This window comes from Gilvimarinus sp. 2_MG-2023 (assembly GCF_030547685.1).
Taxonomy (GTDB): domain Bacteria; phylum Pseudomonadota; class Gammaproteobacteria; order Pseudomonadales; family Cellvibrionaceae; genus Gilvimarinus.
The window spans coordinates 5,986-63,656 of record NZ_JAUOQM010000035.1 but is presented as its reverse complement, the minus strand read 5'-3'; the positions used below and the strand labels follow the sequence as shown (position 1 = coordinate 63,656).

At 52.1% G+C, this 57,671-nt stretch carries 53 protein-coding genes and 1 tRNA gene (1 of these 54 running past the window's edge); 32 read left to right on the top strand and 22 right to left on the bottom strand.

Annotation, left to right across the window (positions count from 1 at the left end; all coding sequences use genetic code 11):
- The 4 genes in view from Q4526_RS07825 to Q4526_RS07810 are tightly spaced (at most 25 nt apart) and all read left to right on the top strand, a layout consistent with a single transcriptional unit that may run on beyond the window.
- Positions 1 to 734, top strand: partial view of a BLUF domain-containing protein gene (locus Q4526_RS07825; protein WP_215976477.1) — the 3' portion only. The gene continues 82 nt to the left of window position 1, outside the view; the window shows 734 of its 816 coding nt (coding positions 83-816); its start codon lies beyond the left edge, outside the window; its stop codon occupies positions 732 to 734.
- Positions 731 to 1,306, top strand: a complete 576-nt coding sequence (locus Q4526_RS07820; RefSeq protein WP_215976476.1) for an ATP/GTP-binding protein — start codon at positions 731 to 733, stop codon at positions 1,304 to 1,306. Before Q4526_RS07825 ends, Q4526_RS07820 begins: the two co-directional genes overlap by 4 nt.
- Positions 1,296 to 1,709 (top strand): hypothetical protein, encoded by a 414-nt coding sequence (locus Q4526_RS07815; protein ID WP_215976475.1) that lies wholly within the window; start codon positions 1,296 to 1,298, stop codon positions 1,707 to 1,709. The genes Q4526_RS07820 and Q4526_RS07815 overlap by 11 nt, the downstream gene beginning before the upstream one ends.
- A gap of 25 nt (positions 1,710 to 1,734) precedes the next feature.
- A complete protein-coding gene (locus Q4526_RS07810) occupies positions 1,735 to 2,097 on the top strand; it encodes a hypothetical protein (RefSeq protein WP_215976474.1) in 363 nt (120 codons plus the stop codon).
- A 158-nt stretch (positions 2,098 to 2,255) separates the two neighbouring features.
- Here Q4526_RS07810 and Q4526_RS07805 read toward each other — a convergent pair whose 3' ends face one another.
- Positions 2,256 to 4,862 (bottom strand): RND family transporter, encoded by a 2,607-nt coding sequence (locus Q4526_RS07805; RefSeq protein ID WP_215976473.1) that lies wholly within the window; start codon positions 4,860 to 4,862, stop codon positions 2,256 to 2,258.
- 66 nt (positions 4,863 to 4,928) lie between these two features.
- The gene (locus Q4526_RS07800) at positions 4,929 to 5,234 is read right to left on the bottom strand and encodes a SelT/SelW/SelH family protein (RefSeq protein ID WP_215976472.1); all 306 of its coding nucleotides are present in this window, start codon (positions 5,232 to 5,234) and stop codon (positions 4,929 to 4,931) included.
- Positions 5,235 to 5,364: 130 nt separating this feature from the next.
- Here Q4526_RS07800 and Q4526_RS07795 point away from each other — a divergent pair, with 130 nt between their 5' ends.
- On the top strand, positions 5,365 to 6,198 hold the full coding sequence (locus Q4526_RS07795) for an FHA domain-containing protein (RefSeq protein WP_215976471.1): 834 nt from the start codon (positions 5,365 to 5,367) through the stop codon (positions 6,196 to 6,198).
- A 103-nt stretch (positions 6,199 to 6,301) separates the two neighbouring features.
- Positions 6,302 to 6,832, top strand: a complete 531-nt coding sequence (gene ppa, locus Q4526_RS07790; protein WP_215976470.1) for an inorganic diphosphatase — start codon at positions 6,302 to 6,304, stop codon at positions 6,830 to 6,832.
- Between the two features lie 68 nt (positions 6,833 to 6,900).
- Here ppa and Q4526_RS07785 read toward each other — a convergent pair whose 3' ends face one another.
- The gene (locus Q4526_RS07785) at positions 6,901 to 7,626 is read right to left on the bottom strand and encodes a hypothetical protein (protein ID WP_215976469.1); all 726 of its coding nucleotides are present in this window, start codon (positions 7,624 to 7,626) and stop codon (positions 6,901 to 6,903) included.
- A gap of 239 nt (positions 7,627 to 7,865) precedes the next feature.
- Here Q4526_RS07785 and Q4526_RS07780 point away from each other — a divergent pair, with 239 nt between their 5' ends.
- Positions 7,866 to 8,093, top strand: coding sequence for a hypothetical protein (locus Q4526_RS07780; RefSeq protein WP_215976468.1), 228 nt, complete (start codon positions 7,866 to 7,868; stop codon positions 8,091 to 8,093).
- 27 nt (positions 8,094 to 8,120) lie between these two features.
- Here Q4526_RS07780 and cysE read toward each other — a convergent pair whose 3' ends face one another.
- Genes cysE through Q4526_RS07760 form a run of 4 tightly spaced genes read right to left on the bottom strand, consistent with a single transcriptional unit; the run spans position 8,121 to position 11,695 of the window.
- Positions 8,121 to 8,915, bottom strand: coding sequence for a serine O-acetyltransferase (gene cysE / locus Q4526_RS07775; protein ID WP_215976467.1), 795 nt, complete (start codon positions 8,913 to 8,915; stop codon positions 8,121 to 8,123).
- Between the two features lie 45 nt (positions 8,916 to 8,960).
- Complete coding sequence (locus Q4526_RS07770; protein WP_215976466.1) at positions 8,961 to 9,644, bottom strand: HAD family phosphatase; 684 nt, start codon at positions 9,642 to 9,644, stop codon at positions 8,961 to 8,963.
- Positions 9,645 to 9,655: 11 nt separating this feature from the next.
- Positions 9,656 to 11,014 (bottom strand): MFS transporter, encoded by a 1,359-nt coding sequence (locus Q4526_RS07765; protein ID WP_215976465.1) that lies wholly within the window; start codon positions 11,012 to 11,014, stop codon positions 9,656 to 9,658.
- On the bottom strand, positions 11,015 to 11,695 hold the full coding sequence (locus tag Q4526_RS07760; RefSeq protein WP_215976464.1) for a M15 family metallopeptidase: 681 nt from the start codon (positions 11,693 to 11,695) through the stop codon (positions 11,015 to 11,017).
- 163 nt (positions 11,696 to 11,858) lie between these two features.
- Between Q4526_RS07760 and Q4526_RS07755 the strand changes: the two genes are divergently transcribed.
- From Q4526_RS07755 to Q4526_RS07735, 5 genes are all read left to right on the top strand, one after another.
- Positions 11,859 to 12,143 carry a TfoX/Sxy family protein gene (locus tag Q4526_RS07755; RefSeq protein WP_215976463.1) on the top strand — a complete coding sequence of 95 codons (285 nt, stop codon included), beginning with the start codon at positions 11,859 to 11,861 and terminating at the stop codon, positions 12,141 to 12,143.
- Positions 12,144 to 12,212: 69 nt separating this feature from the next.
- Positions 12,213 to 13,001: a Crp/Fnr family transcriptional regulator gene (locus Q4526_RS07750; protein ID WP_215976462.1), complete on the top strand. Its 789-nt coding sequence runs from the start codon at positions 12,213 to 12,215 to the stop codon at positions 12,999 to 13,001.
- A 330-nt stretch (positions 13,002 to 13,331) separates the two neighbouring features.
- Complete coding sequence (gene htpX, locus Q4526_RS07745) at positions 13,332 to 14,225, top strand: protease HtpX (RefSeq protein WP_215976461.1); 894 nt, start codon at positions 13,332 to 13,334, stop codon at positions 14,223 to 14,225.
- Positions 14,203 to 15,297, top strand: a complete 1,095-nt coding sequence (locus tag Q4526_RS07740; protein WP_303604071.1) for a S1C family serine protease — start codon at positions 14,203 to 14,205, stop codon at positions 15,295 to 15,297. The genes htpX and Q4526_RS07740 overlap by 23 nt, the downstream gene beginning before the upstream one ends.
- Positions 15,298 to 15,300: 3 nt before the next feature.
- Positions 15,301 to 15,648, top strand: a complete 348-nt coding sequence (locus tag Q4526_RS07735) for a Rieske (2Fe-2S) protein (protein ID WP_215976460.1) — start codon at positions 15,301 to 15,303, stop codon at positions 15,646 to 15,648.
- Between the two features lie 59 nt (positions 15,649 to 15,707).
- Here the strand turns inward: Q4526_RS07735 and sfsA are convergent, their stop codons facing one another.
- Positions 15,708 to 16,415: a DNA/RNA nuclease SfsA gene (gene sfsA / locus Q4526_RS07730; protein WP_215976459.1), complete on the bottom strand. Its 708-nt coding sequence runs from the start codon at positions 16,413 to 16,415 to the stop codon at positions 15,708 to 15,710.
- 246 nt (positions 16,416 to 16,661) lie between these two features.
- On the opposite strand from sfsA, the gene dksA reads away from it, so the two are divergent.
- The 9 genes from dksA to panB all read left to right on the top strand — a co-directional run bounded on the left by dksA (position 16,662) and on the right by panB (position 26,973).
- Positions 16,662 to 17,105, top strand: coding sequence for an RNA polymerase-binding protein DksA (gene dksA, locus Q4526_RS07725; RefSeq protein WP_215976458.1), 444 nt, complete (start codon positions 16,662 to 16,664; stop codon positions 17,103 to 17,105).
- 39 nt (positions 17,106 to 17,144) lie between these two features.
- Positions 17,145 to 18,068 carry a tRNA glutamyl-Q(34) synthetase GluQRS gene (gene gluQRS / locus Q4526_RS07720; RefSeq protein ID WP_215976457.1) on the top strand — a complete coding sequence of 308 codons (924 nt, stop codon included), beginning with the start codon at positions 17,145 to 17,147 and terminating at the stop codon, positions 18,066 to 18,068.
- Positions 18,065 to 18,235, top strand: coding sequence for a hypothetical protein (locus Q4526_RS07715; RefSeq protein ID WP_215976456.1), 171 nt, complete (start codon positions 18,065 to 18,067; stop codon positions 18,233 to 18,235). Before gluQRS ends, Q4526_RS07715 begins: the two co-directional genes overlap by 4 nt.
- Positions 18,232 to 21,258 (top strand): ATP-binding protein, encoded by a 3,027-nt coding sequence (locus Q4526_RS07710; RefSeq protein ID WP_215976455.1) that lies wholly within the window; start codon positions 18,232 to 18,234, stop codon positions 21,256 to 21,258. The genes Q4526_RS07715 and Q4526_RS07710 overlap by 4 nt, the downstream gene beginning before the upstream one ends.
- A gap of 32 nt (positions 21,259 to 21,290) precedes the next feature.
- The gene (locus Q4526_RS07705) at positions 21,291 to 22,694 is read left to right on the top strand and encodes a sigma-54 dependent transcriptional regulator (protein ID WP_215976454.1); all 1,404 of its coding nucleotides are present in this window, start codon (positions 21,291 to 21,293) and stop codon (positions 22,692 to 22,694) included.
- Positions 22,695 to 23,586: 892 nt separating this feature from the next.
- Positions 23,587 to 24,903 carry a polynucleotide adenylyltransferase PcnB gene (pcnB, locus tag Q4526_RS07700; RefSeq protein ID WP_215976453.1) on the top strand — a complete coding sequence of 439 codons (1,317 nt, stop codon included), beginning with the start codon at positions 23,587 to 23,589 and terminating at the stop codon, positions 24,901 to 24,903.
- Positions 24,900 to 25,424, top strand: a complete 525-nt coding sequence (gene folK, locus Q4526_RS07695; protein WP_215976452.1) for a 2-amino-4-hydroxy-6-hydroxymethyldihydropteridine diphosphokinase — start codon at positions 24,900 to 24,902, stop codon at positions 25,422 to 25,424. Before pcnB ends, folK begins: the two co-directional genes overlap by 4 nt.
- A gap of 24 nt (positions 25,425 to 25,448) precedes the next feature.
- Entirely contained in the window at positions 25,449 to 26,132 is a 684-nt protein-coding gene (locus tag Q4526_RS07690; protein WP_215976451.1) for a deoxynucleoside kinase, read from the top strand.
- A gap of 16 nt (positions 26,133 to 26,148) precedes the next feature.
- The gene (panB, locus tag Q4526_RS07685) at positions 26,149 to 26,973 is read left to right on the top strand and encodes a 3-methyl-2-oxobutanoate hydroxymethyltransferase (protein WP_215976450.1); all 825 of its coding nucleotides are present in this window, start codon (positions 26,149 to 26,151) and stop codon (positions 26,971 to 26,973) included.
- Between the two features lie 27 nt (positions 26,974 to 27,000).
- On the opposite strand, the gene Q4526_RS07680 is transcribed toward panB, so the two are convergent.
- Positions 27,001 to 28,416, bottom strand: a complete 1,416-nt coding sequence (locus tag Q4526_RS07680) for a hypothetical protein (RefSeq protein WP_215976449.1) — start codon at positions 28,414 to 28,416, stop codon at positions 27,001 to 27,003.
- A gap of 602 nt (positions 28,417 to 29,018) precedes the next feature.
- Positions 29,019 to 30,221, bottom strand: a complete 1,203-nt coding sequence (locus tag Q4526_RS07675) for an endonuclease/exonuclease/phosphatase family protein (protein WP_215976448.1) — start codon at positions 30,219 to 30,221, stop codon at positions 29,019 to 29,021.
- Between the two features lie 272 nt (positions 30,222 to 30,493).
- Between Q4526_RS07675 and Q4526_RS07670 the strand changes: the two genes are divergently transcribed.
- The 3 genes from Q4526_RS07670 (at position 30,494) to Q4526_RS07660 (ending at position 34,431) form a co-directional block, all read left to right on the top strand.
- A complete protein-coding gene (locus Q4526_RS07670; RefSeq protein WP_215976447.1) occupies positions 30,494 to 33,640 on the top strand; it encodes a TonB-dependent receptor in 3,147 nt (1,048 codons plus the stop codon).
- Between the two features lie 228 nt (positions 33,641 to 33,868).
- Complete coding sequence (locus Q4526_RS07665; RefSeq protein ID WP_215976446.1) at positions 33,869 to 34,114, top strand: type II toxin-antitoxin system CcdA family antitoxin; 246 nt, start codon at positions 33,869 to 33,871, stop codon at positions 34,112 to 34,114.
- Positions 34,114 to 34,431 carry a CcdB family protein gene (locus Q4526_RS07660; protein ID WP_215976445.1) on the top strand — a complete coding sequence of 106 codons (318 nt, stop codon included), beginning with the start codon at positions 34,114 to 34,116 and terminating at the stop codon, positions 34,429 to 34,431. Before Q4526_RS07665 ends, Q4526_RS07660 begins: the two co-directional genes overlap by 1 nt.
- A gap of 100 nt (positions 34,432 to 34,531) precedes the next feature.
- Here the strand turns inward: Q4526_RS07660 and Q4526_RS07655 are convergent, their stop codons facing one another.
- From Q4526_RS07655 to mrcB, 6 genes are all read right to left on the bottom strand, one after another.
- Positions 34,532 to 35,200, bottom strand: a complete 669-nt coding sequence (locus Q4526_RS07655) for a hypothetical protein (protein ID WP_215976444.1) — start codon at positions 35,198 to 35,200, stop codon at positions 34,532 to 34,534.
- Between the two features lie 764 nt (positions 35,201 to 35,964).
- Entirely contained in the window at positions 35,965 to 39,084 is a 3,120-nt protein-coding gene (locus Q4526_RS07650; protein WP_215976443.1) for an efflux RND transporter permease subunit, read from the bottom strand.
- A complete protein-coding gene (locus Q4526_RS07645) occupies positions 39,081 to 40,454 on the bottom strand; it encodes an efflux RND transporter periplasmic adaptor subunit (protein WP_303609582.1) in 1,374 nt (457 codons plus the stop codon). The genes Q4526_RS07650 and Q4526_RS07645 overlap by 4 nt, the downstream gene beginning before the upstream one ends.
- Before the next feature lie 100 nt (positions 40,455 to 40,554).
- Entirely contained in the window at positions 40,555 to 40,938 is a 384-nt protein-coding gene (locus Q4526_RS07640; RefSeq protein ID WP_303609581.1) for a hypothetical protein, read from the bottom strand.
- A 17-nt stretch (positions 40,939 to 40,955) separates the two neighbouring features.
- Positions 40,956 to 41,456, bottom strand: a complete 501-nt coding sequence (locus tag Q4526_RS07635) for a tetratricopeptide repeat protein (RefSeq protein WP_215976441.1) — start codon at positions 41,454 to 41,456, stop codon at positions 40,956 to 40,958.
- Positions 41,457 to 41,513: 57 nt separating this feature from the next.
- On the bottom strand, positions 41,514 to 43,901 hold the full coding sequence (mrcB, locus tag Q4526_RS07630) for a penicillin-binding protein 1B (RefSeq protein WP_303609580.1): 2,388 nt from the start codon (positions 43,899 to 43,901) through the stop codon (positions 41,514 to 41,516).
- Between the two features lie 115 nt (positions 43,902 to 44,016).
- Between mrcB and Q4526_RS07625 the strand changes: the two genes are divergently transcribed.
- The gene (locus Q4526_RS07625; protein ID WP_215976440.1) at positions 44,017 to 45,018 is read left to right on the top strand and encodes an adenosine kinase; all 1,002 of its coding nucleotides are present in this window, start codon (positions 44,017 to 44,019) and stop codon (positions 45,016 to 45,018) included.
- Between the two features lie 86 nt (positions 45,019 to 45,104).
- Here the strand turns inward: Q4526_RS07625 and Q4526_RS07620 are convergent, their stop codons facing one another.
- The 6 genes from Q4526_RS07620 to hemA all read right to left on the bottom strand — a co-directional run bounded on the left by Q4526_RS07620 (position 45,105) and on the right by hemA (position 51,625).
- Positions 45,105 to 46,226 carry a M48 family metallopeptidase gene (locus Q4526_RS07620; RefSeq protein ID WP_215976439.1) on the bottom strand — a complete coding sequence of 374 codons (1,122 nt, stop codon included), beginning with the start codon at positions 46,224 to 46,226 and terminating at the stop codon, positions 45,105 to 45,107.
- 12 nt (positions 46,227 to 46,238) lie between these two features.
- The gene (locus Q4526_RS07615) at positions 46,239 to 47,567 is read right to left on the bottom strand and encodes a YjgN family protein (RefSeq protein ID WP_215976438.1); all 1,329 of its coding nucleotides are present in this window, start codon (positions 47,565 to 47,567) and stop codon (positions 46,239 to 46,241) included.
- Between the two features lie 94 nt (positions 47,568 to 47,661).
- Positions 47,662 to 48,426, bottom strand: coding sequence for a molybdopterin-synthase adenylyltransferase MoeB (locus tag Q4526_RS07610; protein ID WP_215976437.1), 765 nt, complete (start codon positions 48,424 to 48,426; stop codon positions 47,662 to 47,664).
- Entirely contained in the window at positions 48,423 to 49,265 is an 843-nt protein-coding gene (prmC, locus tag Q4526_RS07605; RefSeq protein WP_215976436.1) for a peptide chain release factor N(5)-glutamine methyltransferase, read from the bottom strand. The genes Q4526_RS07610 and prmC overlap by 4 nt, the downstream gene beginning before the upstream one ends.
- A 3-nt stretch (positions 49,266 to 49,268) precedes the next feature.
- Positions 49,269 to 50,351, bottom strand: a complete 1,083-nt coding sequence (prfA, locus tag Q4526_RS07600) for a peptide chain release factor 1 (protein ID WP_215976435.1) — start codon at positions 50,349 to 50,351, stop codon at positions 49,269 to 49,271.
- A complete protein-coding gene (hemA, locus tag Q4526_RS07595; RefSeq protein WP_215976434.1) occupies positions 50,348 to 51,625 on the bottom strand; it encodes a glutamyl-tRNA reductase in 1,278 nt (425 codons plus the stop codon). Before hemA ends, prfA begins: the two co-directional genes overlap by 4 nt.
- A 130-nt stretch (positions 51,626 to 51,755) precedes the next feature.
- Between hemA and Q4526_RS07590 the strand changes: the two genes are divergently transcribed.
- The 7 genes from Q4526_RS07590 (at position 51,756) to pth (ending at position 57,653) form a co-directional block, all read left to right on the top strand.
- Entirely contained in the window at positions 51,756 to 53,507 is a 1,752-nt protein-coding gene (locus tag Q4526_RS07590; RefSeq protein WP_215976433.1) for a tetratricopeptide repeat protein, read from the top strand.
- A 7-nt stretch (positions 53,508 to 53,514) separates the two neighbouring features.
- The gene (gene lolB, locus Q4526_RS07585; RefSeq protein WP_215976432.1) at positions 53,515 to 54,198 is read left to right on the top strand and encodes a lipoprotein insertase outer membrane protein LolB; all 684 of its coding nucleotides are present in this window, start codon (positions 53,515 to 53,517) and stop codon (positions 54,196 to 54,198) included.
- The gene (ispE, locus tag Q4526_RS07580) at positions 54,194 to 55,054 is read left to right on the top strand and encodes a 4-(cytidine 5'-diphospho)-2-C-methyl-D-erythritol kinase (RefSeq protein WP_215976511.1); all 861 of its coding nucleotides are present in this window, start codon (positions 54,194 to 54,196) and stop codon (positions 55,052 to 55,054) included. The genes lolB and ispE overlap by 5 nt, the downstream gene beginning before the upstream one ends.
- Before the next feature lie 7 nt (positions 55,055 to 55,061).
- A tRNA-Gln gene (locus Q4526_RS07575) sits at positions 55,062 to 55,136 on the top strand.
- Between the two features lie 229 nt (positions 55,137 to 55,365).
- Positions 55,366 to 56,295 carry a ribose-phosphate pyrophosphokinase gene (locus Q4526_RS07570; protein WP_303604147.1) on the top strand — a complete coding sequence of 310 codons (930 nt, stop codon included), beginning with the start codon at positions 55,366 to 55,368 and terminating at the stop codon, positions 56,293 to 56,295.
- Positions 56,296 to 56,397: 102 nt separating this feature from the next.
- The gene (locus Q4526_RS07565; protein WP_215976430.1) at positions 56,398 to 57,039 is read left to right on the top strand and encodes a 50S ribosomal protein L25/general stress protein Ctc; all 642 of its coding nucleotides are present in this window, start codon (positions 56,398 to 56,400) and stop codon (positions 57,037 to 57,039) included.
- A 32-nt stretch (positions 57,040 to 57,071) separates the two neighbouring features.
- Complete coding sequence (gene pth, locus Q4526_RS07560) at positions 57,072 to 57,653, top strand: aminoacyl-tRNA hydrolase (protein ID WP_215976429.1); 582 nt, start codon at positions 57,072 to 57,074, stop codon at positions 57,651 to 57,653.
- Positions 57,654 to 57,671: the final 18 nt, after the last annotated feature.

Below are 57,671 nucleotides of genomic sequence, written 5' to 3'. Positions count from 1 at the left end.
ATTCGGCGAGAAAATTCAATAAAGAACAAAATATAGTTGGCACATTTTTAGTTCTTAATAATGTGCTACTACAAATTTTAGAAGGCGAGCCGTCGGGTTTGGCTAACGTAGTATATCGTGTCAACAGAGATCCTAGAATTTCCAATGTCGCTGTTATTCTTAACACCGCAATCGAAACCCCTAGCTTTACTCGCTGGAGCATTAAGTTGCTCAGCGAACAATGTGCTGCCCACCGTACATACTTACAAAAAATTCATTCTTTGATAAACGAAAAATCTTTATTAAAAACAAATGAAGACCGAATTCGCTACAACAAAATATTCCAATCAATCTTAAGTGAAAATATAAAACAGAACCAAACCCCAGAGGAAGACTCCTACACATCGACTTCATTTAACAACACCCTACTAGGGATGAGCTCTTGGCCACGCCCCACTCAATTGCGAGTCAACGCCGGCCTTATGAAAATATGTCCGCTTTTAATTGGTCACACTATAGAGTACAAAAAGCTACTAGAACTGGAGTTGTTTAATTCCGCTCAAGAATTAAATTCCTACCTGCAACAACTCAGAGAAGCCAAAGCATTAACTATTATTCAAACTCAAGACCCCTCCAACCTTCATTCTTTTGAGGCGCACCAAAACAAAAACCAACAAACACCTCGCCCAGGCCGGTTTAGCCAAGCGTTGAAAAACTTTATCAGCGGACAAGGAATGAGGGCCAGCAAACCATGAGCAATATTTACAAGAAACTTGCTGTAGTTGGAGAGGTTGGCTCTGGCAAGACTCAACTTATTAAAACCATCAGTGAAATATCTCCTTTTGCCACTGAAGCCAAGTCCAGTGTTGATATTGGCAAAGAGTACACAACCGTTGGCATAGATTATGGCCGCTTATCGCTCAGCGAAGATATTGCTTTAGGTCTTTACGGCCTGCCCGGGCAAAAACGCTTCCAGCTACTATGGGATATGGTTCGAAATGGGTTATGGGGGCTTTTGGTTCTGACAAAATTCAATGATGAGCTTAACGTTAAATCGTTGGACAACATTCTTGAACACTTTGACCCTATTAACAACCAAATCCCACTAGTGATCGGTCTAACCCATATCGACACCGCAGAAAATGACCAAGAAATAGATCTGTTTATCGATATTATTAGCTACGCTCTCGAACAGCACGGCATTAACGCCCCTATCGTTCCGGTAGACCCACGTGACATAGAGTCATCACTGATGATTTTACAGTTGCTTGATGCACTTGAGCAATCCTCAGCAATAAATATGGAGGCAACGCAAAATGTCGTTTAACCCCGCCCTTCTGATACCGCTTCAAATTTTGTTTGAAAGTTATGCACAAAACGATGCATTAGAAGTAATCTCATTGGCCACTACGGATGGCTTTCCCGTACACACATTTACTTCTACCAATCACGGCCTTGAGGAGGATAGCCTCAGCGCAGCTGCCAGCACTTTACACTCAGTGAGCAACGCTGTCTCCCAGCAAATACTGCGCAAGAATTTCAAAGTGGCATTTATTGAAGCTCAACAAGGTAACGTTGCTTTTGTCGACTTATCCATTGATGGCAGTAGTTATGTGCTAGTGATGTCCGCCAATGAAACACTCAACATTGCCAGCTTGCGGCTATTGATTACACGCCTGGCCGCTGAAGTCGTAAGATTATCACCAACAACCGCTGCTGCCTCGGCTTAGGCAGTTTTTTTCCAGGAGAGGAATTATGAGCAATCTTAACGAAGTAAAAGTGGGTTTAATGGAAGTAGACGGTGCTTTAGGTTGCGCCATTGTCGATTACACTACTGGCATGCTGCTCGCTTCCGAAGGCGCCGGTGTAGATTTAGAATTAGCCGCCGCGGGCAACAGTGAAGTGGTTAAGGCCAAACTCAAAACCATGAAAAGCTTAGGTATCGAGGGAGGCATTGAAGATATTCTAATTTCACTCGACACACAAATACATATCATTCGCCCCAGCACATCCAATGACGGGCTGTTTATTTACCTTGTATTAGACAAAGCTAAAGGAAACTTGGCGTTAGCACGTCGTAAAACGGCTGATTTAGAGAAAAGCATGAAGCGTGTATGATCATATTCACTACCACGCGAACCTCGCCTATCGGTTCGTGTGGTAGTGATTTAATTACACAGACAAAACAGCCACCGGCTCTGAAAATCTCAGTAAAGCAAGCCTCATTCTCTCAAGCGACAAATGTCGAGCGAGAGCTATAGCGACTTTAACCGTAATTACGGCTCACTCGAGCGAGCACTATCAATCTTACCAAATGGTTTTGTGATCAACACCAACTTGGGCAATAGGGTAAGCGAGCCCAAAATAGCAGCGAACATAGCCAGCGCTGTAAGCGCACCAAAATAAATTGATGGAATAAACTCCGACAAGGTCAGTATTAAAAAGCCGACGATAATAATTACCGCCGTGTAATACATCGCTCGGCCGATAGACGCGTGAGACTTATGCATGGCCTCTACATAACTGCTGCTATTTGCCAATTCAGAGCGAAAGCGATACAGGTAGTGAATGGCGTGGTCCACCCCAACCCCAACCGTGATGGCGGCGATAGTAATCGTCATCATATCCAGCGGGATCCCGTAAAGCCCCATGCCGCCCAGCACAACCGATGCTGCCAGTAGGTTAGGCAAGAGTGAAATGATCGCAATGGTGATGGAGCGAAACAGCACCAAAAACATAAACATAATACCGAGAAATACCGCGCCCAAGGTTACAATCTGGGAGGTAAACAAACTCTGCAGCATATTATTGTATAGTACTAGCATACCGGTAAATTGCACCTGCTCCGGCGCTAAGCCGGCCTCTTGCACAATATAGGTACGGATTTTTTCGACCAACTCGGCGCGCTTTAAATCAGGGCTGGTTTCTTTTACCCGCAGGGTAATACGTGTTTGTCCAGCCTCATCGGATAAGTAAGGATCAACCAAAAAGTTACGGATATCATCCGACAGCATGTTTCGCACCACCGTCAACTCAAAGTTATTGAGCTTGCCGCCGTTAATATCTTTTGTCACCTCTCCTATGGTATGCAGGGATTGAACCTTACCAACCTCAGGCAAAGACTCTAGGTAGCGATGAATTTGCCCCACGGTTTGCAACCCCACGGGGTTAAACCAAGCACTGTCTTTGTGCGCAGCATTGTGCTCTTGAGAGTCCTCAGCAAATGGATCGCCGCCAAAAGGGTCATCAAAGGCGTCGCTTTCATCTGCGGTGTTTGTCTCGGCAAACGGCTCATCAAAACCAAATTCGTCGTCATCGCTAGCCACATCCTGCGCTGCCTTCTCACTCGCCTCACTGGCAACTGGTGTTACCTCTTTGGCATTCAAGACAATATCCAGACTAACAGTGCCGCCCAACTGGCGGTCGATAACGCTCATACCTTGATAGATTTCAGTGTCTTCGTGGAAGTAATCAATAAACCGATTTTCAACCTCGAGCTGCGTAATGCCATAACCACTAACAGCCGCCGCGATCAATGCCACCACAATCACACTGGCACCGTGCTTTTCAGCGACACGGGAGAAACGCAAAGTCGTTGCCGCAGACTGGTCGCCTTTATCTCGCGGCGTGCCTTTAGGCAAAACCATAAGAGCCGCCGGCAATAATAAAAAAGCCAATACGAGTGCGTAAGACAAGCCAATAGTCATCATCCAGCCAAAATCGATAACCGGACGAATGTCACTGACCACCAGTGACACAAAAGCCACGATGGTGGTTAGAGCGGTGTACAGACACGGCTTTATCATTTGTCCGGCAGTAGACATTACCAGCTGCTCTTGACTCCAATCGGGATGCCGCGCATGCAGCTCCCTGTAGCGCACCACCAGATGAATGGTAATGGCCAAGGTCATAATCAACAGCAGTGCCACAAAGTTGGAAGAAATTACCGTAAGGCGCCAATCCACCCAGCTCAACAAGCCCAGTACCGACACCACCGCCATAACGCATACAGCTAAAGGAAGAATAACAAAGCGCCACTGACGGAAAATAAGCGCTAACATTAAAATAATAAATACAATGATGGCGGCACCAAAAACCACCAAATCACTGCGGATAAACTCGATCATATCCGCGGTAATCATGCTCACGCCACCTAAAAAGAGTTCGGCTTCGGATTGATATCCCACCAAAATCTGTCGAATTGCCTCCACCCGCTGATGTGCCTGCGCGGTCACCTGAGTGCGGTAGGCGAGAAATTCAGCGCTAATCGCTTCGAGCTGTGTTTCCTCTGCGGGACTGAGCGCTTGCTCAGCCTGCTTGGCTCGCAGCGCATCTCGCTCACGCACCATTTCTATATAACGATTATCCACGGCAAGATTTAGCTGTATTGCCGTGGTTTTACCATCGTCTGACAATAAAGTATCGCGATAGATCGGACTGGTTAGAAATTCTTCACGTGCCTGAGACTTGTCTACCCCGGGGGTAAGTAAGGTGCGAGTAGACTCTTGCTGCTCCGCCAATGAGCGCATAGGGCTGTAGAGCAAAGGTACCGACAAGATAGAGTTAATGCTGCTCACGCCCTGCACATTAGCCAACTCACCCTGCAGTTGTTCGAGGGTTGCGAGTGATTGCTCCGAGAACATCGGCGCATTAGGTGTATAGGTGACTACCAAAAAGTCGCCCGATTGATAGCGCTGATTCACTTCCCGAAAGTAATCCAACGAATTATCGCTCTCTAGGGTTAAAGAGTCGGCCGAGGCATCCAGTTTAAAATTAGGCAAACCTAAGGCAGTAACTGCTGTCAGTAAAACTAAGCCTACTAATACCCACATAGAGCGACGCGTAATCAAATAGCGATAGAGGGACTGCAACGAAGATAACATGTCTGGAACCGACTCCTTGTAGGTGGACCTTAATTAGGGCGCCTATTATGGAATAATTTAACTCAATTAGCGATCTGTATGGCCCAAATCACGATCGGGGGCAAGTATATCTCGCAGACGCTGTTTAAGCTCTTTGGCCTCGGGAAAACCGCCGTCACGCTGGCGCTCCCAAATCAATTGATCATTGAGCCATACCGCAAATACACCGCCATCGCCTGGATGCAAACACACCTCGTCAACCTCATCAGCAAAAGTACTGAGCACTTCCTGCCCTAGCCATGCCGCCCGAAGCATCCAGCGACAGAGGTTACAGTAGTGAATCACAACGCGCGCCTGCGCCTTCGGCGGCGCAGAAAAATCGTTAAAAGGCATACCCACCCCGGTAAAATAGAAATATGAGACTGTCTGACAGCGGATAAATTCCGTTTGTTCACTCTGTGCGCAAACGGTCGCAATAGTGTTACTATGACGATGGTATTTTATTGGGGACAGTCAAGGAAACATGTTAAAACTGCGACGCCAAGACAAGCCTCAGGAACCGGCACTGATTGTTGAAAAACTCTACAGCATAGGCAGTGCTCGCGATAATAACCTGGTGCTAACCGAACCGTATATTGACCCACTACATGCGCGTCTGGTCACCACCGATGGCCGCGTCACCCTCAAGGACAATACCAGCTCCAGTGGTTGCTTTGTCAATGGTCAGCGCATCACTCAAAAATTACTTCAAACAGGCGATGTTATCAGATTTGGCCAGGCGGAATTCGAAGTATTGCCCCTTAACCAAACAAGCCCGCAGGAGCATGGCGCGAATAACTGGCAGCTAGTGGCCGACGGTAGCTGGCTAACTGGTCAGACATTTGAAATACCTGCAGACAAACGCTGTGTGATTGGCCGTGCCAGCGAGTGCGACATCACTATCGCTGGCTCTCACTTATCGCGCCGCCATGTGGAAGTTTCAGTCGTCGGCAGCTCACTTAGGGTTCGCGACCTGGATTCCGCCAACGGTACCTTCGTCAATGAAAAACCAGTTAAAGACGATTTAGTCCACAACGGTGATCGCTTACGGGTTGATGTTTATACCTTTCTCGTCGTCGACCCCAATGTGAACATCGACAAAACCCAAGTTCGCAGTCCGCTGCCCGCCGAGTTCACCAAAACCATTGAGCGCAAAGCTGCCAGCACCGAACCTAAACGCTGGAAGACCCGCCCCACGTCACCGGGCAACCGCATCGAACCGACCTACCCAACCCCCTCCAGGCTGAGCGTCTGGCCGTGGGTGAGCCTTGGGGCAGCGGCACTTCTGGCCGTTCTGTTGTGGATACTACTGATCTGACCGAACCTGTCCTAGGTTATCAAGCGACCGAATATGGCCGGTTGTGGTAGAATCGCGCCGGTTTTATCCTTAATCCTGTGAAAATTACCTTCGGAAGGCAACTATGAGCTTTGACAAAGTTCCCGCAGGCAAAAGCCTGCCAGACGATATGAACGTCATTATTGAAATTCCCATGAATGGCGAGCCCATTAAATACGAAGTCGACAAAGACAGCGATGCGGTGTTTGTCGATCGCATTCTGGGCACCTCTATGCACTACCCTTGCAACTACGGCTACGTGCCTCACACACTGTGTGGTGATGGCGATCCGGTAGACGTTCTGGTTTTGCTACCACATGCCTTGATGCCAGGCTCAGTGGTGCGTTGCCGCCCCGTTGGCGTGTTGAAAATGACGGATGAGTCGGGTGAAGACGCCAAAGTACTGGCCGTTCCCGTCGAGAAAATCACCCCGCTGTACAACAAAGTGCAATCGGTTGCCGACGTACCCGAAATCACCTTGAAATCCATCGAGCATTTCTTTGAGCACTACAAAGACCTAGAAGATGGCAAATGGGTCAAAATTGATGGTTGGGCCGATGTCGACGCCGCCCGAGCTGAAATTCAGGATTCAGTTGAGCGCTACCAGAAAGCGTAACAACCGTATCCGTTAGCGCCCTCTTCAAGGAGGGCGCATCCATCACCCCCGCCCCAAGCATTACAATCTTAAGAGTCTTGCAGCTTTAACTTACTTATATCCGGGGCCACCGGAGTTATGTCGGTTTTTTCTTGCCCCATATCACTCCCCACTGGCGCCAAATCCACTTCTAGCGTTTTAATCTCGGCCACAGCGACTTGTGTTACCTCTTCGGGCTTGAGCAAATCGGCCCCAACGTCAGCTAACCCCCAATCCTCCGGCTCCACAATCGGCAAGGGAATAGTGTTGCGCTCACCCTCACTTAGCAGTTGCGCGCCGGTATCAGCAAGATCTAGATCCGGTATCTCCACCACTGGCGTCGGTTCTGCACTTGCTTCACTGGCATCCAACAAAGGGCCATTATTAGGACGCAGTGTTAAGCCGGTGATATCGACGGGGGTATTAACAGTGGCTTTGCGCTCACTCAGCTTGAGCAGGTTCACCCCGACCGGCGCCAAGGTTAATTGGCGCCGGCCTGTAGCAGGGCGAGGCGCCTTGGGCGCTGCGGTATTTCCACCGGCAGGCTTAACACTGACCTCTGCTCCAGCTTTTTGCAATACGGCATGATATTTACGCGCCGTGGCCTCATCGAGATTGCGCTTTAACGGCACTGGACGACCGTTAAACAAGGCATCAATTTTAGCCGCATCGGCTTTAAACAATTGCTGTAATCGCAGCTTAACGTCTTCCAGGGAGTGCCCCATGACAATATCGCCGCGAAAAACAATATCAAAGCTGGCTTGTTCTTGTTCCATCACACACCTCAATGTCGCCTAAATCTTGATCTAGTAAGATTCTTAAACACTACTACTCTAATCCTAGCACGATCCTCTCAGGCCGTGACCGCCTGCCAGAGTGCATCAATACTGACTCATGCAAAAAGCTGTCTTCGGGGTAGTGTTTATGTGAAAAATTGTTCTGGACACCAACTGGAGAGAGCCTGTTTAAAGGGTCATACTGAACGAACCTCGAAAACAGGACGACGGGGATCCACATGCACAAAACAGCCAATTATTTATACGACCATAGCGCCAAGCACTCGGTAAAAAGCCGGGTTGAGCGTGATATTGACAGCATACAACGCAAAATTGCGACCTTGGAGGGAGAACCGAGGCGCAACGATCCTCTGCTGGCCGCTTACCGCTTAATGCTACAAACTCGCACCGAAGTACTTGCGTGCCTCACCGACACTCTGGAAAACGAACAGACCTATATGCATTAAAACGACAAGCTCTGAGCAGGTCGCGCACTATTGGTCAAACGTATGATTCATATCTTGAGCGGGACTTTCCGAGCTGGGGCGACCCACTATTTTAGCCGGCACTCCCACCGCAGTGGTGTGTGCCGGCACGGCCTCTAGCACTACACTACCCGCACCAATTTTAGCCCCCTCTCCCACCGTAATATTGCCCAGAATTTTCGCTCCAGCGGCGATCAAAACGCCGCGGCCAATAGTGGGGTGTCGATGCCCCTTGTCGTTACCGCTGCCACCTAATGTAACCGCGTGCAACATAGATACATCGTCACCCACCACTGCCGTCTCACCGATCACCACCCCGGTGGCATGATCAATCATAATGCCGCTGCCCAGTTGCGCGGCCGGATGTATGTCCACCCCAAAGGCCTGTGAGATTCGATTTTGCAAATACAACGCCAAACAGTGGCGATCCTGGCCCCACAACCAATGAGAAAAACGATAAGCCAGCAACGCGTGAAAGCCTTTAAAGTACAGCAGCGGCATCAAAAATTGATCGCAGGCCGGGTCGCGTTCACAATAGGCCTCAATATCGCGACACAAAGCAAGCTCAATCCGTGAATCAGCTCCCAGTGCTTGGGAAAACACTTCGCGCAGAGAAATGGATGGCAAGGCTTGGCTATCGAGCAAGTTCGCCATATGAAAACTGACCGTATCGGCAAGAGTCGTATGATTGAGAATAGAGGCGTGATAAAAGCTCGCCAACGCAGGCTCAACGTCAGCCAGCTGGTGAGCTTCTGAGCGTATCTGCTGCCAAATAGTAGCGGGGGTCACAACAGGTTGTAGCACACGTATCTCCAGCGCGTAATCGACTTAATTTACCCAACTATGCTCTCACACCTTGGATAATACTTCACTCATATGTCGAATAATAACAGCGCCTTGCTGGCGCATCTGTTTTGCCAAATCTTCTGTCGTCCCCGCTGGGCAATACCCCAATACCGGCATGCCGGCCCGGCGCGCCGCCTCAGCCCCTGAGGGTGAATCCTCTACCACTAAACAGTGGTTGATAGAGTAGCCTAAAGTACGAGCAGCTAAAAGAAACAAATCTGGCTCTGGTTTGCCGCGCTCCACTTCGGTTGCACTGAATCGAACCGAGCGGGGAAAAAACGATATCAGCCCGGCTTGGGTTAACGACAATTGCATCTTCTCATGTCGCCCATTGGAAGCCACACAGTACGGCACTTTCTTAAGCTGCAACTGCTGCAGCAACTCGCACACCCCCGCAACAGGTTGTACACCGTCGTTAAACGCTTGCAAAGTTTCCCGATGAACGCGGCCCCAGAAGTCCGAGGCAAACGAATCTAATTTAGGCTGAGGCCAGCGTTTGTAAGGCTCGTGAGCTATCAATAATGACGCCACCAATTCCTGGCAAGTCGCAATAGACTTACCCCGAAACATTACCAATACCTCGTCGTAACTCAGACACACATCAATCGAGGCGAGACAAGCGCTCAACACCTTCGCGTGAAGCGTTTCGGTATCCACCAAAACACCATCGCAATCGAAAATAACCATCAACCCACCAATTACGATTTAAATTCACTGCAACGAATTTTTAAATGTTCTATAAACTTTGGTTCACGCCATAACAACAGGAGCAGCACAAGCAGGTGCAGCCCAACGGTCAACATAAAAAAGTGTGGAATGGACAAGCCAACAACTCCCAATGCCACCACAGCCGCCAGTGTAGAGGCAATCATAAACAATGCATTGAGCACATTATTAGCGGCGATAATCTGGCCGCGTCGTTGCGGGTTGGCGTGGTGCTGCATCAACGCTTGCAAAGGTACGGAGTACAAACCACCGGCGATCCCCAACAATAAAATATCAAACACCACCCGCCAAAATAGAAATTTACTCGCCAAATCGGTTAATGTGAACAGTTGTCCTTGTGCGGCCATATGATATTGAGCGTAAAAGCTTTGCCCGGCAATGGCGATGTCAAGGCCGAGCACAACAATTAATAGGCCACCTAAAGGCACCAACGCCGGTTCTAATTGTTTGCGACTTAATTTTTCGCACAATAAAGCCCCGCCGCAAACGCCCAACAAAAAGGCGACCAGCAAAAGAGTAACGCTGGAAGCTTCACCCAGTAAAATCGTGCGGGCAAAATTAGGCAACTGAGTTAGGTAGACCGACCCCAAAAACCAATACCAAGAAAAACCCACCACACTCCAAAATACAGTTTTGTTCTCGCGGGCATAACTCAGGGTTCGCTTAATAAGCTTCCACGGATTGTGTTCAACCGCTACGACCTCGGCGCAAGCCGGAGCCTCGGGAATATGGCGACTAAAACGCCATCCCGCCCAAGCTACCAATACCCCGCCGACCGCCACAAAGTGTTGCCCGCCGGTAACTTGCAAAATAAGCGTGCCACAGATTAAACCTACAAAAATTGCTAATGAGGTACCGCAGTGAAAAACACCATTAGCCCCAGTCAGTTGGTGAGTGCCGATGTGTTGAGGCAAAATCGCGTACTTCACCGGACTAAAACAAGCCGATTGAACCCCGGTGGCAAAAATGACGCATAATAAAAGGGCGGAACTGCCCCACCACAGCGCTAACCCGCCAAGCAGCATCACCCCCAACTCAGCCAACTTAATCGCTCTGGCGACCCGGGCTTTATCCAATCGGTCGACATATTGCCCCGCAATGGGAGCAAACAATAAAAAAGGAATAATTAATGCCGCCGCCACAATATTGTTCAGCACATCGACGCCAAGTCCCCAGTTGTCAATCGCACCATAGGTAAAAAGCATCATCAACGCACTTTTATAAAAATTATCGTTAAAAGCGCCACCAAATTGAGCCCAAAATAGGGGGTAGAATTTTTTTTCTTTAAACAGTGAAAATTGACTGGCCTGAACGGCCGGCTCAAATGACATTTAACATTCCCCCACGGCAATAAAACGCCGATAAATACTATCGATATTATCTAATATCGCGTGTTTTAATTTTATGTCTGTTTGCGCCAATTGTTGACGCAGTATATCTTTTGACAGCACCTCGGCATAGGGTTGAGCGATCGCGGCACAGCTCAAATGCCAGGGCTCGGGCGCTATACCGCCCAAGTCATGCTGATAAGGGCGAACGAAGCCCGCAGGCGCTATGGCATTGGGCAACGCTTCACACAACGCATGAAAGATGCCATCACTGGCATACTCAGACGGTACCAATTGCAAGCGATACCCCGTCGGCAGCGCCGCTGGGTCAAACACATCGATATCCGTCCCCCAATGATGACGCGATGCGCCGGGCAAGGCACTGAAGCGCAAAATCGCAAACAACACTTCACGATCGGACAAACCATTGATCTCAACCGGCCGCCCCTTATCATCCAATATCGGCCGCTCACCGGTCGCCTTGGCGTTAAATATGGTCAGCTGCTGATCAAAACTTCGATATCCACTGGCCACGGCCAGCTGGCAGCCAGTATTTTGCAACCGTCCGCTCAAATCCAACAAGGGCGCCAGCAGCTGACGATGGACTTTAACGCGATCGTCATACTCAACCAGATGAGTGTCATCTAGCCCCAATGCTTGTCGCTCTAGAAGAGTCTGGGTCATTTCTGTGGCCTTGATCAATTAATGCGCCAACTTTATCGTGTCTTTTCTACGATAGCGAGACGGTCGCTTGCAGACGGTAGATAAGTATGTAATATAACCTAGAGCTATATATGGGAATAGCGCATAAGTGGAAATATAACGACAAAAATGGAGCCCTGTAGTTATGGCAACTGAGCAAAGTGAACTGCTTAAACTGAAAAACCTAGGTATGGCGTCAGTAAACATCCTCCGCGCCATTGGCATCGCAAGCTATGAGGACCTACAAGAAGTTGGCGCCGTAAAAGCCTACCTAAAAATCAAAGAACGTGACATTAGTGTTTCAAAAGTCATGCTCTACGCCCTTCAAGGAGCCTTGATGGATATTCACTGGAACGACCTTCCCCCCGGCATGAAAAAACAACTGGTCGAAGACGCCGAAAACCAAAGTTTAGAAAACGTTGAATTTTAGTTGCCAAGGTCCTTACCCGACCTGCTATGATCAATCCTGCGAATAAGAACAGAGACAGACGGCCACACCATGCAATTACCAACACATGAACTTGAAGCCCTAACTGACCTCGGACAAAAGCTGCACAGCATCACGCGCAGCTTGATGGAAGATCTACAGCCGGCATCTACCCCAGTTGCCGTACCGGCTTCGAATCAGTTGTTTGCCAATGCCAGTCCTGCGACCGTCTATCTTATTCAAGACGGGCAAATTAATAGCGAACTGAACGGCAAGCGCGTAGTTGTCTTCGAGAAGGGCGATTTGGTCGGCTTGCACAGAATGCTAAATTTGCCGGCCGGCCAACTCACCACTACCGATACCGTGACTGTACTTCCCATTGAGCGAGAAGAACTCATCAATCACGTCAACTCCAGCGACAGTCTGCAAAAGCTCTGGAGTTATTACCTTGTCGCTCTCAGTGGCTGGTATCAACTGGCACTCAGCCAGGAAATTCGCAAAGAATTCCAACCCAGCGCCGGCTTTTTGCACTTCTCCGCCGGGGAAACAATCATCCACCAAGGCGATGAGGCCGATCTGGTTTACACCTTGCTAGAAGGTAGCGCCGACGCCTACTGCGACGGTATTAAAGTGGGGCATATTTTAAGCGATGAGATTTTCGGCGCCCTAGCAGTATTTACCGGGCAGAAACGTATTGCCAGCGTAATTGCCAGCACGGCCTGCACCGTACTGACAGTACGCAAAGAAGAGTTTATTGAACTGGTCGAACACCAGCCGCATATTTGCATCGGTCTGATTGAAGAAATGGCCGAAAAGATCAAACAGCTCAATCACCAAATCTCCAACCTGCAAGAAGCCTAACCACTTTTACAATCCCCTAGCGGCTGCCTACACAGGCAGTCTGCCGAATCAATTGCACAAAGTTGTTGACAACAGTAATGATAATGATTATCGTTACATCACTGGCGCTTAGCAAGCGTCGGTGATCGGTCAATGTTCCTGCAAGTCTATTGTCTGATCTTCTCCTCTGGTTTACCCCATTGGCGGTAAACCGATAGACACGTCTGTGTCTAGGCTAATCACGGTTGCTTGGGCCACCTACGGGTGGCCATTTTCTTCCCGCCCCCCATTGAAAATCCACAACTCGACGGCATATACCCAATAATCAACGGTTTTCGAGGAGTACTTACCGTGTTGCGAGTTGGCTTATTTTTATTAACAAATATAGGCGTACTGGTTGTTGCCAGTATCACGTTAAATCTACTGGGGGTAGGTCACATATTGGACGAGTCCGGCAGTGGGCTCAACCTTACCTCACTGCTTATTTTCTGTGCAGTCTTTGGCTTCAGCGGCTCATTTATTTCTCTGTTTCTGTCCAAATTTATCGCTAAAAAAACCACCGGCGTACAGCTGATCGATACCCCGCGCACAGCAGAACAACAGTGGCTACTCGACACCGTCACCGAGCTGGCACAAAAAGCCGGCATTGGTATGCCTGAAGTCGGTATTTTCCCCGCCCCTGAGGCGAATGCCTTTGCCACCGGCTGGAACCGTAACAATTCGCTGGTGGCCGTTAGTGCAGGTTTGCTACAGCGTTTTGATCGCGAAGAAGCTCGGGCCGTGCTAGCCCACGAAATTGGCCATGTCGCTAATGGCGATATGGTCACACTCAGCCTAATACAGGGCGTGGTCAATACGTTTGTCATGTTCTTCGCCCGCATTATTGGCCACACCGTCGATCGCGTGATCTTTAAAACCGAGCGCGGCCTCGGTATTGGTTATTACATTGTGACCTTTGTGGCGGAAATTGTGCTCGCCTTCTTGGCCTCAATGATCGTGATGGCCTTTTCCCGCTACCGCGAATTCCGCGCCGACCACGCCGGGGCAACCCTAGCCAGTCGCGCCGGTATGATTCGCGCTCTGCAACGCCTGCAGGCAGAGACACAGGCGGGAGCACAAAGCTCGATGCCCTCGAGTATGAAGGCCTTTGGCATTTCCAGTGGCTTTGGCCAAAACATGGCGAAGCTATTTGCCAGCCACCCGCCTCTGGAGGAGCGCATCCGTGCTTTGCAGCAAGGCGGCTAAACGGTCGATCGCCATGCATTACGGCCGAATCTGGCAAGTGATCGTTTGGCTGGTGGCTCTTTTTGCCGCCAGCCATGCCTGTGCTGCGCCAGAATTTGCCACCAATGATGAGCGCAATACCATTGAGATTTTCGAGTACGCCAGCCCCTCAGTGGTGTACGTCAACCGACTGCAGGTGGTGCGCGACCGTCGCTCCTACGATTTACTCTCTATTCCGCGCGGTGCTGGCACCGGTTTTATTTGGAGTGAGCAGGGTTATATCGTCACCAACTATCACGTGGTAGAAGGCGCGCAACAAGTCTCAATCACTCTGCCCGACCAGACCAGCTGGCCTGCCAAGGTGGCAGGCTTGGCGCCCGACAAGGATTTAGCCGTACTTAAAATTGATGCCCCTAAAGAGAAACTGCGAGCGCTACCGGTGGGCGACTCCAGTGAACTGGTGGTGGGCCGTAAAGTGCTTGCCATCGGTAACCCATTCGGGCTGGACGCCACTTTAACCACCGGTGTGGTCAGCGCTCTGGGGCGTGAAATTGAAGCGCCCAATCAGCGCAAAATTCGCAATGTCATTCAAACTGACGCCGCTATTAACCCCGGCAATTCGGGCGGACCACTGCTGAACTCCAAAGGCGAGTTGATCGGGGTCAACACCATGATCTACAGTCCCAGTGGTGCCTCCGCCGGTATTGGCTTTGCTATTCCGGTCAATATCGTCAAAGAAATTGTGCCGCAATTAATTGAGTTTGGGCGCTTGGTACGACCGGTATTCGGGGTGGAGTTTGCCCCGGCTTATTGGTCGCGCCAAGCCGGCGTTGAGGGCGTGGCCTTACTTCATGTCGCGCCGGGCTACCCGGCTGCCAAAGCGGGCCTGCAGGGCGCAAAACGCGGCCGCTGGGGACGAGTGGAGCTGGGGGATATTATTATTGCCCTAGACGACACCCCAACCCGCAATCAAGATGAGTTTCTGACGGTATTGGAGGCCAGCTCGCCCGGTGATAAGCTTCAAGTCCACTTCGTGCGCGATGGTCGCTTGCGGCAAACAACGCTCACTCTCGCCGAACCCCAACTGGACTGAACCATGACAGAACCCATTGCCCTGTGCCCCAGCGGCGAGATCGGCGAAAACGAAAGCCGAGGCTTTACCCCGTCGATAAACGGTTCGCCCTACCCTGTGTTTGCGGTGCGAAAAAATGGCCAGCTTATGGCCTATCGCAATCTCTGTCCGCACGCCTATATACCGCTTGAGTGGGTGCCCGATGAGTTTTTAACCTCCGACAAAAGCCTGATTCAGTGTGCCAATCACGGCGCTTTATTTACCCTCGATACGGGTGAGTGTGTGGCCGGCCCCTGCCCGGGGCAATCGCTGCAAGCGGTTGAGATTTCTGAATCTGATGGCACCGTGTATTTACAGACTGCCAACCTATAGCACGCGGGATTTTTAATGTTGCGGGTTTAACCTAGCACTGGGGGTAAACTCGAACTGGCTTAAAGGAGTACCGGCAGCGCCTTCGTTAAGGTAATACGACTTTGCTGGGGCTGAATTTCCGCCTTATAAGCCAGTAGTTCGACCCCGGCGCTCGCCGCTTGACGCAGCGCATTACCGTAAGCAGTATCAATATGATCAGCGGGCCTCACCTCGTCAATGCCGCTGTGCTGCACACAAAACAGCAAAACCGCACGATGGCCCTGCGACTTCATCTGCATCAGCTCGCGCAGATGTTTTGCGCCCCGGGTGCTAACCGCGTCAGGGAAATACCCGCTCTCGCCCTCTTTTAAAGTGACGTTTTTCACTTCCAGATAACAATCGCCGCTGACGCCCGTGAGCAAAAAATCAATCCGCGAGTTTTCCTCGCCGTATTTCACCTCGGCCCGCCACTGATCAAATTCTTGTAGTGGCGCAATAATGCCAGTCTCCAGCGCCTCGCGCACCAAATGATTAGCCCGCCCGGTATTAATGCCCGCCCAGTCCCCATCCGGGGTGGTGGCGACTTCCCAAGTATGCGGGTATTTGCGGGTTTTACTGTCCGAACGGGAGTACCAACAGTCACTGCCCTCGGCGATGCAATTGCGCATCGACCCGGTATTGGGGCAATGAATCGTGATCTGTTCGCCCTGGGGAGTTTCCACATCGGCCAGAAAACGCTTATAGCGCTTGATCAATTGCCCTTTTTCCCAGAGTTTTGTGTCTTGCATACCTATCTTACCCATCCAAACACATTATTATACGGTAAAATGGTAGTTGCTCAGAGCAGGCTTCGAGCAGCGCAAATGCAAAAAATGCTGGCGCAGTAACGGTGAATCTGGTAGCTTCGCTCTCCTTCCGCAGGACTCCCAACCTGGGAGGGTGGAAATTGGCGAAATGCCGAGTGGCACAACAAGTAACCAAGCACTGGTAGCCTTTAGGCGCACCAGCTACAGGAGATCAAGAGGCGTTGCACTATGCCCAATAATTCAGCTCAAGCAGAAAGTTACACACTGCGTACTTTTTCGCCTTACAAGGAGAAGAAAGGCGAAGAATATATGAACGAGAAGCAGTTGGAACACTTCCAAAACTTGCTTCTAGCCTGGCGCAGAGAGTTGATGGAAGAAGTCGACCGCACCATGAGCCATATGAAAGACGAAGCGGCTAACTTTCCCGACCCGGCCGATCGCGCCAGTCAGGAAGAAGAGTTCAGTCTGGAATTGCGTACCCGTGATCGCGAACGCAAATTGATTAAAAAAATCGACTCCACGTTAGAGCTTATCGAAAACGAAGACTATGGATTCTGCGACGCCTGCGGCGTAGAAATCGGTATTCGTCGTTTGGAAGCTCGCCCCACAGCGACCTTATGTGTCGACTGTAAAACTCTGGACGAGATCAAAGAAAAGCAAATAGGCGGCTAATCGCCCCCTGCGACCGGGCGCTTGCGCCCGAGATGCCCCGTGCCTGAACAGCCCACCGCTTACATCGGACGCTTTGCTCCCTCCCCGTCTGGGCCGTTACATTTCGGCTCGCTTATCGCCGCACTTGCCAGTTTTCTCGATGCCCGGCAGGCCAATGGGCACTGGCTGGTTCGCATCGACGATATTGACCCGCCCCGAGAGATGTCAGGCGCCGGCGACTTAATATTACATACCTTAGAGCAGCATGGCCTGCAGTGGGATGGCACCGCCCTGTGGCAAAGCCAGCGCCATCAAGCCTACCAGCACCTCTTACACACTCTTACTAAGCAGGGGCTTATTTATTCCTGCACCTGCACCCGGCAAGCGGTGAAAGCCATGGGTGGCGTGTACAATGGCCACTGCCGCGAGCAAACGCCCGCCTCTGCCGAGCCAAATGCCGCACTGCGACTCAAGCTCTACGATTTGCCTCCGCCTTTGCAACAATTGCCGAATGAATTGGTTTTTGTCGATCAAATTCAGGGGCATCAAAGACAAGATTTGGCGCGCGAGGTGGGTGACGCCATTGTCCAACGCAAAGATGGACTGTTCGGCTATCAATTGGCTGTGGTGGCCGATGATCTGTATCAAGGTATTACCCATGTCGTGCGCGGCGCCGATTTGCTGCCCGTCACCGCCCGCCAGATTCGCTTTTTTCAAATGCTGCAACAACCGGCCCCGCATTATGCTCATGTGCCGGTCGCCGCGTTGGATGGACGCAAACTCAGCAAACAAAACCAAGCCCCGGCGCTGGACAATTCCCGCGCGGCGGACAATATATGGCAAGCCCTGCGTTTTCTCCGGCAAGCCCCGCCGTTAGAACTGCGAGGAGAAACGGTCGAGACACTGTTACAATGGGGCTGCCAACACTGGGCGCCTGAACAACTAGAAGGCACCGGACACACTTTATCGATAGCGGAACCATGAACAATCAACGACTGGTCATACTCTTACTGCTGATCGCCTATATTTTTTCACCCACCTTATTTACGTGGATTGTGAACCCCGAAGGCGCCTGGTACCGTCCCTACATCATGTGGATTATCGTGATTATTATTGCTTACGCCGTACAGGCCCGTAAAAAGCCCTCATGACTTTTGAACTGATCCACGTCGCCCTTCTGTGCCTGTTTTACTTACTGGTCATTTTCGGTATTGCTACCCTCACCGAGCGCGACTGGATTCCACGTAAAATTACCGAGCACCCAATCACCTATGTGCTGTCGCTGGGGATATTTGCCAGCGCCTGGGCCTTTTACGGCGTAATCGATCTGGCCTTCCAGTTTGGCTATGGCGCACTGGCCTATTACTTAGGTACCGGCGCCCTATTTTTATTTGCTCCGGTGGCACTGGAGCCCATTACCGAGCTGGCTCGGCGTCACCAGGTACACTCACTGGCTGATTTATTGGTTTTTCGTTACCACAGCCACGGTATTGGCGCCTTGACGACACTGTGCATGCTGTTGGGCATTTTGCCTCTAATGGCACTGCAAATTCAGGCGACCGCCGACACCATGCATATCCTGACTGTCAGTCGCGCACCGGCCATTCCCGCCGCCGGTACCGGCCTGACCTTTAAAGACTTAATGGCCCTTACCTATTGCGGGATTTTGGCCCTGTTTACCGTTCTGTTTGGCTCCAACCGAGAGCACCATCGCGGCTTGATTACCGCGATGGCCTTTGAGTCTTTGATTAAAGTGTTCGCCTTAACAGCCATTGGTTTGTTTGCCGTTTACGGTGTATTTGACGGTTTTACCGGGCTGGATAACTGGCTGGAACGCAACCCCGAAAATCTGGCACTACTGCACTCACCCATCCGCGAGGGTGCCTCCCATACCCTACTGTTGGTATTTGTCGCCACCGCCGTCACCATGCCTCATATTTTCCATATGGGCGTGGCGGAGAACCCAATTTTGCGCAATACCCGCGCCGTTACCTGGGCTTTTCCGTTATTTCTATTGTTCTTAGCGCTGCCCATCTTTCCCATACTCTGGGCCGGCTTTGAATTATCGGTACCACTTCCTGCTCAATATTTTACCTTGGGTGTCCCGATTATGGCCGAGTCCCCCGGGCTGACCATGCTCGCTTTTATCGGTGGCTTATCCGCCGCCACAGGCGCTGTGGTGGTCATTACCCTGGCCCTGTCCACCATGGTCATGAACCACTGGATACTGCCATTTTTACGCTTGCGTCGCCGCCAAGATATCTACAGCCAGTTGGTCTGGTTGCGCCGAACGGTCATCACTTCACTGTTTATCGGTGGCTACCTGTTTTATTGGCTTCTGGACAACCAACAAAGCTTGTTTCATTTAGCCCTCGTCGCCTTTATTGAAACGCTGCAATTTCTGCCCGGAATCTTTGCCATTGTGTTCTGGGCGCGCGGCAACCGGCGCGGTGTCATCGCGGGCCTAACCGCCGGCACTATTGTCTGGGCCATTGGCATGTTAGTGCCTATGCTCAGTGGGCTGGAAGAGATTGCCGTACCTTTTGGCGATGGCACTTTAAGCGTAGGCATGAGTCACTGGAGTGAGATCACCGTCATTTCGCTGGGCCTGAACACATTAATATTTATCAGCATCTCATTGCTAACCCAGCAAACGGAAGAAGAGGCTTACAGTGCAGAATTATGCGCAGCCGATGAGCTCTCACACCCTGTGCGCCAGGCGCTGGACGCCCACAGCGCGGCGGATTTTAAAACCCGCCTCGCCAAACCGCTGGGCAAAGTAACCGCCAGTCGCGAAGTGGATATTGCCCTGCGCCAGCTGGGGCTGGCCATTTCCGAGCGCCGCCCCTACGCCCTACGTCGTCTGCGCGACCAGCTGGAAGCCAACCTCTCTGGCCTGATGGGGATTCATGTCGCCGGCGAGATTATGGACAATCAACTGCCCTACAAGCTGGCTGAGGCGCGTGATACCGTCGATATTAACCTAATTGAAAATCGGCTATCCCAATACCGCAACCACTTAACAGGTATGGCGGCTGAGCTGAACAATTTGCGTCTCTACCACCGCAAAACCCTACAAGAGCTGCCTATGGCGGTCTGCTCACTGGGGCGCGATAAAGAAATTCTGATGTGGAATCGAGCCATGGCAAATCTGACAGGCATTGCTTCGGAAGATGTTCTTGGCTCCCACCTGGACGACCTGGCTCAACCTTGGTGCGAGTTACTGGTCAATTTCAGCCAGGGGGAAGATGCCCATCTGTATCGCCACGAAATTAATCTCAGTGATCGCCCGCACTGGATTAGCCTCCACAAAGCGGCCATTGAAGGGCCCTCGACCACCCGGCGCACAGCCTCGCAATCGGGCTTTACCAAGGTCGAAGATGATCAGGTTATCTTGCTGGAAGATGTCACCGAAACTCAGCTGCTCGAGCAAGAGCTTATCCACTCCGAGCGCCTGGCCTCGGTGGGTCGTCTGGCGGCCGGGGTCGCCCATGAAATCGGCAACCCAATCACCGGTATTGCCTGCCTTTGCCAAAATTTACGCTACGACACCGACAACCCCGATGTACTGGAAACGGCGGATCAAATTCTCAGCCAAACCGACCGGGTAACCCGCATTGTGCAGTCGCTGGTAAGCTACTCCCACAGCGGACAAAATAAAAAGAGTGCCTTTGAGGCCGTGGTGCTGCGCGAATGCGCGGCTGAAGCCATTGCACTGCTGTCACTGCAAAAAGATAAGCAATATGTGCATTTTGACAATGATTTAGCGGAAAATGCCATTATTGCCGGCGATCAACAGAAGATGATTCAGGTCTTTATTAACCTGCTGGCCAACGCCCGGGATGCCAGTGAAGAGGAAGGACATGTTATCCTTGCAAGCTCTGAGGACGATGACGATATATCCATTACCGTTACAGACGACGGCGAAGGGATACCTGAAGAGCATATCGACCAAATTCTGGAACCGTTTTTCACCACCAAAGACCCCGGAGAAGGTACCGGCCTGGGGCTCGCTTTGGTTTACAGCATCGTGGAGGATCACGGTGGGACTCTGGATATCATCAGCCCGGTAAATCGCGACACCAACCGCGGGGCACAGATCCTGATCAAGCTGCCCCGACACTTAAACTCGCTGATCACAGGGGTGCAGACCATCCCCCGCAGCGAGGCCTAATACAGGCATGAGCAATAGAGTCGAGACGTACTATGACTAAGATTCTGGTAGTAGAAGACGAAGCTATTATCCGTACAGCACTGCGCAAGCTGCTGGAGCGCAATAAATACGTGGTCAGTGAAGCGCCCTCTGTGCGAGAGGCAACCTCGAAATTCAACTTAACGGATTTCGAACTGATTATTAGCGATTTGCGCCTACCCGGCGCACCGGGCACCGACCTCATCAAATTAGCCGGCGATGTGCCTGTACTCATCATGACCAGTTACGCCAGCCTGCGCTCGGCGGTAGATTCCATGCGCATGGGAGCCGTTGATTACATCGCCAAACCCTTTGACCACGACGAAATGGTCAGTGCCGTTAAGCGTGTGATTGGCAAAGCCAAGGCCAACCTCAAGGCCCACCAGGGCGCCGCGACGGGTGACAGCAAAGTCAGCGGCATGATTGGCTCTTCTGAGATCATGAAAAGCCTCTACTCACGTATCGCCAAGGTCTCCCCTACCGATGCCACCGTGTTAATCCACGGCGAAACCGGCACAGGTAAAGAGCTAGTGGCCCGCTCCCTGCACGAACAGAGCAAACGCCATAAAGAGCTCATGATTTCGGTCAACTGCGCCGCGATCCCTGAAACCTTGATTGAATCCGAGCTGTTCGGTCACGAAAAGGGCGCCTTTACCGGTGCGGCCAGCACTCGAGAAGGGCTGGTAGCCGCCGCCGATGGAGGCACTCTATTTTTGGACGAAATTGGCGAGCTGCCCCTCGAAGCACAAGCGCGCTTATTACGTGTGTTGCAAGAGGGTGAAGTACGACCACTGGGGTCCGTGGAGTCACGCAAGGTGGATGTCCGACTGGTAGCCGCCACGCACCGCGACCTGCGCGCTCTGGCCAAAGAAGGGCAGTTTCGCGAAGACCTCTACTTTAGAATCAACGTTGTACAGCTGGAAGTACCACCGCTGCGCGACCGGGGTCGGGATATTCTCAGCCTCGCCGAAGCGCTGCTGATTCGCTATTGCCAGCAATTCAACAAAAACAGCCTCAAGCTGTCGCCAGAAGCTATTCAAGCCATTACCACCTACACTTGGCCAGGCAATGTGCGTGAACTGGAAAATGCCATACAGCGGGCTGTAATCCTCTGCGAAGATGAACGAGAAATCAGCCATGAGCTGCTCGATATTGATTTGGATTTAGTTCATTTAGATGATCAGCCTGAGGGCGAAGACCCTTATGCGCTGGGCGGCAGACGTTTAACATCAGTTCCCAGACACCAAGATCCTAGCGAAGACCTGTCGCTAGAAGAGTACTTTCAACGCTTTGTCTTAGAGCACCAAGACACTATGAGCGAAACTGAGCTGGCGAAAAAGCTAGGCGTCAGTCGAAAATGCTTGTGGGAACGTCGCCAGCGCTTTGGCATTCCGCGCCAGAAATCCACCAGCAAATAGCCTTTCTTGAATCCGGTGCGGGGCTCCTCCCGCACACACTTTTCTCTCTTTTTCAACTGTACCGCTACGTCTAGTAGCAGCAAACCGACTACCTTTTCAGATTTTCAAACCACCAATGCGTGATTAGGTGCCATGTCGTTACCCCACCACCCACACTGTCACCCCAAGAATCTGTTACCCCACTCGCTGTAACGTAACAACAAGGCCGCTCGGGTGTAACCGTTAGAAATAACCAAATCGAATATAATGGTTAGAGAAAATACTATGTGATTGAAATATAAGGAGTTTTCATTATTGGCACAGCAAATGCTTTATAGGGCGAACATAACAACAACAAACAATAAAAACGTAGTCTTACTAATAACAACAACAAATAATTAAAAAAGTTCAAAACTAATAATAACAACAACAAATAATTAAAAAATTTGAAACAACATAATAATTACAATAGACAATAAGAAACGAAACACAACGACAAAAACAACAAACAATAATAAACGTAACACTACAAATAAGAATAAAGATAATAAGAAGAAGACTAAGCTTAAGACTGACTAGGCACCGAAGGATCGCAATTGAAAGGAATGGGCAGGGATGCAGGATTGTGACTAATCCATTGGCTGCCTTACCGCAGCGTAAATCGGCCGAATGCCTTGTTTATGGCAATCGGTGCACGACTGACCTCACAACAAGAAGTGCCGCCCATTCTAACGGGAAAGCTTACGCTTTCCCGTTTTGCTATCTGTACACTGAGCAACTGGCACTAACTACCGTCGTGAGGCTTGCCATGCTAGAATCTGGTTTCGATGGGTCAAATAGGTGAATTCGGCCATACCGATTCAACCTACCCCAATAACTTAATCAAAATGATTTCACCAACACAGTACCCTCCATGTTAAAACGGCTGTTTAAACTGATCTCTACACGCAACGACACTGAACGCCAACAGCCCCTTATTATCCCCCGCGATCAGCACAGCGTCTCACGCAAGCTGCTTAGTCAGGCGGCTATTAGGGTAATGAAGCAGCTCAACCAGCACGGCTACGAAGCCTATTTGGTGGGCGGTGGCGTTCGAGACCTCCTGCTAGGCGGCCACCCCAAGGATTTTGACGTTGCCACCAATGCCAAGCCCGAGCAGGTCAAAAGCCTGTTTCGCAGCGCCCGTATTATCGGTCGGCGCTTTAGAATTGTTCATGTGCGCTTCGGCCGGGAAATGATCGAAGTGACCACCTTTCGCGGCCATCACGAGGCGGCCCGCAACGAACACGGCATGGTGCTGCGCGACAATGTCTATGGCAACGTCCACTCCGACGCCGTGCGCCGCGACTTCACCGTCAACGCACTGTATTACTCGCTGGACGGCTTTGCGGTACACGATTACACCGGCGGCCTAAAAGACTTGCAAAAGCGCACTCTGCGCATGATTGGCAACCCTAAAGAACGCTACGAAGAAGACCCCGTACGCATGCTGCGCGCAGCGCGTTTTGCCGCCAAGCTCGGTTTTAATATTGAGAAGAACACAGCCGCGCCCATCAAATCCATGGCACCGCTGCTAGCCAATATTCCTCCGGCGCGATTGTTTGAAGAGATATTGAAGCTTTTTCTCAACGGTTCGGCCACCGCCACATTTGGCTTGTTGCGCGAATACGGCTTGTACGATCAGCTATTTCCCGACAGTGGTGCGCTGATCGCCGCTGGCGATGAAAAAGCACTGGCCATGGCCGAGCTTTGCATGAGCAATACCGATAAGCGCATCCGGGCCGGTAAATCCATCACCCCTGCGTTTATCTTTGCCGCCCTACTGTGGCCGTCACAACAAGCACTTATGGCTCAAAACCGGGGCATGCCAAAAGGTCAGGCCTTTGCTCAAGCCGCCTCAGATGCGGTAGGCCACCAGCTGGCTCGTATCTCAATTCCCAAGCGGTTTTTAATTCCTATGCGCGAAATTTGGGATTTACAGCACCGCTTAACACTGCGCGGCGGCGGTCGCGCCTTTAAAATGCTAGATCACCCCCGCTTTCGTGCCGCTTATGATTTTCTGCTGTTGCGCGAAGACGCCGGCGAAGATATGGATGGCTTAGGCAACTGGTGGACCCAGTTTCAAGCGGCCGATGAAACCGAACAACAGTCCATGGTAAAAGCCATTAAAGGGCCGACCAAAAAACGCAATAGCCGACGCCCACCGCGCAAGAAGCGGAGCCCGGAGTGAGTGCAGCGGTCTATGCCTACCTAGGCTTGGGCAGTAATTTAGAAGACCCGCGGCAGCAATTATCGCGCGCGATTGAAGCTCTGGCAGAGCTTCCCCAATCGCGCCTGATCAATGTATCAAGCTACTATCGCAGCAAACCTGTTGGCCCCCAAAATCAGCCAGACTTTATCAACGCGGCGGCCTGCTTAGAAACTCAGCTCGAGGCCCTCACCCTGCTCGATCATCTGCAAGCCATAGAGCAACAACACGGTCGCGAACGATTGCAGCACTGGGGGCCACGCACACTGGATCTGGACATCCTGCTCTACGGCGATGCGCATATTGATACCGAGCGCTTGCAGGTTCCCCACCCCTTTCTTACCCAGCGCAGTTTTGTCTTGCTCCCCTTGGCGGATATCGCCCCAGGCATTCAACTGCCTGACGGCCAAAACCTGCAAGCGCTGGCTGAGCAGTGTAACCGTGCAGACATCACCCCTCTCGACCCGCCAACTGGCACTGGTATCGGTGACTCGTTAAAATAAACACCCATGCAATAGGAGATCGCTGTGTCGGATGTGTTCGAGAAATTAGCGCTGGATTTAAGTGGCGTCGAATTGCCAGGCTATATTGCCGTAGAAGGGCCCATCGGTGTGGGGAAAACCACTCTTAGCCGCAATTTGGCCCAGTTATTCAATTATGACCTACTGCAAGAAGCTCCGCAGGAAAACCCGTTTCTGGAGCGGTTTTATCTAGACCCCAAATCCGTAGCCCTACAAACGCAACTGTTCTTTCTATTCCAGCGCGCCGGACAAATTCAGCAATTGCGTCAGGACGATATGTTTAGCCCGACCCGCATTGCCGATTTTATGATTGAGAAGGATCAACTGTTTGCTCAAGTGACTCTCGATGACGATGAACTGGCCATCTACCAGCAGGTGTACAATAAGTTAACCTTAGATGCGCCCCAACCGGATCTCGTGATTTATCTACAAGCCCCGCTGGATGTACTGCAGTCACGCGTGCGCCAACGCGGAGTAAAGTTTGAGCAATCCATTAGTGATGATTATTTAAAAATTCTCAACAACGCCTATACTGAGTTTTTCCACTATTACGATCAGGCGCCGCTGCTAATCGTCAACGCTCAGGATTTAAACTTGGCCGATAACCGAGAGCACTTTCAACAGCTGGTGGAATACATTGTGACGATTAAAAATGGCCGTCACTACTACAACCCCACCCCCGCGCTTTAATACAGGAAACCACACCATGCCTTACGTTCAAGCAGACAACTCAGGCGGTCTGGAGAAACAAGTCACCTTGCAAACCCTGCACAAGATGCGTGGCCAAGAAAAATTCGTCATGGTATCGCTGTACGATGCCCCCATGGCCGCTATGGCACAAAAGTGTTCGGTTGAAGTGGTACTGATTGGCGACTCACTGGGCATGACGGTGCTGGGTTACGACTCCGTGATTCCCGTCACCATGGAGCAGATGATTTACCACGTTGAGGCAGTGGCACGCGGCAACGATAAATCTCTAATCATCGGCGACTTGCCGTTTATGACCTATGCCACGCCAGAGCAAGCGCTAACCAACGCCGCTCGTATTATGCAGGCCGGTGCGCATATGGTGAAGATTGAAGGTGGTGCCTGGCTGGCCGACACCGTTCGTATGCTGTCCGACCGGGGCATTCCGGTTTGCGCCCACATAGGCCTTACCCCGCAATCAGTGCATAAATTTGGTGGTTTTCGGGTGCAAGGACGGCAAGACGCGCGCGCTCAAACGCTTTTAGAAGATACCAAAATACTCAATCAAGCCGGTGCCGATTTACTGTTGGTGGAGTGCGTCCCCTCGGCCCTAGGCACCGAGATTACCCAGCAATCGGACATTCCAGTGATCGGTATCGGCGCCGGTGATCAAACCGACGCCCAAGTACTGGTGATTAACGATATTCTAGGCCTGACGCCGCAGCCGCCGAAATTTTCCAAAAATTTCTTGCGACAAGCCGGCGATATTCCCAGCGCCCTAAAGCTCTATCGCGACCATGTCAAAAGCGGTGAATTTCCCAGCATTGAGCATCAATTCAACTGAGCAACAACTCGGCTTTGGCTTCCCACACTATAGAGAGCGGCTAAGCTTTGCTAGCGCCTTGCTCTCGGGTGCGGTGGGATAAACCTTTAACGTATAAGCTACAACAGCCTTAGCCTTAGCAGGCTCCGCCAAAGGCCCTGCCAGCGCTTGTGCCACGAGTAGATACACCGCCGCCACCTCTGGTGTAGCAGTAACACGCTTATGTAAATTAGCGGTGACTTGCACCAACAAGCGCGGCTCCTTTTTCTTAGTCAGCAATCGGGCCAGTTTTAATGCCGTCGGCGCATGACGCAAACGGTAACCTGCAAATAACGCATACACATCTTTCACCAATGCCAGTGCCTCGGTGTTTTTCTTGGCATCGAGCAAGAGCCCCAGTAAGTAATCGGTATGCTTGGCAAGTGCGTCTGGATCGTTATTCAACCGCATCAACAGACCTTGATAGCGCCGGTGCACTTCAAGGTCGTCGCGACAGACATCCAATAGGTCGCGCATCGGCTGGCGCAAACGCTCGATGTCACCCATTTTTTCAAAGACCGTCATGGCCCCCAAGAGCCGCGCTTTGCGAAATTCATCCCCTTCCAGTTTAGGCTCATTGTGGGACAAGGAAGCGCCGGCAATCGTATCGCGATATTGAAATAAGACATAACCCAGTAACGCATGTAAAACTAACGAAAAATACAGCCCAATGGCAGTCAGTACGGGCAATAACCACACCTCACTCAACTGGGGTTCGAGCCAATAACTCAGCGCCGACGACATTCCCCCGATCGCCGCAGTCATTAGCCATAGGGCAAAATAAGGGCCGATACCGACTTCCAATATCAGGGGAAACAGCCGTGCCGGATTGACCGCCGAGAACATATTTCTGTCGATGGCCAATATCATCACACAGGCCGGCAGCGCTGCGGTAATAAAAACCAAACTCGCCAACCCCAACCATACGCCCGCCAGCAGTGTTGCGGCCAAAGTGCCGGCCGAGAACAGCACATACACGCCGATCAGCTGTAGAAACAACATATGGGGGTCCGGCTTGGCAAGCTCAATCAAGCTCGGTGCCCAGCGCCGCCCCTCAGCCCGCTTGGAAATTACGGTCAGAAAGTACTTAATTGACACGATAGAAAATATAAAGCTGTAAATGTACCCGGGGGCTCCACCGCCCACCAACCAGACGCCTCCGGCGCCAATTAGCATCAATAAAAGCGCATTAAAATGCAGTGGGTATATAAACAAATAGGGAACCACTTGCCAAAAAGGCAGGTAAGCACTGGGATCATCTAAGTCTTTTAGGGGAGAGTGGCACTTAACACAGATTGGACCCTGTTTGCCCCACTGGGGGTTGTAGCCATCGGGTATGCATTGCTCACTGAAGTTTACATTGCAAAGCTCACAGTGCCATGCGGCTCTGGCCCCCTTCACATAATCACATTTTTGCTGCGCCATAGCTCTTTGCTTTAAATCCTTTTGCTGATCATTTATTGGTATATGCGGCATGCGGCGGAGAGCATTTGAACCTCCGCCCCTCATCCCGAACGAAGTACGCTGCGGAATCAGTCGGAACCCTAACAGCCTCTCAAAGAGCCGCTGGGATTATAGCTTAAGGGAAAAAACACTGTAAATGGCGCTCAAGCTGCTAGACCAAAGCTCAAATATAAAAAAACCGACGCTTTGGGGGAAGCGTCGGTAAAAAAGACCATTCTAGGAGTAACTTAAAGGAAAGATCCTGCCGAGCCACTGGGCCCACCGAAGGCGAAACAGGGAAACTTTGCAACCTTCAGTCATTTAAGTATTGACCAGATAGCGTAAACTTCCACCCAAACTCAACATTTCTATTAAACGAAATAGAGATAGCCGAAAGATTAAACAGATGATATGGCTATATATTAAGCCGCCAGTACCCAAAGCTTATACTTACCTCGTCAGGCCTCGCCACGGACTCAGTCCGTAAAATCGACAATATTGCGAATTTTCCCTGAATTTCACGCACAATGACCAACAACTTAAGTGTTTTAGTGCATAACATAAACTCTACGGCTTTCAGAACATCATTCAGGCAGTAAAAGGTCGACCCAAACCAACCGATGGTCAGAGCTCGATTGACGATCTTTCACTAAATAGTGCAACGGCTCTTCTGGCGTGGGCCAAAAAACGCCGGAGGCTTGAGCTGTGAGCGATTGCGATGGCAACACATAATCGGCCCTCATCCCCCAGGCGGCAGTATGGTATTCACTGCCGGGCTGATCAGGGCGAGCCGCACTAGCCCCGGGGCTTGCAGGTTTTGGGTCGTAAACTCTGGGATGGTTTAACAGGCGCTGCATCATAACCCGGCGGCCATCTCCCTCGGTTGCCGAGGCGTTCAGGTCCCCGACAATCACAAAATGAGCCCCCTGCGCCAAACCTCCATACGCGCCGTGATCGTCGTATAAATAATCGGCATTGCCCGCTACATAATCCAGCCAAAGTCTAATTTCATCGTGATTGCGACGGCCGTTGCGATCTTCCGGCCCATCAAACACAGGTGGGGTGGGATGGCTGGCTAGAATATGCACCTCAGTATCACCCACCTTAACCGGCACATCCCAGTGAGATTTAGACGAGAGACGCATCGCTTGCCACTGCTCTGGCTGGTAGTAGGGCTGGCCATCAATCTCAGGCGCTAAAGCGTCGGGCATATCTTGCCAGCGAAAAGTTTGAAAGGTGCGCACCGCTTGGTGAACTATCGGGTAGCGGCTGAGCAATACCATACCGTAATGACCGGGAAAATAACCAAAACCGTAGGTATCGGCGGGTTGACGGATCTCGCCGTCCCCATCTAAGTCGACGGGAAACAGTTCGCCGGTATTCACCGGCGAGGTATACACATAGGGGTAATCTACCGGTTGGTCCCCCACATTCAAAAACTGCTGTTTAAAGTGCTCAATGGTTGCATAGGGCGTTGCGCTGTAATCAAACTCATTGAGCAACACAATATCGGGCCGAACTGCTTGAATCACCTTGGCAATGTTCACAATTTGTTCAGCCCGGGCGTCAAGCGCCTGGGGCAGCACCTGATCACTTAACAGTGCGGAGTCAGATTGATAATTGCGCGCCTCCATACTCACATTAAAAGTGGCCACACGTATGGGCATAGAAACCTCTGTTGGGTTATTACTTTGACAAGCACTCATTAAAAGCATGCCCCATACAGCGACCAACGCCAAGCCTATAAACTTTACTTTCCCGCGATACTCGCCCTTAGCCGTTTTCATTATCCACTCCCCAATTCATAAGAATGGTTAGAGTAACGGCCACTAATGACATAAACATGAAAATTTCTGTCACAGTTTTGTCAAGGTATCGTCACAGTACAGTCACTGAATGTTCGCATTCGTAGGTTAGTGTCAACCAGCCAACACGCAAACAATACTAATAATTTCCCGCCATACAAACACGAATACTGATGCCAACGAAGCATCGGCGGGCTTTTATGTGCGCGCATTGGCCAAACGACCATGGAGCAACCAAACGGGATAAAACTGCCATGAAAAAAAGATTTTTAAAAAACGCATTACCAATCGCCATTGCCGCTACGATGGGTATTGCGCTACCAAGTATTGCACAGGAAACCAGCTCGGCCATTCAAGGGATTGTCACAGACGCTAACGGTCAACCAGTTAACGATGCCAAGATCACCGTTGTTCACGAGCCATCCAACAGCACCAGTAACGTACAGCTGGGCGAATCTGGCCGTTTTAATGTGCGCGGTCTGCGCGTAGGTGGCCCTTACACCGTCACCGTTGAATCTGACAACGGTACCCGTGAAGTTGAGGATCTTTACCTCACGCTGGGTGATGCCTACCAGATCGAAGTGATCGTGGGCGCTGCCATGGCAGAAGAAATGCTAGTAATGGGCAATGCCGAAGAGCAAAACTACGCCGCTGTGGGGCCAAGCTCATCGTTTAGCATACAAGACTTAGCCTCTGCCCCAGCGATCAACCGTGATATTAAAGACCTGGTAAAAATTGATCCGCGAATTTATGTGGATGAAGCTTTTGCCGATTCTATTCAGTGCGCCGGTGCCAACCCACGCTTTAACAGCCTAACCGTTGACGGCGTTCGCATGAACGACAACTTCGGTTTAAACAGTAACGGCTACCCCACCGAGCGTATGCCCTTTTCCTATGATTCCATTGATCAGGTAGCCGTTGAACTGGCACCTTTTGATGTTCAGTACGGTGGCTTTAGTGCCTGTAACATCAACGCGGTCACCAAGGCGGGCGACAACGAAATCCACGGCGGTGTGTTCTTCGATTACACCGACGACTCTATGACCGGTGACTCATTGGAAGGTTCACCGATTGATATCGCCCCATTCGACGAGCAGCGCTACGGTTTCCACCTGGGCGGCCCTATCATTAAAGACAAGCTGTTTTTCTTTGCCTCATACGAAAAACTCGAAGGCGTGAATACCTTTGGCCGCGGCACTGCCGATGCCAATGTCGCCACCCCGGTACAAGGTGTGTCGGCCGATCAACTGGCTCAAATCGAACAAATCGCCAACGATGTTTACGATTATGACCCAGGCTCTTTGCCCTCCAGCCTGCCAGTAGAAGATGAGAAAATTCTGGTAAAACTGGACTGGAACATTTCGGAATCACATCGCGCGTCATTCGCCTACAACTACAACGACGGCTTTAGTATTTCACAGTCTGATGGCGATTCGAATGAGCTGGAGTTCTCCAACCACTACTATGAGCGCGGCGCTGAACTAACCTCGTATGTGACTCAGCTGTTCTCCGACTGGAGCGACAACTTCTCAACCGAAGTTAAAGTCGGCTACCAAGAGTTGGACAACCGCCAGTTGTCACTGGGTGGCACCGAGTTCGGTGAAGTACAGATCACCACTTACAACGATCACGATAATGACGGCAACGATTCACGAGCCACCGTTTATATGGGTTCAGACGATTCTCGTCACGCCAACAAGCTGACCTACGACAGCTTAAATCTGAAATTTGCAGGTACCTACCGCCTCGACCACCAAACCTTCCTGTTTGGTTACGAGCGTGAAACTTTCGATATCTTCAATATGTTTATCCAAGAAGCCGAAGGCGAGTACCGCTTTGACTCTATTGAAGACTTTGCCGCGGGCACCCCTAGCCGCATCACCTACGAAAATGCCGCCGGTACAAACATTAAAGACGATGCTGCCGCCTCGTTTGAGTACGCTATCAACACCTTGTACTTACAGGATGAAATCTTCCTCGACGGTGGCGATCTGCGCATCGTGGCAGGCTTGCGTTACGACTGGTACGAAAGTGACGACGTTCCTGCACAAAACTACGACATCCTAAGCAGTTACACCATCGACAACCGCCAAAACCTGGACGGTGCCGACTTGCTGCAACCGCGCTTGGGCTTTAACTGGAACCTGTCCGACGCACTGGAAATTCACGGTGGTCTTGGCCTCTACTCCGGCGGCAACCCCAACGTATGGATTTCTAACAGCTACTCCAACGACGGCGTAACCCAAATTGAAGTGCAGGATCGCAGCGGCGATTCAATCCTGGATATGGATTACACCGGTGAAGGTCGTCCCATTTACGACATTCCACAGCATATGTACGATGCAGTTGCCAACCGCGAAGGCAGCAACGGCGGCGTCAACTTGCTCGACCCAGACTTTGAAGTGCCATCGGTATGGAAATTGGCATTGGGCACCAGTTACGAGCTGGGCGGTAACACCATCCTCTCGGCCGACCTGCTCTACAGCCAGTACGAAGATGCCGCCATTATCTCCGATATATCTCGCGTACAGACTGGTACCGCTTTTGACGGGCGCCCAATCTACGACAGCGTAGATGGCCGCAGCCAAGACTTTATGCTGACCAACGTAAAAGGTGACTCAGGCGAAGCGATTACCCTATCCATGGGTGTCAGCAAGCACTGGGATTTCGGTTTAGAAACCTCTTTCGGCTACGCCTACACTGAGTCGGAAGATGTAAACCCGATGACCAGCTCCGTGGCTTTCTCCAACTACGTTAACCTGGCGACTGCCGATCCGGAAAACCCAGGTACAGCCACCTCGAACTACAACATCCCCCATCGCTTCACCACCAAAATCGCCTTTGATCACGAATTTTTCGGCGATTATGCGACTCGGGTAACCCTGTTCGGCTCTGCCAATGAAGGCCGCCCATACAGCTACACCATGAACGACGGTTTTGTATTCGGCGACTCAACGGGCTTTATCGAACGTCACCTGCTTTACGTTCCTACCGGTGAGAGCGACTCTAACGTTGTTTACGGTGAAAACTTCGATGTTGATGCCTTCAATGAGTTTGTCGATTCCGAAGGCCTAGACCGCGGTCAAATTATGGACCGTAACGAAATCTACAGCGACTGGTGGATTAAGTTTGACTTGAAAATCGAGCAAGAACTGCCCGGCTTCATGAAAGGTCACAAGTCTTCTCTGTTTATGGTAGTAGAAAACCTGGGTAACCTGTTGAATGACGATTGGGGTGTGCAGTACGAAGCGAGCTTCCCACGCGCACAAACCGCCGTCGATTTCAGCATGGACGACCAAGGCCGCTACGTGTATGAAGAATTCCGCGACCCAGCGGGACAAACACGAGTTGGCGGCGCCAGCCTTTGGGAGCTTCGTATCGGATTCCGCTACGACTTCTAAAGACGGGTAACGGTTTACGGAAAACGGAGAATGGGGGTTGACCCTGTTCTCCGTTTTTCGTTATTCGTTATTCGTGGTTTATCAGCACCAAACACCTAGAGAATTAAGTTAACTGTTCCCGGAATTCCGAAACCGCAAAACGAGCAACGCCGTGAAAGTCCAATAGATTGCTTTGTTAAATGCTATATTGTAATCTATGCGCATACCTATACGCATGAGTACACTTTGATGCAATCTTTATATGACCTAAACGCTCCCAAAAAACCAACAAACCTGAGTATAAACAGTGACTTACTCGCCAAGTCACGCAACCTTAATGTGAATCTATCCGCCACTTTAGAGCAGGCCCTTAAGCAAAAGCTAGCCGAGAAGGGTGCGGAAATCTGGAGACGGGAAAATGCCGCTGCCATAAAAGCTTACAATAGCTTTGTAGAAGAGAACGGCTTATTTGCCGACGAATATAGGCCATTCTAATGGCTCAGTTTGATGTATACCCGAACCCCAGCAAGGTTACAAAAAAGTATTTGCCTTACTTGCTTGATATTCAAAACCCTTTTCTGAGTGATCTCTCGAGCAGGATCGTAATTCCTCTAGGTCTCAAGACGGCGTTAAAAAATGAAGCCTTAGATAGATTAACCCCCGAAGTGTCTTTTGAGGACGCGCAACTTTTAATCCTAACGCCTCAGATGTCTTCAGTTCCAGCTTCAATTTTAAAAAATCCTATTGGTACCTTATCCCATTTTAGAAGTGAGATTATCGGTTCGCTCGATTTTGCGATTTCGGGCATTTAACGCCCGCAACAGCGGAATATTTGGAGTGGATTGTTTTGCGGTAGCGTAGCGTTAAACCGTAAAACAAGGAACGGAAAATATTTCCGCCTGATTGCGATTGTTAGTGTGCGCTGTTACGGGCCATAAAATCGACTAATGAAGCGCGCATTATTCGGACTTGATCGACGGAGTACTCATCATATTTTGCATGAGCTGCGCAATTGCGCAGCCCCAGCCAAGCGGTTACGTTCTTCTGATCAAGCTTTGAATAAACCCCGGCAGTGGCTAAATCACTATTTATCCGGTCAGCTTTTTTTGGTATCAACGTTCCATTTTTTTCGGTCGAAACCTCTATGCGTTTAGCAGAAGCTAAAGTTCTTAAATGTTCCTCCAATACCCCTCCTAGTATGACTGCTGTGGCATCTTTGTAACCTTCAGCCAACAAATGGTCCGCCATTTCTATGAAGTCAGAAAATACCTCAGCCGCGATCAGACTTCGGGCCGACGTGAGCCAACCTCCAGCCAATTCGGCATGTACGGCCTGCATTATCCCTATTCCACATTCGGTAGCTCTAACCATCGGGTCACTTACTGCTCTATTAAATTCCAAGTAGTAGGAATGGTCTGATCCAAACAGATTGCCAAGGAAGGAAAGGCTAGACGCGCGAAACTTATAAAAATCTTCAGCACTAACAAAAGCATTATTTTTCTGCTTACCGCTTGAATCTCGTGCTGAAGCACCAAGGTTGATAAGCTCAGCGGCTCTAGCTTTCAAAGCTTCAATTTTCATAGATTCCTCGTGTTCACTAACAGCTAATTCATGCGACTTAGTCGCACTTTGCCCATTCACCCTATCTCATGTAGAAATTGGATGAAATTAGTTATGGAAGCCTTTTTAAATAGCTGGGAAATAGACATATTTTGACAGCTCCTTGTCTGGGGAAAGTGCGACTAATGAAAAGTGAGCCATTAATCTAACCTTTTTATTACGGCCAAGCAAGCGTACCCAGCCAATTGAATTACAACGACATTCTCTACAGCCCAGCACCAGCAAACCCATAATGCACAAGGGTTTTCCCTTGAACACGAAAGTTTCACAAGCAGAAACCAAGCTTTTAAATGTGGAATGCTTGTGTCTGATGAAAACTGCAGGTCGGACGCCTGACGCAATAACAAAACCCACTACGAAGTCCCCTTCCCCCATGCCACTGCGCCGAACGGAGGTTGATTTTAGTGGGTAAGCAAACAGGCCGTTTGCGCAAGTATCGTCAGACCATGGAAGGTCTGTCGATACGGCCCGCTAAAATCAACCGGAGCGAGGGCACCCCACAGGGGCCAGTTGCCGGGGGCGGCTTTTTGGGTACTTTTTGGAGTAAAAAGTACCTCGCCTGCCGGGCGAATTCCGGCACATGCGCGTTTATGCCTTTCCCACACGTCCTGTGCGCTCAACCACTAACATTGACCGACACTCAGCACTATCATAAGAGGAAGGAATGACTCGCCCGCCCGGCGAAAGAGGGCAAAAGAAAACAACTAAATGTCCGATGCCTGGCATCAAACATTCGCGGCTCCCCGCCGCCACAACAGATATATCGCCGGCAAAACCAATAACGTCAGCAATAAAGTACTCACAGTACCGCCAATCATCGGCGCTGCAATTCGCTGCATAATTTGCGCACCGGAGCCGCTGCTCATGAGAATCGGCAGCAGGCCAGCGAATAGAGTCGCGGCTGTCATCACAATGGGCCGCAAACGTTGCAGCGCACCGTCGCGCACGGCAGCCACCAGCTGGGCCCGGTTGAAGCTTTGATTGCTCTGGCACAACTTCTGATACGACAGCTCTAAATACACCAGCATTAACACCCCGATTTCAATCGCCACACCTGCCAGTGCGATAAACCCCATGGCCACGGCAACCGACCAGTGAAAATTTAAAATACTCATCAGTGCAATTGCACCAATAAGTGAAAACGGCAAAGTGACCAAAATGATTATCACCGGGATCACCCGCCTAAAATTTATATAAAGCAAAATAACGATAATAGCCAAGGTAATAGGAACGACTAAGGTCAGTCGCTCTGCCGCTCGCTGCATGTACTCAAACTGTCCGCCCCAAGTCACAGAGTAACCGGCGGGCAACTGCAGTGTACCGGCAAGGTGTTGTTTGGCCCGGCTAACATAGCCGCCAATATCGCTCGACTCAGTATCGACAAAAACCCAACCATTCAACCGCGCATTTTCACTTTTAATCATCGGTGGGCCATCTTCTATGGTTACATTGGCCACATCTGCCAGGGTCAGGGTAACGCCGCTTGCGGTCACCAGAGGTAGACCGGCAATTTTCTCCGGTGAGTCGCGATAACTTTGCGGAAAACGCATACTCACTGGGTAGCGCGCCTCACCTTGCACCGTTTGAGTGATCTTTTCGCCTCCGATGGCGGAGCGAACCACAGTCTGTATGTCGGCAATATTTAAACCGTAGCGGGCGGCCTGATCACGCTGAATATCAATAGTAATATAGCGTCCTCCCGACACCCGCTCAGCGTATGCTGAGGCCGTGCCCGGCACCTGCATCAACAGTGACTCAAGCTCAGTACCTATCTGGTTAATGACGCTCAAATCCGACCCGGCGATTTTAATACCCACCGGTGTTTTAATCCCGGTGGACAACATATCAATGCGGGTTTTAATTGGCATTACCCAGGCATTGGTCAGACCTGGAAAATCAATACGCTGATTTAGTTCGCGCTTGATCCTCGCCATATCAACCCCCGGGCGCCATTCACTGCGCGGTTTAAACTGAATCACCGTTTCAATCATGGTAAGCGGTGCCGGGTCGGTCGCGGTATCGGCCCGGCCTATTTTGCCAAAGACCGACTCCACTTCTGGCAGGGTTTTGATAAGTTTGTCTGTTTGCTGCAATATTTGCCGCGCTTCGCCTATAGACAGCCCCGCGTAAGTCGTGGGCATGAACATGAGGTCGCCCTCATCGAGCGGCGGCATAAATTCACTGCCCAATTTGCCCGCCGGATAGAGCCCTACAATCATCGCCACAGCGGCTAAAACAATGGTGATTTTGGGAAAACGCAAGGCCGCGTTAAGTAGCGGCCGGTAGCCTGCCACCAGCAAACGGTTAACCGGGTTTTTACTCTCGGGCACAATCCGGCCGCGCACACAATAACCCAAAAGTACCGGCACCAGGGTGACCGCCAAGCCAGCGGCGCAAGCCATGGCGTAGGTTTTGGTGTAGGCCAATGGGCTAAACAACTTGCCCTCTTGCGCACCGAGCGCAAACACAGGCAGGAAACTGGCGGTGATAATTAACAGCGAAAAGAACAAAGCAGGGCCCACCTCCGCTGCAGATTCTGACACCACTTGCCAGCGCTCTTGTGCGGTCAGTGTTTTATTTTTATGACGTTCAAGATGACTGTGCAGGTTTTCAATCATCACCACGGCACCATCAACCATCGCCCCAATGGCAATGGCAACGCCTCCCAGAGACATAATATTGGCGTTAATGCCCTGCCACTGCATAATGATAAAACTGGCGAGAATACCCAGTGGCAAGCTGACTAACACCACTAAAGCCGAGCGCAAGTGAAACAAAAACAGCGCACACACTAAGACGACGACGAAAAACTCTTCGCCCAACTTTTGGTATAGATTACTGACCGCTGCGTAAATTAACTTGGAGCGATCATAAGTGGTCACAATTTCCACCCCCGGCGGCAAACTGCCCTCAAGGGCTGTGATTTTCTCTTTTACGCGCTCAATCACGGCTGCGGCATTCTCACCGCTGCGCATAACGATAATCCCGCCGACCACCTCACCTTCACCGTTGAGCTCGGCAATACCGCGACGCATTGTGGGCATCAGTTTAATATCCGCCAGAGCGTCCAAGGTCAGTGCCGTTCCCTGATGGCTCACCCCCAGTGGCACTTGTTTTAAATCTTCCAGCGTTTCTATGTAACCGGTGGTTCGCACCATATACTCTGCTTCGGCCATTTCAATCACCGACGCACCGGCCTCGGCATTGGCTCGGCGTATTGCCGTCACCACTTGGGCGAGAGGTACGCCGTAAGCGCGCAGGCGGTTGGGGTCGACTTCAACCTGATACTGCCGATCCATCCCGCCGATGGTTGCCACCTCGGCAACGCCGCTGACCGCTTGCAATTCGTAGCGCAAAAACCAGTTCTGTAGCCGAGTCAGTGCCTCTATGTCCTGGCCGCCTGTACGGTCAACCAGCGCGTAGTTAAACACCCAGCCCACCCCGGTAGCATCCGGGCCAAGCTCGGGTTGCACGCTGTCGGGCAGTTGGCCGCTGACTTGGTTGAGATACTCCAGTACCCGTGACCTCGCCCAATAAAGGTCTGTGCCCTCGTCAAACAAAATGTAAACGAAAGAGTCCCCAAAAAAGGAAAAACCGCGAACGGTTTTCGCACCGGGTACGGCCAGCATTGCCGTGGTTAATGGGTAGCTCACCTGATCCTGCACCACTTGCGGCGCCTGCCCCGGGTAGTGGGTTTTTTCAATCACCTGCACATCGGATAAATCGGGAATCGCATCCACCGGTGTTTTATTCAGGCTGTACACGCCAGCCAGCGCCAAGACTACCCCTGCTAATAAAACCAGCAGGCGATTTTCAATCGACCAGACAATAATGCGCCGAATCATAGTGCACCCCCATGCCCTTGATGAGAAGCCGGGTGCTCGGTGTTTGACACAGCCGCACCGTGGCTCATGCCCGAGTGCTCCGACTGGCTGTGATTTATTTGGCTGTGGCCCCCATCACCGTGATCCATATTGCTGTGATCCACGCTCGGGGATGTGCTCGATTCGGGTTGAGATAACCTGTTCAACTCAAGGTGAATACTCGACTCGGAGTCAATTAAGAAGTGAGCATTAGTAACGACCTTGTCCCCCTCTGCCAACCCTTTCGTTATTTCGGTAAAGCTCTCTGCGCGCAAGCCTGTTTCCACCACGGTGCTGCGAAATACACCGGGGGATACCTCGCGCACCACTCTCTCACCCTGCCCTGTGCGTATTACCGATGAGCTGGGCACGGCAAGTGTGCGCGCTTTCTGTCGAGCACTGATAGAAATTTCAGTCAGCATATTGGGCCGCAAACTGGCATCGGCATTGTTCACAACAATACGCGCACGGGTGGTGCGATTAGCAGGATTAACCACCGGATAGACGTAGTCGATTTGCCCGTGCCAGCGACGGCCAGGATAGGCGCGCGAGCGAATTTCCACCGCTAAACCTTCAACCAAAAGCCCGGCCTGGCGCTCAAACACCTCAGCAATAACCCAAATCGTATCCAAAGGCCCTACCGATAATGTATTTTGCTCCAGAGAGACGTAAGCACCATTGGCAACATTGAGTTCCGCGACCACCCCGGATCTTTGCGCATAGAACCCGATCTCCGATTTAATTTCCCGGTTTTTTGCAACAGAGTTAATCTCTTGTGCCGGCACACCCTGGGCGATTAACTTGGCTCGCGAGGCGCGTATTAAACTGTCATTGCCACTGCTCAGTGCCTGCAAAAACTCTTGCTGTGTATTGCGAATATCGGGCGAGTAAAAATCAAATAACTTTTGCCCCGCTTGCACCGAATCGCCTACTGCATTGACCGACAGATTGGAGATCCACCCGGTAGCACGCAGATGAAAGTGCGTTAATACCTGCTCGTTAAAACTGACAAAGCCGGCGGCTTTAATCGTGGGACTTAAAGTGCGCCGGGTCACTACGCTGGTTGTTAAACCCAAGTGCTGTTCAACGGCGGAGGATATGGTCACATCCGCTGGGTGAGAAGTATCCGCTTCAGCGTAAACGGGAACCAAGTCCATCCCCATCGGCGATTTACCCGGCCTATCGCGCCGATAGGAGGCATCCATAGGGGCCACCCAGTACAGGGGCTCGAATGAGGCCTCGGCACTCTGCGGGGGAGCCTCGCCCACCGCCAATAGGGTATTCGATACGGGAGAAGCTAAATAATAGCCGCCCACCAATCCAAGCGCGACTGCAACCAGCAACGCTATCATTATTTTTCCGTACATAATTGTCTGCTCACAATAAAAAAGACACCCTGATCAGGGCAAACTTTATTCGGGTGCACCAAATTTTAGGCGCACTGAAGCTGTGTCAGACCAATGTGGGGGGACGATATAAACGAGAGGGATGGGCAATCAGCAGCGGCACGACCAAACGGGCCGTTACAGTCTGCTGAGGCACCGCAAGAAGAATCCAGGAGGAGGGTAATAAAGTTGCCGCTGTACACATTCCCGGGCAGCAACAAACACCGGAACAGTGTTCCGGCTCCGGAGCCAAGGCGTGCGAATTTTCAGCCTGCTTAGTGTGCTCGGCTGTCATGTCGCCGTGACCATGACAGGGGGTTGCCACCAGTTGATCCGTCACAACCGCCACGCGCTCCGGTGCTGCATTTTTTTCGGGCGCAGGTGTCGCTAAAACAGAGCCTAACAGGCCCTGTAAGACGAACACCGTAATCATCAAACACCGTAGCAACATCGATAAATCTGCGCGTTTTAATCCAAAGTTTTATTCAGTATACGCTCCAACTCCCACTTGAGCGAGCGGTCGTCGCCACAGTAGCGCAAGCCGCGCTGGGCAAACTGGGCGGCTTGCTGGTTGTCTTCCAGCCGATAGTAGTTTTTCGCCAGCAGTAAATAGATGTCGGCATTGCGCCGGTCGATGCGCAGCGCCCGCTCTGCGGTGGCCACCGATTGGGGGTAGCGGCCGCGCCGGTACTCGCTCAATGATCGCTCCAGCAATGCCGCCACTGCCGAGTCACGATTGCCCATCGAGGGCTGAACGGGGGCCGGGGCGCTGGGCTCACCTGACTCTGCCGGTTGTTGAGGCTCAGTGGCATCGGGGCTGGGTTGGCTCACACTGGGGTCAAGGGTTTGTCCGCCACCGGCCTCACTGACCGGGGCCGGGGTATGGCTGGCACAACTGGCCAGTAAAACGGCACTGATTATCCAACCGCCGTAACAACGCGCGGCAAAACCTTGCTTTAACTCTTTCATATCACCTGCTGATTTGTCCGCGAGTGTTAGGTGCAATACTGAAACAACACTCGGCAATTAATTCCAAAACCGCTGCCACCAACTGCGCTCCTGTTTTTGCTGCTGCAATCGGCAATCCACCGCTTGGGTGGGGGCGTAGCGCGTTACCATGGGCAACCACAGGGCATCCTCGCAGCCTTCGGCGCTGAGCATACCGCTGGAGGCATCAACCCAGTCAAAATTGACCGACTCCGGTGGCTCTAAGTTAACCCCCAATGTCGGCAGTTCACTCATTAAGTCGGCCCACACTTTTAAAGCGCCGCCGCTGCCGGTCAGGGGCATGGGGCTGTTGTCATCGCGCCCCACCCAGCTCACCGCTAAATGCTCGCCGCTGAAACCGGCAAACCAGCTATCGCGCTGATCATTGGTGGTGCCGGTTTTGCCTGCCAGCGGTAAGTCGGCCGGAAAGCGATGGTATACCGCCCGACCGGTGCCTTCGCGCAACACCGCCTGCATGGCGTACTGCAACTGAAAAGCTGCCGCCTCACTAAAGCGTTGCTCTATGGTCAGAGGATAGCGCTTGAGCGGCTCGCCGGTGGCGGTCAGTACATCGCGAATCACCCGCAGGGGCGTATAGGTGCCCTCGGCCGCCAGGGTATGGTAAATACCCGCCACCTCAATGGGTGACATTTCAATAGCCCCCAAAGTCATCGCCGGTACGGGCGGCACCCGCCCGTCGAATCCGGCGCGCTTTAAGGTGTGGGCGACCTTATCCAGCCCGACTCGCATTCCCAGCCGGGCCGTGGCTTGGTTGTAAGAACGCACCAGCGCTTGCAGTAAAGGCACATCGCCGTGGCTTTGGCGGGAATAGTTTTGCGGCTGCCACAGCTCGCCATCATCACTTTGCACCGTAACCGGCGCATCGGAAATAATACTGCCTAGATGATAGCGCGCAGGTTGCTCCAGTGCAGCCAAGTACACCAAGGGTTTCATCAATGAGCCCACCGGGCGTTTGGCATCCAATGCCCGGTTAAAACCGGCGTAGCGCGGGTTGCGATCCCCCACTACCGCCAGCACTTCGGCAGCCCCCACCGAGGTCACCACCATGGCGCCTTGTAGTTGCTCGGTTTTGTAGTCGCGCTCTAGTGTCGTTAAGCGTTTGCTCATGGCCTCTTCGGCTTGACGCTGCACCATGGGCGAGAGCGTGGTAAAGATACGCAGGCCATCGCTTTGTAGATCTTCGGGTTTGTAATCGCGAGCCAGCTGCCGCTTCACCAGATCGACAAACGCCGGATAGGTGGTTTGCGAACGGCTGCCCGCCTTAACTACCCCAAGCGATGCGGCCTGAGCACGGCTTAGCTGCGCCTTATTAATCAGGCCTTCGCGATGCATAACATCCAGCACCAGATTGCGGCGCTTGCGGGCACGTTCGGGGTTGCGCCACGGGTTGTAATATGAGGCGCCTTTAACCAAACCCACCAACAGTGCCACCTTGGGGGCATCCAGTTCGGAGACGGGCAACTGAAAATAATGCTGCGCGGCCAAACCAAAACCGTGAATAGCGCGCGCGCCGCTCTGCCCCAAAAAGACTTCGTTGATATAAGTTTCTAGAATTTCGGCTTTGCTGTAGTGCAACTCCAGCAAGACCGACATAGCCGCCTCTTGGGCTTTGCGGGTAAGACTGCGCTCCTGCGTTAAATAAAAGTTTTTAACGAGCTGCTGGGTTAAGGTGCTGCCGCCCTGCACCACCCGACCAGAGCGAACATTTACCCAGGCGGCGCGAGCAATGGCCACCGGCGATACGCCCCAGTGATTAATAAAGTTTTTATCTTCTACCGCCAGCAGGGTTTCACCCAAAAGCGGGGGCAGGTCTTTTAGCTGTACTAACAGGCGATCTTCTTTTTGCGCAGGGTAAATCCCCCCAATTTGTTCAGGCTCCAGTCGCACCAAGGGCAATTCGCGAGTATCGAGCGTAAGGCGCGCCACCCCCACCGGCCCCAGTAACACTTCAAACTTTTGGGGCCGGTCTTGGCCATCCCAAAAGTTAAAACCGCGAGTGTAAATTTGATAGCGGGTGTACTCGCCGGCACTGTGTCGACTGGCCTGGCCGGGTTTTGTCACCGAATCCACCCAGCGGTACCCGAGAGCCCCAAGCTCGCGCTCCAGCAAATTAGGTGTGACCGACAGCCCCTCGTATAACTCTAGAGGGCGCGCGTAAACCCGGGCTGGCAACGCCCATTTTTTACCCTCAAACTTCTCGCGTACGATCTGATCGAGGTAGAGCATCCACAGGCCAACAGCTACCAGCGCGATGCATAAACCGTAAAAGAAAAGCAGCTTAAACAGTGAGCGGCCGTGCCCGGCGCGGCCAGAGGCCTTTTTTCGAGTGCGTTTGGTGGTACGAGTACGGCGTTTGGTCATAGGGTGCAGAATACCAGCTTTGATTAGGGCGCGGTTATTTTGCATAATGTGCGCCCAAATACAAGGGAGCTGCCACCGAAGTGTCGAGTCGGTGTGAAATGCCCCTTAACTTATGAGTGCGGCACCGGCCGGCTCACCCCTTCAGCGCTAGAGGCAAACAATGGCAAAGCAATACGATATTTACGGCATCGGCGCCGCTCTGGTAGACACCGAAATCACGGTAACCGATGACGATTTAACAGCCATGGGCGTAGACAAAGGCGTGATGACGCTGGTGGACGAAGAGCGCCAGCACGAGATTATTGGCTATTTGCAAGATCACTTGGTAGCCTCGCAGCGTGCCAGTGGCGGCTCCGGCGCCAACACCATTATTGCCGCAGGCTACTTCGGCTGCCACAACTTTTACTCCTGTAAGGTCGCCAACGACGACAATGGCAGCTTCTACCTGCAAGATATTAAAGATGCCAAGGTCAGCTACCCCACCCACGTCGGTCAGGATGAAGGCATTACCGGTAAATGTTTGGTGATGATTACCCCCGATGCCGAACGCACCATGAATACCTTTTTAGGTCTCAGTGCTACCGTCTCCACCACGGAGTTGGATGAAGACGCCATTAGCGCCTCGCAGTGGTCGTATATTGAAGGTTACTTGGTCAGCTCAGATACCGGCCGCGAAGCGGCGATTAAACTGCGCCAATTGTCCGAGCAGCACAACACCAAAGTCGCACTCAGCCTGTCGGACCCGGCCATGGTGCAGTTCTTTAAAGATGGCTTGACCGAGATGATCGGCGGCGGCGTCGACTTACTGTTCTGTAACCGCGATGAGGCGCTCGGCTTTACCCAAACCGAAAATATTGACGACGCGATTATTGAGCTGCAGCGCTGCGCCAAAACCTTCGCCATTACCTTAGGCGCCGAAGGCTCGCTGGTGTTTGATGGCACAGACTTAATGAGCATTCCCACCGCCAAAGCAAAAGCCATTGATACCAATGGTGCCGGTGATATGTACGCAGGTGCTTTCCTCTACGCCCTCAGTCAGGGTGAAGGTTACGAGCGCGCCGGGCGCTTTGCCAACCTCGCCGCCACCAAAGTAGTGACGCAATATGGCCCACGCTTAAAGGCCGAGCAGCATCAAGAGTTAAAAACCGCATTTTTTGGTTGAGTTAACGGCAGCTTTTAAATACTTGCAGCAACCACAATTAACCTTTGCGCTAATGCCAAGCGCAAAGGTTAATGTTTAGGTTGGGCTTACAAAGTCTGGAATGCCTCCAGGCGCTCTTCCAGTTCAGGGTGGGTCGAGAGATAACCTAACCACTTATTCTCATGTTCGTCTGAGTGTTGTTCGGCCAGCTCTTCACACACTTGCAACCGCTCTTCGTCGCTCAGCAGCTGCGGGTCGTAGGTCTCAGTCTGTTCTATCAACCGTGTGCATGCAGCACTCTCGCCTAGCCTTTGCATCAAATCAATAAACCGCTGCCGATCAATTCCGGCACGGTCGAGATAAGCGGCAGAAAACGCGTCGGCTTCGGTCTCGTGATCGCGCGAATAGGAGAAGGTTGTCAGCGCCACCGGTAGGCCAATCAGCAAATCACTGAGTGCGGCACTATCGCCCACCACGGTGACATAAATAAAACCGAGAGTCGCATTAGAAATGGCCGCTCGCATACTATGACGCAAGGCCACATGGCCAATTTCATGGGCGAGCACGGCAACCAGCTCACGATCGGATTGCGCCAGATCGACCATTTCGTCGGTAAAAATCACAGTGCCATCGGGCAAGGCAAACGCATTGGCGCCAATGTCGCCCCCCTGCCTGAAAGTAACCTTTAAGGGCAGCTCCGGGAACTCGGCTAGCACCGGGGCGAAATGCGCTTGCAATTCGGCGCGCCGTGCTTCACTCAGCTCACTCGGTGCAAAATACGTTTTATCCAAAATCGCGAGAGTTTCCCGAGCGACAGTATCGAGCGAGTTTTGCGGCAGCTGATGGGCAATAGCATTCGAGGCGGCGGGTACACCCCACACGGCACCGCCCCATACCAGTACGGCGACAACAACAGTGGCTACTGCCACCAAGCCCAAGTGCGACTCCAGTGTATGCAGCAAGCCTTTACGCGCACCTTGCCACTGTCGTTGCATCTGATCCACTTGATCGTTGTCGCGAGTTTCAAAGGCGGCGCCACTGTCAAACTTTACAAAGCGAGCGGTATTGCCCAAACGCGATGAAATGGCAACCGTGACCGCCAGTTCTTCGGCCAGCACGCGCCCATTTGCTTGCGCGAGAATCTGCAGGTGGCCGTCCTCTGACACGTCGAGCAGCGCCTCGGTTGGCTGTGCACTTGACCCGCTATACCATCTGCCGCAAATCGCCACGTCTGGCTCCTCTTAAAAACCGATATCAATATCGAACAAGTCACCAACAGATTCAGCCAGCGCGTTAACCGACTCTTTTTCCTGCTCAACCAGGGTATCGAAATTGCCCGCCAGAACCGCTTGGGTGTAGCGCGCCTTAAAGTGCGCCGTGCGCACTTTGGCCCAAGGAATAAACAGCCCTAACGTTAATACAATTAAAAGTGTATTAACGGCCATTAAAATCAAATAGTCCTTCGCATTCCAATTGGCTTTAAGCGCATGACTTTTGAGCGTGATTGCATTGTAATTAATGTTAGCCAACGCTGTGGTGAAGTAGGCAAAGCCGTATAGATACCCCACCAGGGCCAGCAGCGGGCCCACATAAGGGATGAAGGTGCAAGCGATTGCCCCCACATAGATGGCAAGGGTCAACAAAAACGCGACATAGTACTGGCTCACGGTGGCGCTGAAGACAAAGCTCTGGGTGCCATAACCATGGTTAGCGTAAATAAACTTTTTCTGCTGGAAAATAGCGTAGGGCATTAGAATGCCGAGAGTAATCGCCCCTAACAATGGCCAAAGCAGCAACACTAAGGCCGCCTCCCCCAATCGACCGTTAAACGCAAAGCGCACATTACGGTAGCTTGAATAGCGTGCATTAAAGCGCATGGACTGACAGATTATCCATGGCAGCGCCACGATTAACGCAATCCCCATAACCGTGCCGATGATAAGTGATATTTTCCCACTCAATGTATATAAAACCAAAAATACCAAGGCAATAACCCGGCCGATTAGAATTTTAACCGGGTCCGCGGTGTACTCAAAGCTGGCGTCATCCAAGTGAGTGTTGCCGTAAAAATACTGTTTATTGCGCACCTTGGCCCAGGCCGAATAAATACCCAAGGTAACAATCGACAAGAGAATATTAACGATCCAAATCTTAAAATATTCAAAACCATTGCCGGTAAACACAAAAGGGACTTCACGCTTATCATCAGCGGCATAGCTATCGGTGCTTTTCCCTACCCCTGTAGGCGGAAGAGTGCCAGCGGCGACGGGCTCGTGCGCGCCTTGCTCTGGCGGGGATGCTGGTGCAGGCTCATCGACAGTGGCTGTGGATTCAGCTACCTCTTGCACCATCTCGCAAGCCACCCCGACCTCCGCTAGTCGGTCGATATACTTTTGCGCTTGCTCTGCACTCAATCCGGTTTTCAAGGTGCGCTGCCCTTGGGCAAAAATCTTTTCGACCTTGTCTACCGACAGATTAAACAATTTGGCAAAGCCGGCTTGGGCTTGCACATCCACCACACCGGCACTCGCGCCCAACAGTATGATTTTATAGGTTGGTTCCTGCGGCATAAATATTCCTTTTCCTTTTCTCAACTTTTTATATTTTTTTAAAGCCAACGGCCAAGCGTGCTTTCACTCGTGTTCAATCTGCCCGCACCTGACGCTATCGCCCCGATTGCTCAGAGCAAACCGGGCACTCGGGGTCTCGCGGCAAACGCATCTCGCGCCAGCGCCCGGTTAATGCGTCGTAAAACTGCACTCGCCCGGCGAGTGTTTCCCCGATACCGGTAAGCAATTTGATGGTCTCGACCGCTTGCACCGAACCAATCACCCCCACCAGAGGGGCCAGTACACCGCTGGCCGAGCAACTCAGGTTTTCATCGGCTTGCGGTGGGTACAGACAGCGGTAACAGGGGGCATCACTTTGGCGAGAGTCAAACACACTGACCTGCCCTTCTAAACGAATGGCCGCCCCGGATACCAGCGGCGTTGCCTGTGCAACGCAGCATTCATTCAACAAGAAGCGAGTGGTGAAGTTATCGGTGCAATCGACCACCACATCCGCACGCGCAACCAACGCTGTTAATGGTTCGCGATCGGGCCGCTGGTCGATAAGCTCAAGTTGCGTATCGGGGTTGAGCCTATGCACACTCTCAGCGGCCGATGCCACCTTGGTTTGATCAATGGCATCCGTTGAATGGGCAATTTGACGTTGCAAGTTAGACAGCTCGACTTTGTCGTCATCCACCAACAGTAAACGGCCTACCCCGGCGCTGGCCAAATACAAAGCCACCGGTGAACCCAGGCCGCCCACTCCCATAACCAACACCGTGGCGGCAAGCAAAGCCTGCTGGCCGGCAATATCCATTTGCGGCAGCATAATTTGCCGCGAGTAGCGCAGTAGTTGTTGATCGTTTAACTCTGTCACGGTGTTACCGCCTCTCGCTGTCCGATCGTTACCCGCTCAATGCCCGCCAAGTCGCGCACACTGTGTACATGCTGGTAACCCAGATCGTTCATCAAGTTGCGCACAAGGGCGGCTTGCTGCCAGCCGTGCTCAAATAATAAATAGCCTGCCGGTGTTAAATAGTCCAGAGCCTGCTCGCTGATGCGACGAATGTCGGCCAAGCCCGCTTCATCAGCCACTAGTGCCGAGGCCGGCTCAAAGCGTACATCGCCCTGCTGTAAATGCTCATCCTCCGCATCGATGTAAGGCGGGTTACTGACAATCAACGCAAAACGTTCGTGTTTTGGCACGGCGGCAAACCAATTGCTCTGATAAATAGTAACGTTCAGTTTTAAATGCTGGGCATTGGCGCGCGCCAAATTAACGGAGTCGGCAATGCGATCCACCGCGCTGATTTGCCAGCTGGGTCGCTCGGAGGCCAGCGCTAAGGCAATGGCACCGGTACCGGTGCCGAGGTCGAGAACCTGCGCGGCATCATCAATGCCTAATGCCAGCGCCTGCTCTACCAGCAGTTCCGTTTCGGGCCGAGGGATTAACGTTTGCGAATGGGTTTTAAGCGGCAGCGACCAAAATTCTTGCGTGCCGGTAAGAAAAGCCACTGGCTCACCTAGGGCGCGACGTTTAATTAAAGCGTTAAAGGTTTGTTGTTCCGAATCGTTCAGTGTGCGCTCGGGCCAAGTATAAAAATAGGTGCGGCTTTTATCGAGCACCGCACTCAATAAAACCTCGGCATCGAGCCGCGCACTGTCGCTGTTGGTAAGCGCTTGTGTGGCTTGTTGCAGTGCTTGATCAATGCGCACGAATCAGTCGGCCAGAGCTGCCAGCTGGTCAGCTTGATACTCTTGGGTGAGCGGCCCGACCACTTCGCCCAGTGCGCCTTGCATAACCTCATCCAGCTTATAGAGGGTTAAGTTAATACGGTGATCGGTCACCCGGCCCTGCGGGTAATTGTACGTACGAATACGCTCGGAGCGATCGCCACTGCCCACCAGCGAGCGGCGCTCTTCGGCAATACTGGCGGCGGCCGACTCTTCCTGTGAGCTTTTTAATTTGGCCGCTAGCAAAGACATGGCGCGGGCGCGGTTTTTGTGTTGCGAGCGCTCATCTTGACACTCCACCACCACGCCACTGGGAATATGGGTAATGCGAATGGCCGAGTCGGTTTTGTTGACGTGCTGACCACCGGCGCCCGAGGCGCGAAAGGTATCGACACGAATATCGTTTTTATTGATATTCACCTCTTCCAGCTCGTCGGCCTCTGGCATAACCGCGACGGTGCAGGCGGAGGTATGAATCCGCCCCTGGGATTCGGTCTCGGGCACGCGCTGCACCCGGTGTGCACCAGATTCAAATTTAAGCTGTGAGTACACGTTGGTGCCGCTAATACGGGTAATCAATTCTTTGTACCCACCGTGTTCACCGGCATTTTCACTCAGCACTTCAATTTTCCAGCCAACCTGTTCACAGTAACGCGAGTACATGCGGAATAAATCGCCAGAGAAAATAGCCGCCTCATCGCCACCGGTACCTGCCCTAATTTCCAAAAAGACGTTTTTATCGTCGTTGGGGTCTTTGGGTAGTAACAGCTTTTGCAGCTCGGTTTCCAGTGTTGCTTTCTCTTCTTCGCCGCTGTCTATTTCTTCGCGCGCCATTTCGCGCAGATCGGCGTCGCCCTCATCGAGCATGGAGCGCGCTTCTTCTATATCTTCTAGTACCGTGCGATAGCGATTGAACGCAACCATCACAGGCTCCAGTTCGGCGTACTCTTTCGACAGTTCGCGGAATTTGTCTTGATTGCTTATCACATCGCCGTCGGACAACAGAGCGCTAACTTCTTCGTTGCGCTCACTGAGTTTGTCGAGTTTTTCTACAATAGAAGCTTTCATTCTTTCTCGCTGCGTTCAATATCATCTTGGGTGATGGCAAACAGATCGTGCGCCAAACGCAGAGTGTCGTATTCGCCTTTTGCACTGGCCTCGCGCAATGCGGTGGTCGGTGCATGTAATAATTTATTGGTTAAGTTGCGAGCCAACTGGCTGGCCACTTTGTCGGGATCGGCTCCGGCACGCAACTGATTGAGTGCTTTTTGCAACTCTTGTTCGCGCAATTGCTCTGCCTTATTGCGATAGGCACGTATGGTATCCACCGCATCGAGAGCGCGCTGCTCGCGTTTATAACTTTGCACACCGTTTTCGATAATACCGAGGGCTCGATCGGCCGCCTCTTCGCGGCTTTTGCGGTTTTGATCAATTACGACCTGTAAATCGTCCACCGTGTACAAATAAACATCGGCTAAATCGCCGACCTCGGCCTCAATATCGCGCGGTACCGCAATATCCAGCATAAACATGGGCTTGTGCTTGCGCACTTTCAGCGCCGACTCTACCGCGCCTTTGCCCAGTAGCGGTAATTGGCTGGCAGTGGAAGAAATCACTATATCGGCCCGCTGTAAATACTCAGGGATTTCCGACAACAAGATAGCCTCACCACCATAGCGACCGGCCAACGCTTGTGCGCGATCCAGAGTACGGTTAGCAACAATCAGGTGATCAATACCCTGTTCACTGAGATGCTGGGCCACTAGCTCTATGGTTTCGCCGGCACCGATCAAAAGCGCGGTATCTTGCTTTAAATCGGAAAATATTTGCTGGGCTAAGGTCACCGCAGTATAGGCCACCGAGACAGGGTTCTCGCCAATGCCGGTCTGGCTGCGCACCTGCTTGGCCACGGCAAAGACCTGCTGAAAAGCCCCATGCAGAGATGCCCCGACGGTACCGGCTTCTCGGGCCATGGCATAAGCGGATTTCATTTGCCCCAATATTTGCGGCTCACCCAACACCAGCGAATCAAGCCCGCCGGCAACTTTCATCATGTGGCGCAGCGCTTCATCTCCCCGGTAAAGATAGTGGCAGCGGTTTAACTCATCTTGGCAGACTGCTGAGTGTTCCTGCAGCCAGGTCAGAATCGCTTCGGCTTGCTGCTCGGACTCCAGATAGATTTCGGTGCGATTACAAGTAGATAATATGGCCGCTTCACGGGCACCGGTTTGGCCTTGTGCGCCGCGCAGGGCATCGATCATGACATTGGGGGCAAACGCCACCCGCTCTCGAATTGCGAGAGGAGCGGTTGTATGATTGATCCCAAAAGCCAATAATGTCATGCAAGAAAGTACTTGTACCGAAATAGGGGCGCCATTGTCCAGCTAGCCAAGGCCGCTGACAAGTGGCATTTTACAGTGTCCGCCCGGCAATAACAGGTTCTTTGCTCGGTACCCGATTTAGGATGGCAAAATGAAAGCACTTTTACAGGCTGGCGTTGTTATATTCGCGGCCACTTTAATTAGCTGTGCCCAGCAGCCCATAGAGCCCCAGGCCACGCCTGTCGTTGCCGAGGTGGAGCCCGTGGCTCCACCTGAATTACCCGCGCGCCCTTTCACCAGTGATACCTTCTACGCACTGCTGAGTGCCGAAATCGCCGGCAGCCGCGGCCGCCTCGATGTGGCACTGGCCAATTACGCCCAGCAAGCCGAACAAACCGGCGACCCGCAGGTGGCCGAACGCGCCTACCGCATTGCTCGCTACCTAGGGGAAAAAGAAGCCACTTTGCGCACCGCGCAGATTTGGGCCGGCTCCTCACCCGACAACCAAGACGCTCAGGCCTCGGCCATTATATCGCTGATTGAAGCCGACCGGTTGATGGAAGCCTTTAACAGCACCAAGCTTGGCACAACACGCAACAGTGGCAGCCTCTACCAGAGCATTGCCGCCAACGCCCAGCAAGTAACCGACACCCAACGCGAACAATTGCTGGAGCAGTATCAAAACCTGCTGACACAACAACCCGACAACGCGGCCCTACTGATTGGCACCGGCCTGTTATTGCAGCAGCAAGACCAACCCGAACAAGCCCTGGAGCTAGCCCAACAAGCCCTAACGCTGGAGCCCGACAACACCCACGCCTTGGTTCTGGTCACGGGATTACTGCACCAGCTAGAGCAAACCGACAAAGCCTTAACCCTAGTGGAAAACAAACTAACAGAAGAGCCCGACAGCACCCGTTTGCGCCTGCAGTTCGCACGCCTACTGACCATGAGCGATATCGAAGCGGCCCAGCGGGAATTTCAGCATTTGGTGGACGACAACCCGCGAGATGCCGATATGGTACGGGCGCTGGCACTGGTGGCCGAGCAACGCGGCGACCTACTCACCGCCGAGCACAACTACCACACTCTGATTGAGTTGAATCATAACACCGATGCCGCCCACTTTTTTCTGGGCAAACTGGCCGAATCACGCGATAAGCCTGAAGACGCGCTCAAGCACTACCAAAAGATTGCACCGGGTGAAGAATACTTGGCGGCCAATGCCCAAATTTTTGCGATTTACTTAACTCAAGAGCAAGCCGCCAGCGCCTCCAACTATTATGAGCGCACCTTGAATTACCTATCCGGCGAGGAGCGCGACCAACTCACTCTGGTTTATAGCCAGCGCCTAGTGGGCGCCGAGCAGCCCGAGCAAGCGCTAGAGGTACTCAATACCGCGCTGGCAGCCGAGCCGGAAAACGCTTCGCTGTTGTACTCTCGCTCTATGTTGCACCAGCAACTGGGCAATATGCCCATGGCCGAGCAAGATCTACGGACCATCATTGATTACGACCCCAACAACGCCATGGCGCTCAATGCCTTGGGTTATATCTTGACCGAAAACACCGATCGCTACAGCGAAGCTTACGAGCTGATTAAACAGGCGCTGGTGCTGCAGCCCAACGACGCTGCCACCATCGACAGCCTAGGCTGGGTACACTTTCGCTTAGGCAATCTCGACATCGCCATTCGCTACCTGCGCAAAGCGATGAATATCTTTCCCGACCCAGAGATAGCGGCTCATTTAGGTGAGGCACTGTGGGCCAATAACCAACAAGAAGAGGCCAAAAGTGTTTGGAGCCGTGGGCTAAACCTTAACCCCGATAGCTCATATGTTCTGGACACACTCAAGCGCTTGCAAGTGCCGCTTGAAGCGCTAAGCCCCCTGACGGCGGAATAAATAGTCCATGAAGTTTACTCCCGCTTGTGGCGTGAGCCCCAACTCAAAGCTGGGGCGGCTGACACTGATCATCGCGTTCTTATTGTGTTTAACGCACTGCGCCCCGACGCCCCCCAAGCCGCAGGTGGACGACGCCGAACATCAGCGCCAGCGCCTCGCTCAACTGCACGACTGGCAACTGCAGGGCAAACTTGGTATCCGCCTACCCGACGACAATGGCTCGGCGCGGCTCAGCTGGCGCCAATCGAAGACCGATGTCAATCTCTCGCTGTCCGGCCCCCTGGGGCGCGGCCGAATCGTTATTGAGGGCAACGCCCAGCAAGTCAGCCTAAAGCAAGCCGGTGAGCCCGAGTTGGTAGCCCGCGACGTTGAGTCTTTGCTTTATCAAGCCACCGGCTGGCAACTACCGGTATCTCTGCTCAGTGATTGGGTAAAAGGTATTCCAGCGCCCGACACTCCCCGCACAGAATTAACCTACACCCCCGAAGGCTTATTGAGCAGTTTTGAACAGTCGGGCTGGCGTTTAAGTTTCAAGCGCCACCAATGGGTCGACGGCTTTGTACTGCCGGGCTATGTGCGAGCGGACAAGATTCAAACCGAGCAAGCCCCCATCGGCAACGACTCGGCCGACACTCAAATGGATGTTCGGCTAGTGCTATCCATTCACCAGTGGAATCCCGGCCTTGATTGATTCCCTCACTTTGCTGGCTCCGGCTAAACTCAATGTGTTTTTACATATAACCGGACAGCGAGCCGATGGCTACCACCAGCTGCAAACGCTGTTTCAGTTATTGGATGTCGGCGACACCTTAACGTTTACCCGCACCGACCAGAACAGGGTAAACCTAAAGAGCAACCTCAAAGGCGTGGCCGACAGCGACAATTTAATTTTGCGCGCCGCCCTCGCCCTGCAAGAAGCCGCGCAAAATTCAACCTCCCCTCCGTTAAACTTAGGGGCTCATATCGAGTTAAACAAAGTACTGCCCATGGGCGGTGGTATTGGCGGCGGCAGTAGTGATGCTGCCACCACTTTAGTTGGCCTCAACCATTTATGGGGCTTGGGACTGAGCAAAAACGTCTTAATGCAACTGGGGCTCAAGCTTGGTGCCGACGTACCCGTGTTTATTAATGGCCGCACCGCTTGGGCCGAAGGCATCGGTGAGCAACTGATGGCGGTGGATTTGCCGCCAAAATGGTTTACCGTTATCCAACCTGACTGTCATGTAAGCACTGCCACAATTTTTTCACATAAAGATTTGACAAGAGACACCCGCCCCATTAAAGTAGCGGCCTTCTCGCAGAGGGCCACACGAAACGACTGTGAACCTCTCGTCAGAAAGCTGTATCCCAACGTGGATAACGCACTGATTTGGTTGAAGAAATTCAACGAAGATGCGAGAATGACAGGAACAGGAGCTTGTGTGTTTGCTCCGTTCGACAGTGAGAAAGAGGCCCGAGCGGTCTTGGCACAAGCACCGGACACCTTGCCCGGATTTGTCGCCCAAGGCATTTCGCACTCACCACTGAACGAACTCATTCCTGATTAAGCACTACTGGGGTGTAGCCAAGCGGTAAGGCAGCGGGTTTTGATCCCGTCATGCGAAGGTTCGAATCCTTCCACCCCAGCCATATTCCTCGGTACCCCGACGATTAGCTTGCTCCGCTAGAGCTTAAGGATTAACCTCCGCGTTGAGGGCCCTCCTCCGAACAGAGGACTCCCCTCCACGATTTCGCTCTGGCCTAAGCGCCGGGTTATCATAGCAGCACTGTGCGCAGGCACAGTGCTGTTGTTTTATTTGCCTATTGCAGATAAAAAAGAACACTAACAAACAGAAGGGTACCTGACGTGACGGACTTAATGGTCTTTACCGGCAATGCCAACCCAGCGCTCGCGCAAAAAGTTGTCGATCATCTGGGCATGACGCTGGGCGACGTTTCCGTCTCCCAGTTCAGCGACGGCGAGGTCGCGGTAGAGCTCAATGTTAATGTTCGTGGTCGCGACGTATTTGTGGTTCAACCCACTTGCGCCCCCACCAACGACAACTTGATTGAGTTGATCGTAATGGTTGATGCGCTGCGACGCGCCTCGGCCGGCCGTATTACCGCTGTGGTGCCCTACTTCGGTTACGCCCGCCAAGATCGCCGTGTGCGCTCGGCCCGCGTACCCATTACCGCCAAAGTCGTGGCCGACATGATGGTAGGCGCCGGCATCGACCGCTTACTGACAGTCGATTTGCACGCAGAGCAAATTCAGGGTTTCTTCGATGTACCGGTAGACAACGTCTACGGCTCTCCGGTGTTACTGGAAGACATCGAAGCGCAAAAATTTGAAGACTTGGTGGTGGTATCACCCGACATCGGCGGCGTTGTTCGCGCCCGTGCGGTGGCCAAGCAACTAGGCGCCGATTTAGCGATTATCGATAAGCGCCGCCCTTCGGCCAACGTCGCCGAGGTGATGAACATCATCGGTGAGATTGACGGGCGTACCTGCTTGCTGGTGGACGACATGGTCGATACCGCAGGCACACTGTGTAATGCCGCCGCTGCACTGAAAAAACAAGGTGCAAAAAAGGTTGTGGCCTACGCCACCCACCCTGTGTTGTCCGGCAAAGCAATTGAAAATTTAAACAACTCAGTGTTGGATGAGCTGGTGATTACCGACTCCATCCCCCTGAGCCAAGAGGCGTCAAACTGCGGCCGCGTGCGCGTGTTGACCCTGTCGAGAATGTTAGCCGAAGCGGTGCGCCGCCTAAGCAATGAGGAATCACTGAGCGCGATGTTCCGCTAAGCGGAGGCTCAGATTACCGCTGCAACATAGGGTTGCAGTGTTAACAACCCCATGCAGTGTTCTGGTCGCGGACCTGTATGGTTTACACAGAGGAAATTCACAATGAGTGAAGATTTTGTCATTATTGCAAAGAGCCGCGAAGACAAAGGGAAAGGTGCGAGCCGCCGCCTGCGTCGTCTGGCTGGCGAAGTACCTGCTATCGTTTACGGTGGTAAGAAAAAGCCTGTTAGCATTACCCTGAACCAAAAAGACCTGCTCAAGCAGCTGGAAAACGAAGCGTTTTACTCGCACATCATCTCTTTGGAAATTGATGATAAAGCCGAAGACGTTATCCTGAAAGACTTGCAGCGTCACCCCGCCAAGCCAATTTTGTTCCACGTTGATTTTATGCGTGTATCAAAAACCAAAAAGCTGAACACCAGCGTACCTCTGCACTTCTTAAACGAAGAAGCGTGTAAAGGCGTTAAGATGCAAGGCGGTAAAATCGTTCACAATATGGTTCAGTTAGAAATTAGCTGTCTACCTGCTGACCTGCCAGAGTTCATTGAAGTGGACCTGACCGACGTTGAGCTGGGTCAGGTTGTTCACATCTCTGACCTGAACCTGCCCAAAGGTGTTGTCTCGGTTGAACTGTCACACGGTTCAGATCACGACCAGCCAGTTGTTACCGTGAACAAGCCTAAAGGCATGAGCGAAGACGACGCTGAATCTAGCGAAGCAGAAGGCGAAGGCGACAGCGAATAAGCTGCTGGCCCTGACCCTGTAGGCGCGGCGTTATGGATACACCGGTTCAACTTATCGTAGGCCTCGGCAACCCCGGAGCCGAGTACGACCGAACCCGCCATAACGCCGGCGCCGACTTGGTGTCCGAACTGGCTCGCCAGGCGGGCACCAGCCTCTCTCCGGAAAAAAAGTTCTTTGGCGATACTGCACGCATTTTGCTCGGCAACCGCCAGGTTCACCTGCTAATACCAACCACTTTTATGAACCGCAGCGGCCAGGCCATTGGTGCCCTAGCGCAGTTTTATAAAATTGACCCTGAAGCCATTTTAGTCGCTCACGACGAGCTCGACCTCGATCCCGGTATCGCCCGCTTAAAAATCGGCGGCGGCCACGGCGGCCACAACGGCCTGCGCGACACTATTGCCTGCCTTGGCAACAACAAAAACTTTGCCCGCTTGCGCATTGGCATCGGCCACCCCGGCCACGCCTCAAAAGTCACGGGCCATGTACTCAAACGCGCCGGACGCGACGAGCAACAACTGATCGACGACAGCATCGACAAAGCCATCAAAACTCTACCCCTAGCGGTAAAAGGTGAATGGAATCAGGCGATGCATCAGTTGCATACGAAATAGTGCTGAATGCTGAATGCT

Coding starts and splice junctions, on each gene's coding strand:
- Q4526_RS07820 (WP_215976476.1), top strand. CDS start 731: ATGAGCAATATTTACAAGAAACTTGCTGTAGTTGGAGAGGTTGGCTCT.
- Q4526_RS07815 (WP_215976475.1), top strand. CDS start 1,296: ATGTCGTTTAACCCCGCCCTTCTGATACCGCTTCAAATTTTGTTTGAA.
- Q4526_RS07810 (WP_215976474.1), top strand. CDS start 1,735: ATGAGCAATCTTAACGAAGTAAAAGTGGGTTTAATGGAAGTAGACGGT.
- Q4526_RS07805 (WP_215976473.1), bottom strand. CDS start 4,862: ATGTTATCTTCGTTGCAGTCCCTCTATCGCTATTTGATTACGCGTCGC.
- Q4526_RS07800 (WP_215976472.1), bottom strand. CDS start 5,234: ATGCCTTTTAACGATTTTTCTGCGCCGCCGAAGGCGCAGGCGCGCGTT.
- Q4526_RS07795 (WP_215976471.1), top strand. CDS start 5,365: ATGTTAAAACTGCGACGCCAAGACAAGCCTCAGGAACCGGCACTGATT.
- ppa (WP_215976470.1), top strand. CDS start 6,302: ATGAGCTTTGACAAAGTTCCCGCAGGCAAAAGCCTGCCAGACGATATG.
- Q4526_RS07785 (WP_215976469.1), bottom strand. CDS start 7,626: ATGGAACAAGAACAAGCCAGCTTTGATATTGTTTTTCGCGGCGATATT.
- Q4526_RS07780 (WP_215976468.1), top strand. CDS start 7,866: ATGCACAAAACAGCCAATTATTTATACGACCATAGCGCCAAGCACTCG.
- Q4526_RS07770 (WP_215976466.1), bottom strand. CDS start 9,644: ATGGTTATTTTCGATTGCGATGGTGTTTTGGTGGATACCGAAACGCTT.
- Q4526_RS07765 (WP_215976465.1), bottom strand. CDS start 11,014: ATGTCATTTGAGCCGGCCGTTCAGGCCAGTCAATTTTCACTGTTTAAA.
- Q4526_RS07760 (WP_215976464.1), bottom strand. CDS start 11,695: ATGACCCAGACTCTTCTAGAGCGACAAGCATTGGGGCTAGATGACACT.
- Q4526_RS07755 (WP_215976463.1), top strand. CDS start 11,859: ATGGCAACTGAGCAAAGTGAACTGCTTAAACTGAAAAACCTAGGTATG.
- Q4526_RS07750 (WP_215976462.1), top strand. CDS start 12,213: ATGCAATTACCAACACATGAACTTGAAGCCCTAACTGACCTCGGACAA.
- Q4526_RS07735 (WP_215976460.1), top strand. CDS start 15,301: ATGACAGAACCCATTGCCCTGTGCCCCAGCGGCGAGATCGGCGAAAAC.
- sfsA (WP_215976459.1), bottom strand. CDS start 16,415: ATGCAAGACACAAAACTCTGGGAAAAAGGGCAATTGATCAAGCGCTAT.
- dksA (WP_215976458.1), top strand. CDS start 16,662: ATGCCCAATAATTCAGCTCAAGCAGAAAGTTACACACTGCGTACTTTT.
- Q4526_RS07715 (WP_215976456.1), top strand. CDS start 18,065: ATGAACAATCAACGACTGGTCATACTCTTACTGCTGATCGCCTATATT.
- Q4526_RS07710 (WP_215976455.1), top strand. CDS start 18,232: ATGACTTTTGAACTGATCCACGTCGCCCTTCTGTGCCTGTTTTACTTA.
- Q4526_RS07705 (WP_215976454.1), top strand. CDS start 21,291: ATGACTAAGATTCTGGTAGTAGAAGACGAAGCTATTATCCGTACAGCA.
- pcnB (WP_215976453.1), top strand. CDS start 23,587: ATGTTAAAACGGCTGTTTAAACTGATCTCTACACGCAACGACACTGAA.
- panB (WP_215976450.1), top strand. CDS start 26,149: ATGCCTTACGTTCAAGCAGACAACTCAGGCGGTCTGGAGAAACAAGTC.
- Q4526_RS07680 (WP_215976449.1), bottom strand. CDS start 28,416: ATGGCGCAGCAAAAATGTGATTATGTGAAGGGGGCCAGAGCCGCATGG.
- Q4526_RS07675 (WP_215976448.1), bottom strand. CDS start 30,221: ATGAAAACGGCTAAGGGCGAGTATCGCGGGAAAGTAAAGTTTATAGGC.
- Q4526_RS07670 (WP_215976447.1), top strand. CDS start 30,494: ATGAAAAAAAGATTTTTAAAAAACGCATTACCAATCGCCATTGCCGCT.
- Q4526_RS07665 (WP_215976446.1), top strand. CDS start 33,869: ATGCAATCTTTATATGACCTAAACGCTCCCAAAAAACCAACAAACCTG.
- Q4526_RS07660 (WP_215976445.1), top strand. CDS start 34,114: ATGGCTCAGTTTGATGTATACCCGAACCCCAGCAAGGTTACAAAAAAG.
- Q4526_RS07655 (WP_215976444.1), bottom strand. CDS start 35,200: ATGAAAATTGAAGCTTTGAAAGCTAGAGCCGCTGAGCTTATCAACCTT.
- Q4526_RS07650 (WP_215976443.1), bottom strand. CDS start 39,084: ATGATTCGGCGCATTATTGTCTGGTCGATTGAAAATCGCCTGCTGGTT.
- Q4526_RS07645 (WP_303609582.1), bottom strand. CDS start 40,454: ATGATAGCGTTGCTGGTTGCAGTCGCGCTTGGATTGGTGGGCGGCTAT.
- Q4526_RS07640 (WP_303609581.1), bottom strand. CDS start 40,938: ATGTTGCTACGGTGTTTGATGATTACGGTGTTCGTCTTACAGGGCCTG.
- Q4526_RS07635 (WP_215976441.1), bottom strand. CDS start 41,456: ATGAAAGAGTTAAAGCAAGGTTTTGCCGCGCGTTGTTACGGCGGTTGG.
- mrcB (WP_303609580.1), bottom strand. CDS start 43,901: ATGCAAAATAACCGCGCCCTAATCAAAGCTGGTATTCTGCACCCTATG.
- Q4526_RS07625 (WP_215976440.1), top strand. CDS start 44,017: ATGGCAAAGCAATACGATATTTACGGCATCGGCGCCGCTCTGGTAGAC.
- Q4526_RS07615 (WP_215976438.1), bottom strand. CDS start 47,567: ATGCCGCAGGAACCAACCTATAAAATCATACTGTTGGGCGCGAGTGCC.
- prfA (WP_215976435.1), bottom strand. CDS start 50,351: ATGAAAGCTTCTATTGTAGAAAAACTCGACAAACTCAGTGAGCGCAAC.
- hemA (WP_215976434.1), bottom strand. CDS start 51,625: ATGACATTATTGGCTTTTGGGATCAATCATACAACCGCTCCTCTCGCA.
- Q4526_RS07590 (WP_215976433.1), top strand. CDS start 51,756: ATGAAAGCACTTTTACAGGCTGGCGTTGTTATATTCGCGGCCACTTTA.
- lolB (WP_215976432.1), top strand. CDS start 53,515: ATGAAGTTTACTCCCGCTTGTGGCGTGAGCCCCAACTCAAAGCTGGGG.
- Q4526_RS07570 (WP_303604147.1), top strand. CDS start 55,366: ATGGTCTTTACCGGCAATGCCAACCCAGCGCTCGCGCAAAAAGTTGTC.
- Q4526_RS07565 (WP_215976430.1), top strand. CDS start 56,398: ATGAGTGAAGATTTTGTCATTATTGCAAAGAGCCGCGAAGACAAAGGG.
- pth (WP_215976429.1), top strand. CDS start 57,072: ATGGATACACCGGTTCAACTTATCGTAGGCCTCGGCAACCCCGGAGCC.